Raw genomic sequence first — 57,671 nt, forward strand, 5'->3', positions numbered from 1 at the left:
TTATTTAGGTCGCGTCCTAAAGCCGGTGTAAAAGGGGCCGGGCGTAGGTTCTGCTTCGAGACCGCCAAGTCATCGAAGGAAAGGACCTACGCCCGTGCCTGCACGAGTATCGCCGACCGATCGTGTTCGCGCCAAGATCGACGAGTTGTTCGCCTCCGATCGTGAGCTGCCCGAGATCCTCGAAGAGGTGGCACGACTTGGCGCGCAGTTGCTGATGCAGGCCGCGCTGGAGGCCGAGGTGACCGAGTTCTTAGGCCGTGAGCGCTACCAACGCAGCGCCACCGCAGCCGATGCGCAGCCCGGGGCACGCAATGGCTATCGGCCAGCAACAGTCAAGACCACCGCCGGCCCGATCACCCTGGAGCGACCCAAGTTGCGCGGCACGACCGTCGCGTTTGCCTCACGGCTGTTCGGCAAGCACGTGACCAAGACCAACGCGCTGGAATCGCTGGTGATTGCGGCGTTCGTGCGCGGGCTGTCGGTGCGCGATGTCGAAGCCACCCTCGCCGATGCGCTGGGCGATCAGGCTGCGATCTCGAAATCGACGGTCTCCCAGGTATGCCAAGCCATCAAGACCGAATACGACACCTGGGCTCGGCGTCCGCTCGGCGATGTGGTGCTGGATTACCTGTTCCTGGATGCCTCCTTCTTCCGGATGCATCCCGGTTCACCGGCCGAGCCGATCCTGGCCGCGTGGGGCATCACCACCGCCGGCAAGCCCATCTTTGTTGGCCTGGCCCCCGGCGTGGTGGAGTCCACCGACGCCTGGGCGGGTTTCCTGACCGATCTCTCCGAGCGCGGGCTGAGGTGTCCGCTGCTGGTCGTCTCCGATGGTGCCGCCGGCCTGATCGTGGCGATCGAGCAGATTTTCCCGACCGCATTGCGTCAACGCTGCCTCATTCACCGACTCCGCAACGTGTTGGCCAAGATTCCCGCGGGGATGCAGGCCGAGATCCGCGACGGCTACTGGGCCTGCTTCGACACCGCCGAGATCACTACCGAGCCCGGCCCGAAGCTGGTCGAACTCATCGACGCCCGACTGGACGCGTTCGCGACCCGCTACGCACCCACCTACCCCGCGGCGATGAAGATCCTGGTGACCGATCGCGCGGGCCTGACCGCTTATCTGCGGTTCCCGCCCGAACATCATCACCGTGTCCGGCATTCGAACTTCATCGAACGGACCTTCGGCGAAACCCGCCGCCGCGCAAAGGTTATCGGCCGCTTCCCTGGTGAAACCAGTTGTATCAGTATCGCCTGGGCCGTGCTCGACCGCGCATCCCGGGGCTGGCGTGGACTGACCATGACTCCCGCGGGCTTACGCCAGCTCCAAGACCTACGCCGCAGCCTGCTCGACCCGCCCCGACAACTACGGCCCCAGCACGCCCCGGACTCCGCGAGCAGCACCACCGAAACCATCAGCGCAACGGCGTAACATCACCCACCGAAGCCAGAACCTCCGCAGGCCTATTTACACCGGATTCTGGACGCCACCTTTATTTATCGGTGGGTTCAACAGGAGGTAACCACGGCATGACGGCGACTTGGGGGCCCGCGCAGATCTCGAGCGGCTCGACTTCTGGCCGCATTCTCGACACCGCCCGAGGTATCCTCATCGCTCTTCGGCGGTGCCCTTCGGAGACCGCGTTCGATGAGTTGCACAGCGTTGCGCAACGGCACCGACTACCGATCTTTGAAATATCTTGGGCACTAGTACATTTAGCGGTCGAGGGAAGCACACCCTGCCAGAGTTTCGTCGACGCCCAGACGGCGGCTCGCCGGGAGTGGAGTCAGCTTTTTGCGCAGCCTACGATGACGACGGCGTAATGCCGGCTTGGCGGTGGTGTGGGGAAGCATCGCGGCCAACAAAACTGATCAACAACCACTTTCTGGGTCAGCGCGTCCAAACCGGCGAGTCCGCGGCAGTGCGCAATGCTGTGATGATCCGCCGCTCCTTTTCGAGGAATCGCTCGGTCGGCGCCGGCACCGAGATCGCGATCACGTTGTCGCCCAAGGCTCGTCGTGCGATCGCGGCCGCGGAGATCCCCGGGGTGTGCTCGTCGCGATCGAAAGCGATACCGGTGCGCCGGATCTCGGCGATCTCGCGCCGCAGTCCCTCGGCGACCTCAGGATTGAGCCGGCTGAGCGCGACCTCGGCGTCGGCGTCGTCGAGCACGGCCAGCGCCGCTTTTCCGTTCGCAGTTCCGTTCAACGGAAAGCGGACCCCGACGGCCGAGACCGCCCGGAGCCGGTGTGACGATTCGATCTGGTCGACAAACCACATTCGTCGTCCGCGCAGTACCGAAAGGTCGACCGTTTCGCCGTCGGATGCCCGCGCGACCCGCTCGACGGTAGGCCGAAACGCCGCGGCTATGTGGGCTCCGGTGATGCTTCCGAACCCCAGCAAGCGCTCGCCCAGCGAAAAATGGCCGTGCGAATCGACACTGACCAGCCCAACCTCGACCAGGCCGACCAGCAGGCGGCGAGTCGTCGACTTGGCCAGCCCCAGCCGCTCGCAGAGGTCCACCAGGCGCAGGCGTCCGGGTTCGGCATCAATTTCGTCCAGCGCGGCGACCGCGCGACGGAGCACCTGGATGCCCTCGTCGCGATTCGCGGTCGATTTTCCTTCCGCACGTGGCATTATTCCAATATATTGATCCGCATCGCGGCCTACAACTATCCGCAATACGGATTACAGGAGTGGCAATGAGCGCGCTACCGGCCGGGCGGCACCTCTTTCGGGGCGATGACGGGTACGAGTCGGCTCGCCGCGGCACCGTGTGGAATCAGCGCGTGCCCGATCGCTATCCGGAGGTGATCGTTCAGGCCATCGATGCCGACGACATCGTCAGCGCCATCCGATACGCCAAGGCCAACGGCCATCGGGTGAGCATCCGATCCGGCGGACACAGCTGGGCGGCCAATCATCTGCGCGACGGCTGCCTGCTGCTTGACGTCAAGCGCATCGACCACGCGACTATCGACACCGACAAAGGAATCGCGGTCGTCGGTCCCGGCAAGGGCGGCAGCGTGCTCATCGGTGAGCTCGAAGCGCAGAACCTGTTCTTTCCCGGTGGGCACTGCAGGGGCGTGTGCGTCGGCGGCTATCTATTGCAAGGTGGCTACGGCTGGAACAGCCGCGTGTGGGGCCTGGCTTGCGAGAATGTCATCGGCCTCGACGTCGTCACTGCCGACGGCGAGCAGATCCACTGCGACGCAGACAATCACCCCGATCTGTATTGGGCCGCGCGAGGTGCCGGGCCGGGCTTCTTCGGCGTGGTCACGTCGTTCTACCTCAAGCTCTACCCACGGCCGGCCGCCTGTGGCACCAGCGTCTACGTCTACCCGATTGATTTCGCCGACGAGATCTATACCTGGGCCCGCGATGTCAGCGCCGAGGTGGACCGGCGCGTCGAGATGCAGATCCTGGCAACCCGCGGCGTTCCGAGCATGGGTCTGGACATGCCAGCCATCGTCTTTGCCTCGCCGGCGTTCGCCGATTCGGAAAAGGAAGCCGAGGAGGCCCTCGCCATCTTCGGCACCGTTCCAGTTGTCGACAAGGCGCTCGTCAAGATTCCTTATATGCCAAGCGATTTGCCCAGCTGGTTCGACGCGGTGATGAGCAACTACTTGGCTGACTATCGCTACACGGCGGACAACATGTGGACATCGGCATCCGCCGAGGAGCTGATGCCGGGCGTCCGCAACATCATCGAAACGATGCCGGACCACCCGTCGCACTTCCTGTGGCTGAACTGGGGACCGTCCCCGCCCCGGCAAGACATGGCTTACAGCGTCGAAGACGAGGTCTACCTGGCGCTGTACGGCGCGTGGAAGGACGCCGCCGACGATGCGAGGTACGGCGATTGGGCGCGGTCCAATATGGCGGCGATGTCCCACCTGGCCACCGGTATTCAGCTGGCCGACGAGAACCTCGGCCAGCGTCCGGCCCGGTTCGCCAGCGACGAAGCCATGGCGAAGCTAGACCGGGTACGGGCCGAATACGACCCCGACGGTTTGTTCCACAGTTGGATGGGGCGACTGTGATGAGGGGCGACCGCTACCTCGGCTACCGCAACGACGACGCGAATACCCCATTCGGCAAATTCTTCAAGGCCGAAATGGCGCCGCTGCCACGGCATGTCATCGAAGCCCTGCAGCATGGTCCGCAGGCCGGGCCGACTTTGCTGGCATTCGATGAAGTCGCTAGCGTCGCAGACGGGGGTTACCAGCAGACCGAGAATGGCTACGGGATTCTCGGCGACGGCAGCCTTCAAGTGTCGGTGCGCACCGACATGCCCGGAGTCACTCCCGCGATGTGGTCGTGGTGGTTCGGCTGGCATGGTAGTGACACCCGCCGGTACAAACTGTGGCATCCGCGGGCGCACCTGTCCGCGCACTGGAAGGACGGCGATGATGCCGGCCGTCGGGGCGGCCAACGCTACATCGGCCGCTGGTCGATGATCAGCGAATACATCGGCTCAACGAAGCTTTCCGCCGCAATCCAATTCGTCGCACCGCCGACCATGGGATTGCCGGCCGATGGGGACAACGCGGTGGCGATCTGCGCTCGGCTTGGCTCCGGTGATGCTCCGGTGGACGCCGGATGGTTTGTCCATCATGTCCGGTCCACCCAAGGCGGGTCGGAGATGCGGTCCCGGTTCTGGATGGGTGGACCGCACATCGCGGTGCGCAACGCCCCTCGTGTGGCGGCCAAGGTGGTGCGCCCCGTCGCGTCGAAGGTGCTTGGCGTCTCGGAGGCCACCGCGCGCAATCTGCTGGTGCACTGCGCCCAGGAGATGAATCACCTGGCGGGCTTCTTACCCCGGCTCTATGTAACCTTCGGAGACGAGTAGGGCTCTCGGCTAGCCGTCAAGTGGACGCTCGACGACTTGTCTTGCAGCACAGTGGTTTACCCGGTGTACCTGGGTGCCGGCCGATTGCCTGCTACCCTCGCCCGGTTGGCGGTGCTAGCGGGTAGCGTCATTCACATCACATTCCGATATCTCTTCACTTGCGATACGCTTTCGCCTCGGATGCGTTGATGTGGGAACGGCTCTGCCCAACTCCAGTGCGGTGAGCAATCAGCTATTGCGCCTGCCCTAAGGCAGGCGTGGGCTTTCAACGTTACGACTTACCAATGGTTTTCGGGACAGACATGTCAGTCTGATCACCGATTTCAGGGCGAGTTACCAGTTTGTGGCTCGTCGTTCGACAGAAAGGAATGTTGTGTTTCTCTGCAAAACTGCCCGGATGAACAATCTCACCCGAGCCTCCGTAGCCGGCGCGCTGATCGCACTGCCGTTCGTGGCATTAGCCCCAATCGCTTCCGCTGGCACCGCGCCTGATCCAAATTCGGGTTCAAACATCGAGATTCCGAACGGCGTTGCAGATCCGGACGATTTGGTAGACGTGGTTGGTCCGGATCGGGTGGGTGTGGCGCCTAATCAGGCTGAGCAGCAAGCGCAGCTCGCCGATCAGTTCGGTGCGGAGCCGTTCGACTTGGATGCGCAGGGCGAGGTCGTGGAGTATTCGTCGGACCTGTTCGATGACTTATGGGCGTTGGCCGAGGAGGGGTCTGCCGCGCAGAACGCCCCGCAAGACTGAGGGGCAGTGAGCCAGCCTTGCCGGCGGTGGAAGGCGATCAGTCTGCCGCAGCGCCAAAGACGTTCGGGAGATCCTCGGTAGCGAAAGAAGAAACTTGAGCGAAGCTCAGGACTCCCATCCGCGCCACACCCGCTTGGCGATCGCTTGAAATGATCGCGAAGCGGGTGTGGATCGAGGGATTCAACGCCTAACGGGCGGTCTGCTGCCACGACTACGGATCTTCTCGAACACCTCGAGAACCGCCGTGCTGGTGGCGTGGGCGCCAAAAACGCCGCCCTGCATGGTGATCATCTTCAGTGCGGCGAGGTGGTTCCCGGAGTCGATGGCACCGGTGCAGTCCGACAAAACGAGGCATTCGTAGCCGCGGTCGTTGGCCTCGCGCAGTGTGGTGTGGACGCACACATCGGTGGTGATGCCGGTGAAGATCAGATGGGTGATGCCGTGGTTGGTGAGGATCAAGTCGAGATCGGTAGCGTAAAAGCCGCCCTTTCCTGGTTTGTCCACGACGGTTTCACCCGGCAACGGTGTCATCTCCGGGACGATCTCCCATCCCGGTTCGCCGCGGGTGAGGATGCGTCCGCGCGGTCCCATCGATCCGATCTCCGCCCCGATCTGCGTCGATCGCCACTTCTTGTTCGGCGGCAGGTCGCTCAGGTCGGGCCGGTGTCCCTCCCTGGTATGCACGATGAACAGACCCACCTCGCGTGCGCCGTGCAGCACGGTCTGCGCCGGACCCAACGGCGTGCGGGTCAACGACAGGTCGTAACCCATCGCGTCGACGTAGCCGCCCTCACCGGCGAAGTCGATCTGCCAGTCGATGTTGATCAGCGCCGTTCTGTCGACCGGGATGTCGCCGTCGTACGGCCAAACATATGGGGTGGCGTCAACGGTAACGCGGTCGGCGGTGCTCATCGTGATGCTCCGAGCGTGGGCGCGGTGACTCCATGCAATTCAGCCGACATCGTGAAAATGGTTGTTGCGGTGAGCATTGCTGCGACGCACCCTACTCGCATGACGTCGGCGGGTGACCTCCGCCAGAAACAATAAATGCCTCGACCGCCGTGGCCCTGTCGAAGCCCTCGACCTCCACGCGCCACTCGTATAGCCCTGGTTCCAAGGGGATTCCTCCTGGGATGTTGAGGGTAAGCGGCATTCGTACCGACGTTCCGTGGATTGCCCCCGGGAGGCGACCCGCCTCGGCGGCGGCCTCAAAGAGGATCCGCTGCGGCCCATGTGGTCCCGGCAAGATCACCGGATTGCCATCGGTGGTGAGCAACTGGCATTTCAATTGGTGTGGTTTGTTGGTCTCATCCCAGTCGATGTCGAGGAACAGCACCAAAGCGAAAGGGGGCGTCGGTGTTTGGCACTGCCGCCAGCCCAGCCCGAGCGCGTGAACCTTGCCGGACTGGGCGTCAGCGTGCGCCGCGTCCGAGAGGAACAGGCTGACCTTCATATCTCCGCCGCCGCCACGATCGATCTTGCGGGTGTCACCCTGTTCTGCCCCCCATGTGCAATTGGCCGAACGCCGGTCAAGACCTTGAACCGCTTCAACCGAATTCATCCCCTTGGCTGGATAATACGCCGCCTCCGGGTCGCCGATGCTGTGCTACTTAGCGGGCGGCAGCTCGCGCGGCCCGTCGGGTGCACGCAGTTCCTCCGGACCGTCCCGCTCCACCAGCTCGGGCCGGCTGTCGTGGTCCGTCGACCCAACCGGCAGGTCGGCCCGGCCTCGCCGGGGCACCTGCCCCAACGGCGGCTGATCATCGCTGGTGTCCAGCCCATGCGGGCGCCCAGAGTCGCCTTCCGCACGCGACGAATCGATCCGGTTGCGTTCGACAGGGGCGGCTGTGGCGGGGGAGTCAAGCGAGGTCTGGCCGCTGTTGTCGGAGCTCTGGGCATCAACCGTCACTTTGTGCGTGCGCTTGAACGAAAATGTGATCTCCTCCACCTCTTCGAACACCTGACGCGCGGTGCGCAGCGGGGCTGTGGTGTTGTCGATCACCCGTGCGACGAACGGCGGCACGAGTGGACGAATCCACCGTGCCGCAGCCTTGGTCGCGTCCGGGATCGACGGGATCACCGGGGTTGCGCGCTTCTCGTCCCGGTCGACCGCACCGCCGGGTTCGATCTGCGCCGGCAGGTTCGCTGCGACGTCAGGGCGGGTGTGCGTCGACCCACCAGGCAACTGCGCGACCGCTCGGCTGGCAGCCTCCGCTTCGGCGGCAATGGGCAGGTACATGTCTTCCTCCACTGGCTCGAAGGCACGCTCCGACGAAGCACGTACCGGGCCGTCTAGCGCTTCGACGACTCGGCGGCGTTGCTGTTCGCGGTCGATTTCGGCCTGGGCCTCGATAGCGAGGCGGGTCTGGGTGAGTTGGTGCTCGGCCCACATAATTTCGGCCGCGCGGCGAACCTCAGCCCGTTTGACCGCGATGGCGGTGTCCGCTTCCAGCTCGACACGTTCCCGCTCAGCTTGGGCGGCAGCATGGCGATCATGTGTCGTCTCACCGCGCCACAGCCGCAGAATCAGCGGCAGCAGGTACAGCAGCGCGAACAACGCGATCGTCAGTATTCGCAGCATCAAGGCCCCGGCGCTAGCCGCTGCACCAGCCACTGTCAGTTCGTTCATGGCGACCCAGCGGGTGCCCAAGCCGCGACCTGCATTCGCGACCACGGCTTTGCGCGCGTCGGCCAGCGTCTGCTCGTCGTGAGTGACCTTGGCGTCCAAAGCGGGTGCCTGGCTATCGCGTGCCGTCACCGCGTTGTCCAGCTCGCGCTGGGCATCGGCGAGAAGCTGGTTTGCCGTTCGTGTTTCGGGCCCTCGGCCGGGCACTCCGGTGATTCGGGTTTGCGGGCAGGCCGGTGTTGGGTGGTACTCGCAGCGTGCGATGACCAGCGCCTGGTCCAGGTGCCCGCGTGCCTGTTCGACTGCGCTATCGAGCACAGTGCGCATATTGCGAGTCTGTTGCAGGGAGGCCGACGCTTGCGCGACGGCCGGCGCGGAGTCGGCGTTGCGCAGTGCCCGTTCGTCGAGACGCCGGTCAATCGAACCGGAAAACATGACGAGCGCGGCGAGCTCGGCAACGACGAGACCCACAGCGATGGCGACGGCCGCGCGTCCCGCAATGCCGGGCCAAGCCCGAGCAGGGCCGCTGACCGTGCCGCGGGTCACCGCGCCTACCAGCAGGCCGAACAACAAGGTCAGCGCAACCACCGACCACACTGGCCAGCCGGCCGACTCGCGCACCGCCAGGCTCGCGACGAGACCGGCCAGCACCGCACCCAGCACCACAACCGCGCCGGCCACGGCATGAGTGGACCGCTCGTGATGCTCGCCGAGTTCGCGCCGGTGTCCGCCACCGAGCCAGGTGAGCAGGCCCTCGACTCCGAATACGGCCGAGCGCTGCTCGGGAAATTCGTGGGCGCACATGAGACTGGAAACACCTCCCGTTGGTCAGCCTGGCAGGCCCCCGCCCGACACACCGAACCGAAGCGGCTTCTTGTGGTGTTGTTCACGCCTCGGCGGGGACATGTCGCAGGTCACATTCTCGGACACCCAGCCGCACCCGCAATGCGGCGTCTGACGTCATGTTCCCTGCGACGCGAGCGGATCAGCGGCCATTATGGCAGGTGACGTGAGACGGTATAGACCTATGCAAAATCACGACTACGTCAGTTACGAAGAGTTCGGCCGTAGATTCTTCGAGGTCGCCGTCACCCCGGACCGTGTCGCCGCCGCGTTCGCCGACATCGCAGGCAGCGAATTCGCAATGGCGCCGATCGCCCAGGGCCCCGGTGGGATCGCCAAGGTCAGCGCGAAGGTCAGGATCCGGGAGCCCCGGGTGACGCGAAAGCTCGGTGACCTCATCACGTTCGTCATCCATATTCCATTGTCGATCGATCTTCTTCTGGACTTACGGCTGGACAAGCAGCGGTTTATGGTCGCCGGAGATATCGCATTGCGCGCTACCGCACGCGCGGCAGAGCCGTTGTTGCTGATCGTTGACGTCGCCAAACCTCGGCCCTCCGATATCACCGTCAACGTATCGTCGAAGTCGATCCGCGGTGAGGTGTTGCGAATCCTCGCGGGTGTCGATGGGGAGATCCGGCGATTCATCGCCGGGTACGTCGCTGAAGAAATCGACACGCCACAGTCGCAGGCCGCGCAAGTCATCGATGTGGCCGAGCAGTTGGACTCCACCTGGAGTGGCCCGTAGGCCATTCCCGTTCGGTTTCGCGAACTTGCCTGCGTTCCATGGCAAGCCAGGACAAACCGGACCCGAAGGCCATCAGTCCGCCGATAGCCGCGGCGATTCCAACACCTATTTGGCCGAACGCGAAATTGGCCAAGCCGACGACGAACGCCAGCACGGCACCCACGACGACGAGCCCGGGCAGTCGTTCATCACCGCTGCTGGTTTCCTCCGCATACGGACGTGGGTCGATTGAGTGGCGCGCGATATCCCCCATGGCGTCTCCTGTGCCGCTAATTTCCCCCCTGGACCGCGTCGTGCCGACCGGCCCGGTAGCGCCTTTGGGAATTACCCGGAATGCCGACTCGACAAACTCCCCGACGAGTCTGCGATGACGGCGCGTCCTGCCCAGCTTCTGAGTCAAGCCGGCGCGCGCGGCAGCAATTGGCGCACTGGCCGGGTCTCGATGGCATTGATCGTCAAAACCCGGCCACGGATCCGCCAGCCCACCTCGGTCAACTCATACTCATCGTCGTAGCGCAGATGCCACACCACATCGACCATCTCGTCGGCGCGCCGATTCCAATGGTGCGCCACACACCCGACGCGCCCGTGCGCTATCCCGGACTGGGCGCCCTTGTCGTAGACCTCACCGACGATCGCGTGCTGGGTGCGGATGGTCCGGGCAACAACGGCGACCGCCGCGACGATGGCTTCCTGTCCCCGATGCGAAGTGATCGGTTCCAGCGTGGTCGGCGGCTCGGGCACAATCAGCTCAGCTGAAGCGGTGAAAAGTGCTGCCACAGAATCGAATTGACGGTCATCGACGTATGCTGCGTACCGGTGCACCAAATCGCTGAGGGCCGCCCGGTCGGTTGGTGATATCGGGTTCACGAGGTTTCACGAGCCTAATGACAGGCGGTGCGCGCAGGCCGACAGGATGTCTTTGGCTTGCTCGATATCGCTGGTCGGGGGCATGGCCAGCACGATCCGGTCGGCGCCCTGCTCAACCAGGCTGCCCGCGCGTTCGGCATCGATCTTGGTCACCAGGTGGCCCAGGGATACCTCAAGGCGCGCTGGATCCCGGCCAGCCGCCGACGCCTCCGCCCGCATGTGCGCGATCAGCGCAGCAAGGCGCGGACCGGTCACGCCGAGTGGCTGGAAGCCGTCGCCGAGGCGTCCGGCCCGGCGGGCGGCCGCCCGGCTGTGCCCGCCGATGTGAACCGGAAGTCGTGCCAGCGGCTTGGGGTAGCACATGGCGTTGTCGAAGTTGAAGAACTCGCCGGCAAACGACGCTCCGTGGGGTCGGTCGGCCCACAGCGCCCGCAACACGGCCAGCTGCTCATCGGCCCGCCTGCCCCGCCTGTCGAACGCGGCCCCGCACGCCTGAAGCTCCTCCTTGAGCCACCCCACACCAACGCACAGCCGAAGTCTTCCGCCCGAGAGGGCATCGACCGTCGCAGCACGTTTGGCGAGCACAACCGGATGATGATTGGGCAACACCAAGACCCCCGTGGCCAACCCGAGCCGCGTGGTGCGGCCGGCCAAGAACCCAAGCAAATCGAGCGGGTCGGGGATCGGGCAGTTGGCCGCCAACCCAACCCGTCCGGAACTGTCATAGGGATAGACGCTGTCGTAACGGGTAACCAGGACCGTGTGCTCGACGACGATGATCGATTCGAACCCGCAGGACTCGAGATGCTGCGCGAAGGTAGTCATCCAGTCCGGGTTTGCGGTCGCACCGCCGGCCACCGGAGCAACGACCCCTACCTTCACGGGGACCCTCATGGCAACCGAAGCTAACAGCTCGTTGGTGGGGCGGTTGCAGCGCGCACCGCTTCGGCCAGGTTGGCTGCCCTGCGATCGGTGAAAACGTCCTCGAGCATCATTTGCTGTCCATCGGGGCCGGTTAGCGGCACCCGCCAGTTCGGGTACTCGTCGGTGGTGCCCGGCTGGTTCTGCGTCCGGCGATCGCCGACCGCATCGGTCAGCGCCACCCCCAACAGCCGCGACGGCGTCCGGCCTAGGTACCGGTAGAGCGCCAGGACGACCTCCTCCGAGTCGGGTTCGGCGCCGTCGGCCAGCAATCCGACCCGGCGCAGCTCGGCCATCCAGGCCGCCCGCTCGGCCCGGGCGGACTCGAATTCCACCTCGACGGGCTTGGTCAACAAACCCAGGGAGTCCCGCAGCCGCACGTGGTCGCCGGCCAGGTAGCCGGCGGTCGGCGGCAGGTCGTGGGTGGTTACCGACGACAAGCAGTACTCCCGCCAGCGCTCGGCCGGCAATGGTTTTCCGGCTAGCCCACCGTCTCGATCCAGCTCGAACCAGAGAATTGAGGTACCCAGCAGGCCACGCAGCAACAGATAGTCACGCACCCACGGCTCGACCGTGCCAAGGTCCTCGCCGACGACAACCGCCCCGGCCCGGTGCGCTTCCAGGGCGACGATGCCGATCATCGCTTCGTGGTCGTAGCGCACATAGGTGCCCTGGGTGGGTGGCGCAGCGTCGGGGATCCACCACAATCGGAACAGCCCGATGATGTGGTCGATGCGTACCCCGCCGGCGTGTCGCAGCACGGCCTGGATCAGCGCGCGGAACGGTCGATACTCCTGCTCGTCCAGCCGGTCCGGCCGCCACGGCGGCTGCGACCAGTCCTGGCCGAGTTGGTTGAACTCATCCGGCGGCGCGCCGGCGGTCGCCCCCTGCGCCAGCACGTCCTGCAGAGCCCAGGCATCGGCCCCATCGGGGTGCACACCCACGGCGAGGTCTCCCATAATGCCCAGCGACATGCCGGCCCGTATCGCCTGCGACTGCGCCGCGGCAAGCTGCTCGTCCAGCTGCCATTGCAGCCAGCGGTGGAAATCAACGGCATCCGCATGTTCGGCGACGAAATCGGCGACACCGGAGGCACCCGGATGCCGCAGTGACTTCGGCCATCGGTGCCAATCATCGCCGTGCTTCTCGGCCAGCGCGCACCAGGCGGCGAAGTCGTCCAGGGCGCGGCCCTCGCGGGCACGGAAGGCGGTGTAAGCCAGTTCGCGGCCCGCCGACCGTGGTACCCGGTGGATGCGCTTGAGTGCGGCGCGTTTGGCAGCCCATGCGCTGTCGCGGTCAACGAAGTCGAGCCGGTCGACCCGGTGTTGCACGTCCGTGCGCAACCGTCGTACCGGACCACGCTTGGGCAGGTCGACGAGTTCCGGAATGGCCTCCACCCGCAGGTAGAGCGGGTTGACGTAGCGCCGCGACGATGGCAGGTAGGGCGACGGCTCCATCGGCGTCGCCGGCCCGGTGGGCCCGGGAAGTATAGCCGCATGCAGGGGGTTGACCAGCACGTAGTCCGCGCCGTGCGCCGAAGCCGACCAAAGCGCCAGGTCAGCAAGATCGGTGAGGTCGCCGACGCCCCATGACCGTCGGGACCGCACGCTGTAGAGCTGGATCGCCAGTCCCCAGACACGACGGGTTGCGAGCTTTTCCGGCAGCCCGAGCCAATCCGGCGTCACGATAACGGCGGCGCTGGCAAGGGAGTCGCCAGAACGCAGGTGCACCCGGTGGTAGCCGAGAGGCAGGTCGGCGGGCAACACGAAGCTGGCCTCACCGATCCAGCGTCCGTCAAGATCGAACGGCGGCGTGAAGTTGTCGACCTGCACGACCTCGCCGCGTGCCGTGCCGTCTTCGAGCTGCAACCACACCTCGGCCGGAGCTCCATGGGGCACATGCACCCAGAACCGCGTCTGCGCCCCGGCGCGCGCGACGATGGTCGCCGGCAGCGGACGTGCCCAGTGCGACCGCAGCTGCGCGGTCAGGGCGTCGTTGCGTTGCTGTTCTGTCTTCGCCGCAACGCCTAGGGCGGCGAGAATGGCCACCAATGTCGCCTCGGAGACGGGCACCTGCCGCCCGGTCCAGTCCTCGTACCCGGTGGCGATGCCGAATCGCCGGGCAAGTTCGACCAGCGAGGGCGCGAGCTCAGTCATGTCGCCCATCTTGCGTCCAGCACCCGCATACAGGAGAGAGCGGGGCAATCTGACTCGCGCCGCAACGGCGCGGGTGGCTGTGCAACCGCACTAGCGATATCACGACCTTGCAGGTCAACGAGGTAGACTGCGGAATTGACGGTTCAACAGGCCGACGTGCTCGTTCGCCGCTACCATGCCCTGTGAAGACACGACGAAATCCTTGGGGGATCCTCGCGGAAGTGCCGCGTGGCGAGGTCTGTGCGGGTGCCCTGTGGAGTGGTTAACGTAATGCCAAATATCCAGGTCAACACCCAGGCGTTCTGAGCAGACCGGAAGGTGATCTAGCGTGGCTGAAGAGAGCCGCGGGCAGCGGGGGTCGGGATACGGCCTTGGGTTGTCGACGCGGACCCAGGTAACTGGTTATCAGTTCCTTGCGCGTCGAACCGCAATGGCGTTGACCCGCTGGCGGGTGCGGATGGAGATCGAACCTGGGCGGCGTCAGACGTTGGCGGTGGTGGCGTCGGTGTCGGCAGCGTTGGTGATCTGCCTGGGGGCGCTGTTGTGGTCATTTATTAGCCCGTCCGGCCAGTTGAATGAGTCGCCGATCATTGCGGACCGCGATTCCGGCGCGCTCTACGTCCGCGTCGGTGACCGGTTGTATCCAGCGCTGAATTTGGCATCGGCACGGCTGATCACTGGGCGGCCGGATAACCCGCACCTGGTTCGGTCGAGCCAGATCTCCACCATGCCGCGCGGACCATTGGTGGGTATCCCGGGTGCGCCGTCATCGTTCTCGCCGAAGAATCCGCCTGCGTCGTCGTGGCTGGTATGCGACACCGTAGCGACCTCGTCCAGCATCGGCGCGCCACAAGGCGTTACGGTCACCGTCATAGACGGGACCCCAGACCTTACCGGCCACCGGCAGCTACTGACTGGATCGGACGCGGTGGTGTTGCGCTACGGCGGTGATGCGTGGGTCATCCGGGAGGGGCGTCGGTCACGAATCGAGCCGATGAACCGGGCGGTGTTGTTGCCGTTGGGGTTGACGCCGGAGCAGGTCAGTCAGGCGCGGCCGATGAGCCGGGCGCTATTCGACGCTTTGCCGGTGGGGCCCGAACTGTTGGTGCCGGACGTGCCGGACGCGGGTGCTCCGGCGACATTCCCGGGTGCTCCCGGACCGGTCGGGACGGTAATCGTGACACCGCAAATCAGTGGGCCGCAGCAGTATTCGCTGGTTTTGAGCGACGGGGTGCAAACGCTCCCGCCGTTGGTGGCCCAGATCATGCAGAACGCCGGTTCGGGTAGCACCAAACCGGTGACGGTGGAACCCTCGACGTTGGCCAAGATGCCGGTGGTCAGACGGCTGGATCTGTCCGCCTATCCCGACAACCCGTTGGAAGTGGTCGACATCCGTGAGCACCCGTCGACCTGCTGGTGGTGGGAGCGGACGGCCGGTGAGAACCGGGCCCGGGTGCAGGTGGTGTCCGGACCTACCATTCCGGTCGCGGCGAATGAGATGAACAAAGTGGTGTCGCTGGTCAAAGCCGACACGACGGGCCGCGAAGCCGATCAGGTCTACTTCGGCCCCGATTACGCGAACTTCGTGGCCGTCACCGGCAATAATCCGGCGGCCCAAACTACCGAATCGTTGTGGTGGTTGACCGATGCGGGCGCGCGGTTCGGAGTGGAAGACAGCAAGGAAGCGCGTGAGGCGTTGGGGTTGACGTTGTCGCCGAGCCCGGCGCCGTGGGTCGCGCTGCGGTTGCTGCCACAAGGCCCCACGCTGTCACGAGCGGACGCGTTGGTGGAGCACGACACGCTCCCGATGGACATGACCCCGTCAGAGTTGGTGGTACCGAGATGAAACGTGGTTTTGCGCGGCCGACGCCGGAGAAGCCTCCGGTCATCAAGCCCGAGAACATCGTCCTGCCGACACCGCTGAGCATTCCCCCGCCGGAGGGCAAGCCCTGGTGGCTGATTGTGGTTGGCGTCGTGGTGGTCGGCCTGCTGGGCGGCATGGTGGCCATGGTCTTCGCCAGCGGTTCGCACGTGTTCGGTGGTGTCGGCTCGATCTTCCCCCTCTTCATGATGGTGGGGATCATGATGATGATGTTCCGCGGCATGGGCGGCGGCCAACAGCAGATGAGCCGGCCGAAATTGGATGCCATGCGCGCCCAGTTCATGCTGATGCTGGACATGCTGCGCGAGACGGCCCAGGAGTCGGCCGACAGCATGGACGCCAACTACCGGTGGTTCCACCCAGCGCCCAGCACGCTGGCGGCCGCCGTGGGATCGCCCAGGATGTGGGAGCGCAAGCCCGATGGCAAGGACCTCAACTTCGGGGTGGTCCGTGTCGGGGTGGGAATGACGCGTCCCGAGGTGACCTGGGGCGAGCCGCAGAACATGCCGACCGACATCGAGTTGGAGCCGGTGACGGGTAAGGCGTTGCAGGAATTCGGGCGCTACCAAAGCGTCGTGTACAACTTGCCGAAAATGGTTTCCCTGCTGGTCGAACCCTGGTATGCGCTGGTAGGGGAGCGCGAGCAGGCCCTGGGACTGATGCGGGCCATCGTCTGCCAGCTGGCGTTCTCCCACGGGCCTGACCATGTGCAGATGATCGTTGTCAGTTCCGATTTGGACCAATGGGACTGGGTGAAGTGGCTCCCGCATTTCGGTGATTCGCGGCGTCACGACGCCGCGGGTAATGCGCGGATGGTCTACAGCTCGGTTCGGGAGTTCGCCGCGGAGCAGGCCGAACTATTTGCGGGCCGTGGTTCTTTCACGCCTCGGCACGCCAGTTCGTCGGCGCAGACCCCGACCCCGCACCATGTGATCATCGCCGACGTCGACGATCCGCAATGGGAGTACGTGATCAGTGCCGAAGGCGTCGACGGGGTGACCTTCTTCGATCTGACCGGCACTTCGATGTGGACAGACGTTCCGGAGCGCAAGTTGCAGTTCGACAAGACCGGCGTGATCGAGGCACTGCCCCGCGACCGCGACACCTGGATGGTGATCGACGACAAGGCTTGGTTCTTCGCACTTACCGACCAACTCAGCATCGCCGAGGCGGAAGAGTTCGCGCAGAAGCTTGCGCAGTGGCGGCTCGCCGAGGCCTACGAAGAGATCGGCCAGCGGGTGGCCCACATTGGCGCCCGAGACATCTTGTCCTACTACGGGATTGACGAACCGGCCGCTATCGACTTCGACGCGCTATGGGGTAACCGCACCGACGCGATGGGTCGGTCACGGTTGCGCGCGCCGTTCGGTATTCGCTCCGACAACGGCGAACTGCTGTTCTTGGATATGAAGTCGCTTGACGAAGGCGGCGACGGCCCGCACGGGGTCATGTCGGGGACAACGGGTTCGGGTAAATCCACGCTGGTGCGAACCGTAATCGAATCGCTGATGCTCGGTCATCCGCCGGAGGAGTTGCAGTTCGTCCTGGCTGACCTCAAGGGTGGGTCGGCGGTTAAGCCGTTCGCCGGGGTGCCGCACGTGTCGCGCATCATCACCGACCTCGAAGAAGACCAAGCGCTGATGGAACGCTTTCTGGACGCGCTGTGGGGCGAGATCGCGCGCCGCAAGGCGATCTGCGACAGCGCCGGTGTCGATGACGCCAAAGAGTACAACTCGGTGCGTACCAGGATGCGGGCACGGGGTCAGGACATGGCGCCGCTGCCGATGCTCGTGGTGGTCATCGATGAGTTCTACGAATGGTTCCGCATCATGCCGACGGCGGTTGACGTGCTCGACTCGATCGGCCGGCAGGGCCGCGCCTATTGGATCCATCTGATGATGGCATCGCAGACCATTGAGAGCCGGGCGGAAAAGCTCATGGAGAACATGGGTTACCGCTTGGTGCTGAAAGCGCGTACCGCGGGAGCGGCGCAGGCGGCCGGGGTGCCGAACGCGGTAAATCTGCCGGCGCAGGCCGGTCTGGGTTACTTCCGCAAGAGTCTCGAGGACATCATCCGATTCCAGGCTGAGTTCCTGTGGCGGGACTACTTCCAACGCGGCGTCACCATCGACGGCGAGGAAGCGCCCGCATTGGTACACAGCATCGATTACATTCGCCCGCAGCTGTTTACCAACTCGTTCACACCTCTCGAGGTGAGCGTGGGGGGCCCCGATATCGAGCCGGTGGTCGCCGAGACGAACGGTGAGGTGCTCGACGCGGACCGTGTTGAAGGCGAGGACGAGGACGAAGAAGGGGTCCGTACCCCGAAGGTCGGGACGGTGATCATCGACCAGCTGCGCAAGATTAAGTTCGAGCCGTACCGGCTCTGGCAACCGCCGCTGACCCAACCTGTCGCCATCGACGAACTGGTCAACCGGTTCCTGGGCCGCCCCTGGCAGAAGGAATATGGCTCGGCGCAGAATCTCGTGTTCCCGATCGGGATAATCGACCGCCCCTACAAGCATGACCAGCCGCCGTGGACGGTCAACACCGCCGGGCCCGGGGCCAACGTGCTGATCCTGGGCGCCGGCGGTTCGGGTAAGACCACTGCGCTACAGACGTTGATCTGCTCGGCGGCACTGACGCACACCCCGGAGCAGGTTCAGTTCTACTGCCTGGCCTACAGCAGCACCGCGCTGACCACGGTTTCCCACTTCCCCCACGTGGGCGAGGTGGCCGGTCCCACCGACCCGTACGGTGTGCGTCGGACGGTGGCCGAGTTGCTGGCCCTGGTGCGCGAGCGCAAACGTAGCTTCCTGGAGTTCGGCATCGCGTCGATGGAGATGTTCCGGCGCCGCAAGTTCGGCGGGGAGGCCGGACCGGTACCCAACGACGGCTTCGGTGATGTCTACCTGGTAATCGACAACTACCGGGCGCTGGCCGAGGAAAACGAGGTGCTGATCGAGCAGGTGAACGTGATCATCAACCAGGGTCCCTCGTTCGGGGTGCACGTGGTGGTCACAGCCGATCGCGAATCGGAGCTGCGGCCGCCGGTGCGCAGCGGTTTCGGATCCCGTGTCGAGCTGCGGTTGGCCGCGGTCGAGGACGCCAAGCTGGTGCGTTCCCGCTTCGCCAAGGACGTTCCGGTCAAGCCGGGGCGCGGAATGGTTGCGGTCAACTACGTCCGACTGGACAGCGACCCGCAGGCCGGCCTACACACCCTGGTGGCTCGGCCGGCGCTGGGCAGCACGCCCGACAACGTCTTCGAGTGCGACAGCGTGGTTGCCGCGGTCAGCCGGCTCACGAGCGCCCAGGCTCCCCCGGTGCGTCGGTTGCCGGCGCGGTTCGGTGTGGAACAGGTGCGGGAGCTGGCCGCCCGGGACACCCGCCATGGCGTTGGCGGTGGCGGAATCGCCTGGGCGATATCGGAATTGGATCTGCAGCCGGTCTACCTGAACTTCGCCGAGAACTCGCACCTGATGGTGACGGGTCGACGCGAATGTGGGCGCACCACGACACTGGCCACCATCATGTCCGAAATCGGACGGCTCTACGCGCCGGGCGCCACCAGCGCACCGCCGCCGCCCCCCGGGCGGCCCTCCGCGCAGGTATGGCTGGTAGACCCGCGTCGTCAGCTGCTGACCACGCTCGGTTCGGAATACGTGGAGAAGTTCGCCTACAACCTCGACGGGGTGGTGGCGATGATGGGTGAGCTCGCGGCGGCCTTGGCCGGTCGTGAGCCTCCGCCCGGTTTGTCCGCCGAAGAGTTGTTGTCGCGGTCGTGGTGGAGCGGTCCGGAAATCTTCCTGATCGTCGACGACATTCAGCAGTTGCCACCGGGCTTTGATTCGCCGTTGCACAAGGCTGTTCCGTTTGTGAACCGGGCCGCCGATGTCGGCTTGCATGTGATCGTCACGCGCACCTTCGGTGGCTGGTCGTCAGCCGGCAGCGACCCGATGTTGCGAGCACTGCATCAGGCCAATGCGCCACTGCTGGTGATGGACGCTGACCCCGACGAGGGCTTCATTCGCGGCAAGATGAAGGGTGGCCCGCTGCCCCGCGGCCGGGGCCTGTTGATGGCCGAAGACACCGGTGTGTTCGTCCAGGTGGCAGCGACCGAGGTGCGCCGATGACATTCAGCTCCAACGCAGCGGCAGGGTCTTGAGCGCAAAGGACTTCGACGGGAACCGGATTTCGGGCGTGTAGCCCGGGGCCAGTTCGAACTCGGGGATCTTCTTCAGCCATTCACCGACCAGCAGCGTTAGTTCCAAACGGGCTAGATGCGAACCCAGGCAACGGTGTGGACCGCCGCCAAATCCCCAGTGCCGGTGCACCTTTCCATCCATTACCAACTCGTCGGTGGACACCGCGTCGCTGCCGTCGCGGTTGACCGCGGCCATGCACAACCGAACCGGTGAGCCAGCGGGCAGTGTCATGCCGCCCACGGTGACGACTTGGGTGGTAATCCGCGGCGCCACCGGTGCTGATGGCTCGAGCCGGACGATCTCTTCGATGAAAACCCTGATCTGCTTGGGATTGCCGCGAAGCATGGCACGCAGCTGTGGTCTGCGGGCGAGTTCGAGCAGCGCAAAGCCCACGGCCGCCGTCACGGTGTCCAGCCCCGCCAGTATCAAGAGATGACTCAAGCCCAGAACCTCGATCTCGCTCAACGGGTCCTCGCCGATCTGCACTTGCGACAAGACGTCCGGGCCCGGGTTTCGCCGGCGTTCGGCGACCATTGCCGCGAGATACTCGAGCAGCTCGCGCGCCGCATCGATATCGGCCTCGGTTGGATAGGGCCGATCCGACATGGCGATGACGGCGTCTTTCCAGGCAATCAGACGGTCACGATCCTCCAGCGGCAGACCGTAGAGGACTAGAAACAACTGAAACGGGAACAGATTCGCGAGATCGGCCATCGCCTCGCAGTGGCCACGGCCCACGATTGCGTCGATCATGGCGACGGTGTGCATCCGCAGCGACGGCAACGCCGTGCTCAAAGCGGCGGGGCTGAAGTATGGCTGTAGGATCCTGCGGTACCGGGTGTGCTCGGGCGGGTCGAACGCGAGCGGAACCACCGGCAGCGGACTTCCCGGAGGTTGCAACGCCTTTCGCGACGAGAAAACCTTCGGATTGCGCAGCGCCGCAAGCACATCCTCGCGGCGTGTCAGGTAATACCAGCCGTTCATGAACACCACGGGCCCGGCCTCGCGGAGGATCTTCCAACCGACACCCCGGTCGTCGGCCATTGGTAGCGTCGAATATTCGAGCCGCGGTAGGTAGAACGCGCCGGCTTGGCCGTCACCGGGGGTGCTCATGCGCTCAATTCTTTCGGGTGTCCGTTCTTATCGCAGGTCGCCGCCGGGGTCAAGTCGTGTTGACACAGCCAATATCGCACGCGCGGCAAACACCCACCAATCTGACGGCGCGCGCGTCCGGAGGCTAAGCGGGCTAACCTACGTATCGATCCGTCTGGTTCATGCGGGCGTGTGGTTTGGGCGGTCGAGGGAGGAGATCCCGTGAGAGTTCGTCTTGATCCATCCAGATGCGTGGGTCATGCCCAGTGCTACGCCGTCGATCCAGACCTGTTCCCGATCGACGATTCAGGCAACTCGATCCTGGAAGAGCACGAGGTGCGGCCCGAGGACGCGCAGCTGACCCGGGACGGCGTGGCCGCCTGCCCCGAAATGGCGCTCATTCTCGACGAGGAGTGATGAGGACTGACGAAGCCGGCGATCCGATAGCCATTGCGATGGTTGGTGTTTGTGCAGGTGGCGGGTATAGCAGCCGGACCGCAAAATAGATGCTGGCTTAACAACGGTTTACGGGGAATGAATAGTTGGCGTCATCGGCGCTGGAGGCCCGTCGCGCAATCTAATGTGTTTTCTATGCAACGGTTGCGCAGCGAGGCCGTTATCGACAGGCGGTGGTACGCTCGGCGCTTTTTCCGATGCCGAGAGCGCGTCTCGTTGCAAACCCTTACACCCTGAAGTGGCCTTGGCGGTCGCCGTAGATCCGGTGTGGGCCCGACGATCGGGGTGAGGGGCGGAGCGATGAACACGGACAGCAACGTCGCTGCACCGCGAATCGACTCCGGTCGGCTGGTCTGGGTCCGAACCCGGCGCTTGGGGGACCCGCTTTTGAGGTGAGGTGCCGACGCGATCGCGGACGGTTAGGGAGGACTGAGTTGGACTTCGGGGCGCTACCGCCGGAGATCAATTCGGGCCGTATGTATAGCGGTCCGGGATCGGGACCCATACTGGCGGCCGCGACAGCCTGGGACGAAGTGGCGGCCGAGTTGGGGTTGGCCGCAACCGGCTATGCATCGGTGATTGCTGAGCTGACGAACTCGCCGTGGGTCGGTCCGGCGTCGGTGTCGATGGTGGCGGCAGCCACGCCGTACGTGATCTGGCTGAGTGAAGCCGCCGCCCGGGCGGAACACGCTTCTATACAGGCCAGGGCGGCCGCCGCGGCCTATGAGGCCGCATTCCTAATGACGGTGCCCCCACCGGCGATCACGGCCAACCGGGCTATGTTGACGACGCTGATCGCGACCAATTTCTTCGGTCAGAACTCCGCGGCGATCGCGGCCGCCGAGGCGCAGTACGCGGAAATGTGGGCCCAGGACGCCGTCGCCATGTACGGCTATGCCGACGCCTCGGCGACCGCATCGCAGCTGACTCCGTTCGCGACGCCGCCGAAGACCACCAACTCCGCCGGAGTGGCCGCCCAGGCAGCAGCGGTCGCCAAGGCCGCAGCCATTCCCGCAACGACCTTCGCGGCCGCAGTGTCGGGGACGGACTCGGAGCTGATCACCTCGGGTGCGATACCCCAACTGCTGCAAAAACTTTCGTCGGCGGCCTGGGTCAGCTGGCTCAATCCCAACGATTGGTGGATCGTGCAGTTGCTGGGCTCGATTACCCCCGCGGAACGCACGACAATCGTTCGATTATTGGGTCAATCGTACTTCGCGATGGGTATTGCGCAGTTCTTCTCCTCCATTGCGCAGCAGCTCACCATCGGTCCCGGAGGCACAACAGCCGGCGCGGGCGGAGCCTGGTACCCGACGCCGCAATTTGGCGGGCTGGGTGCCGGTGTGGGCCGAGCGGCGGCCTCGGCGAGTTTGGCGCATGCCAACAAGATCGGGGCGCTATCGGTGCCGCCAAGCTGGGTCAAATCGCCTGCTCTAGCCGAGCGGCCTGTCGCACACCTGATGAGCGCAAACCTCAACACGTCGTCACACGAACCGCATAGCCTGCTGCGCGGACTGCCGCTGGGGTCGAGGATGGGCCGACGTGCCGGCGCTTTTGCACACCGATATGGGTTCCGCCACAGCGTCGTTGCCCGCCCACCGTCCGCGGGGTAACGCCATGAACCCAATTGTCGTCCACCCAAGATCATCAAGAAAACAATGCTCCCAAAGGCTTGTGCACCCGAAGGCAACTAAGAAGGAGATCACATGTCGTTTGTGACAACGCAACCGGAATCACTGGCGGCGGCGGCCGGCACTCTGCAGGGGATCGGATCTGCATTGACCGCCCAAAATGCGGCCGCGGCGACTCCCACGACGGGGGTGGTTCCGGCGGCGGCCGATGAGGTGTCGGCGTTAACGGCAGCCCAATTTGTGGCGCACGCTCAGATTTATCAGGCCGTCGCCACCCAGGCTGCACATATTCACGAAATGTTCGTCAGCACCCTGACCATGAGCTCGGGATCGTATGCTGCTACCGAGGCCGCCAACGCGGCTGCGGCCGGCTAAGGGGTCACTGCAATGGACTTTGGGGCGTTTCCGCCGGAGATCAATTCGACGCGGATGTATGCGGGTCCGGGGTCGGAGTCATTATCCGCTGCGGCCTCAGCCTGGAATGCGTTGGCCGCGGAGCTAGGTTCGGCGGCGACCGGGTATGAGACGGTGATTATGGCGCTCAGCGGCGAGGGGTGGCTGGGTCCCGCGTCGGCGGCGATGGCCGCGGCGGTTGCGCCCTATGCTTCATGGATGGGTGCTGCCGCGGTGCAGGCCGAGCAGGCGGCCGCGCAGGCCAGAGCCGCCGCGGCCGCTTTTGAGGCGGCGTTTGCCGCGGTGGTGCCCCCGCCGTTGATCGCGGCCAACCGGGCCGAGCTTCAGCAGTTGGTCTCGACGAACGCTTTTGGTCAAAACACCTCCGCGATTGCGGCTGCCGAGGCCCAGTACGGCGAGATGTGGGCCCAAGACTCCGCGGCGATGTACGCCTATGCGGGTAGCTCGGCGAGCGCGTCGGCGGTCACGCCGTTTTCCCCGCCGCCGGAGATCGCCAACCCGAGCGCTCAGGCTACCCAGGCCTCGGCCGTGGCCACCGCCGTTGGCACCGCGGCCGGCACCGCCCAGTCGACGCTGACGGAGATGATTACCGGGCTGCCCACGGCGTTGCAAAGCCTCACCTCACCCCTGTTGCAAAACGGTCCGCTGTCGTGGTTGTGGCAGATCCTGTTCGGATCGCCCACCTTCCCAACATCGCTGGCGGGGCTGCTGACCGCCCTGCAGCCCTATGCCAGCTTCTTCTATAACACCGAGGGTCTGCCGTACTTCAGCATCGGCATGGGCAACAACTTTATTCAGTCAGCCAAGACGCTGGGACTGCTCGGAACGGCGGCGCCGGCCGCTGCCGCGGCCGCCGGGGATGCCGCCAAGGGTTTGCCCGGCCTGGGCGGGATGCTCGGTGGTGGGCCGGTGTCGGCGGGTCTGGGTAGTGCGGCTTCGGTCGGGAAGTTGTCGGTGCCTCCGGTGTGGGGTGGATCGCTGCCCGGGGCGGTGACTCCGGGGGCTGCTCCGCTGCCGGTGAGTACAGTCAGCGCCGCCCCTGAGGCGGCGCCGGGAAGCCTGCTGGGCGGCCTTCCGCTGGCCGGCGCGGGTGGGGCCGGTGCGGGTCCTCGCTACGGATTCCGCCCCACGGTCATGGCCCGCCCACCCTTTGCCGGATAGGCGGCATCACGCTAGCCGAACCACGCGGCGATTCCACGGGGTTGTCTGCGACGGGATTTTTATCGCAAGGCAGGGCTCGGCGGCCGGTCGTATGGGGTGCTACGCGTCGGCAGAGGAGCGTCGCCAGCACGGTCCTACCAAGCTGAGCACTGTATTCCTACGGATCGTGGTGCACGGCTGGCCCGATCGCGCGCGGTTGGCCGCGTCGTGCTTCGCCGTCGTCGCACCCAAGAGGGTGAGCGACGGAACCGGACGGCGATTTAACCTCACAACCGAACACCGTGCTTGCGTTCGCGGATGCTCAAACACCCGGTGGATCATTCAGAGGAAACCCCCATGTTGTTCGGCGCTGGTCGGTCACGCTACGGCCGCGGCACGGGTTGAGCGTTGGCCGGGTTCGGAATGGATTTCGCAATGCTGCCCCCGGAGATCAATTCCGGGCGCATGTATGCCGGTCCGGGTCCGGGCCGATGCTGGCCGCCGCCGCGACCTGGGACGAGCTGGCTTCTGACTTGAGTTTCGCGGCAGCCGGATACGGACTCGCGCTGTCGGAACTGACAGGTTCTGTATGGATCGGTCCGGCCTCGGCGGCGATGGCGGCCGCGGTCACACCATATGTCACCTGGCTGATTTCGACGGCCGCGTTGGCTGAGCAAACCGCCAGCCAGGCCCGCGCGGCCGCGGCCGCCTATGAGGCCGCGTTCGCGATGACGGTGCCCCCGCCGGTGATCGCAGCCAACCGTGCTCTGCTGATGTCGCTGATAGCGACCAACTTCTGGGGTCAGAACACCCCGGCAATCGCGGTCGCCGAGGCGCACTACGCCCAGATGTGGGCCCAAGACGCCGGTGCGATGTACGGATACGCGGGCTCGTCAGCGACGGCCGCGCGGTTGACGGTATACACAGCGCCACCGCGGGGCCCCGATGCTGGCGGACTCAACCGGCGGGCTGCCGCCGTAGCGACACAGCTGATCTCGGCCGTGCCGCACGCACTCCAACAACTCTCGACAGCGTCGACGTCGTCGATTTCCTCCGGTTCAGCCCTCGGGTGGCTGCAGAACCTGTTGACCGAGCTGGGGGACCTGTCGACTGCTGAGCGGACGACTTTGACGCGCATCTGGGCGAACGGGTATTTCGTGCTCGGGATAGTTCAGTTTCTGAGCAGAATCGGCCAGCAGTTGACGTTCGGCCCCGGGGGAACGACCGCCGGGTCGGGCGGAGCCTGGTACCCAACGCCGCAATTTGCCGGGCCGGGCGGCGGCCGAGCAATGTCGGCGAGTTTGGCGCGGGCGGAGACGGTCGGATCGTTGTCGGTTCCGCCGAGCTGGGCCGCCGCGGCTCCGGCGCCCGCGGATCGGGCTGCGGCAGTCACGCCGGATTCCAACGCCACCGCGGCGCGTGCCAGCACGCCCGGAGGCCTACTTCGAGGTGTACCGCTGACGGGAGCCGGTCGCCGCGCGACTGGGGGCTTCGCTCATCGGTACGGCTTCCGGCATGGCGTGACAGCACGCCCTCCGTCGGCCGGATAGGTAGATCCGACGTCAGCGGGTGCTCAGCCGGTCGTCCCGACCGGGTCTTAACTGCGGCAGGATTCTATCCCCAGTCCGACTGCTAGGCGGATAAACCACTGGTCAGCGAGGTCTTTCGACCTGAAATCGCGGATCTGGGCGGCCGCTCGGCGCCGACTAACTCGACTGGACCCCTAACCGGGTCAAACGCTGTTACTGTGGCGTTACCACAGGTGAATTTGCCGTGCCAGCTCGTGAACACTTGCGAACGGGTGGCGTCGAAATCAACCTGTTGCGCTGCAGTGATCTAATCTCGTGCAGAGGGCGGTTGCTGGGGATAGTCAAGAGAGGAAAACAGCATGTCGTTCGTGACCACACAGCCGGAAGCCTTGGCCGCTGCGGCGGCAAACCTCCAGGGTATCGGTACGACAATGGACGCCCAGAACGCGGCCGCGGCGGCTCCCACAACGGGAGTGGTTCCGGCGGCGGCCGATGAGGTGTCGGCGCTGACGGCGGCCCAGTTCGCGGCGCATGCTCAGATGTATCAGGCCGTCGCCCAACAGGCGAGACAGATCCACGAAATGTTCGTCAGCACGCTGACCACCAGCTCCGGTTCCTACGCGGCGACGGAGGCGGCCAACGCAGCCGCTGCCGGCTGAACCCGCGGGCGGCTGAAGGCTCGGAACGAATAGCCACGGACGTGCTTGGGGACACCGTGAGGACCTCGTCGACCTTGACACCGCGATTCGGGTTCGACGTCTGTACCGCGTTGCAACGCCCGGTGGCTACCGGCTGACGGAGAGGGGGATCATCCGGGGTTCTCGGGGCAGCGGTTGCGCCGGCGCTCAGCCGATGCAACCGATTCAGCTATCGCCTTCGATAGCGGCAGGCGATCTAGGCATTCAGTATTTTCAGTATTGAGGAGAAATTCACATGGCCACACGTTTTATGACGGATCCCCACGCGATGCGGGATATGGCGGGCCGCTTTGAGGTGCACGCCCAGACGGTCGAGGACGAGGCCCGCCGGATGTGGGCGTCGGCACAGAACATTTCCGGTGCGGGCTGGAGCGGTATGGCGGAGGCGACCTCGCTGGACACCATGACCCAGATGAATCAGGCGTTTCGCAACATCGTGAACATGCTGCACGGGGTGCGCGACGGGCTGGTTCGTGACGCCAACAACTACGAGCAGCAAGAGCAGGCCTCCCATCAGATCCTCGGCAGCTAGCGCCCAAAGCGGCAGCTGCGTACGCTTTCTCACATAGGAGAACATCGATATGACCATTAATTACCAGTTCGGGGATGTTGACGCCCACGGCGCCACCATTCGCGCGCAGGCCGCATCGTTGGAGGCCGAGCACCAGGCCATCGTTCGCGATGTCCTTGCGGCTGGTGACTTTTGGGGCGGCGCCGGTTCGGTGGCGTGCCAGGAGTTCATCAGCCAGTTGGGTCGCAACTTCCAGGTGATCTACGAGCAGGCCAACGCCCACGGCCAAAAGGTGCAGACCGCCGGCAGCAACATGGCGCAAACCGATAGCGCTGTCGGCTCCAGCTGGGCCTAAAACCGAACTTCAGGCGCGGCAGCACACCTACCAGCCGGTGTGCTGCTGTGTCCTGCAATCAACTAGCACTCGACCGCTGAGGTAGGGATGGATCAACAGAGTACCCGCACCGACATCACCGTCAACGTCGACGGCTTCTGGATGCTTCAGGCGCTGCTGGATATCCGCCATGTTGCGCCTGAGTTACGGTGCCGGCCGTACGTTTCCACCGACTCCAATGACTGGCTGAACGAGCATCCCGGGATGGCGGTCATGCGCGAGCAGGGCATCGTCGTCAACGATTCGGTCAACGAGCAGGTGGCCGCTCGGATGAAAGTCCTTGCCGCCCCTGACCTTGAGGTCGTCGCCCTGCTGTCCCGTGGCAAGTTGCTGTACGGGGTCGTCGACGACGAGGACCAGCCGCCGGGTTCGCGCGACATCCCCGACAACGAGTTCCGGGTGGTATTGGCACGCCGCGCACAGCACTGGGTGTCGGCGGTGCGAGTTGGCAATGACATCACGGTCGATGACGTGACGGTCTCGGACAGCGCTTCCATCGCCGCGTTGGTGATCGACGGACTGGAGTCCATTCACCACGCTGACCCAGCCGCGATCAACGCGGTCAACGTGCCGCTGGAGGAAATGCTGGAAGCGACGAAGTCGTGGCAGGAGTCGGGCTTCAACGTCTTCTCCGGCGGAGATCTACGCCGAATGGGCATTAGTGCCGCGACGGTGGCAGCGCTGGGGCAGGCCTTGTCGGATCCCGCGGCCGAGGTCGCGGTGTACGCACGACAATACCGAGACGACGCCAAGGGCCCTAGCGCATCGGTGTTGTCCCTGAAGGACGGATCCGGTGGGCGCATCGCGCTTTATCAGCAGGCGCGAACGGCTGGTTCCGGCGAGGCGTGGCTGGCCATCTGCCCGGCTACCCCGCAGTTGGTGCAAGTCGGAGTAAAGACAGTTTTGGATACATTGCCGTACGGCGAGTGGAAAACCCACAGCAGAGTTTGACAACCAGGTATGAAATACGAAGTACAACAACATGTTTGAGCATCAAATGTAACAGAGATACGAACAAGGAAAATTGCTCTAGAATCGGCTGCAATACTGCAAAGTGATGTCAACCACAACGATTTGGTCGCGAGGCGAGGCAAATGAAATCGGAGTTAGTCGAACCGCAGCTCCCGGTGGGTTACGGCGCCTCGGTGAGTGCAACGACCTCGGTGAGTACAACGACAGAGCCCCCCGCGCCGACGAAGTCACGGGGTAGCACACTTGCCATGGCAGGGGGTACTAGACGATGACCGCAGTAGCTGACGCGCCACAGGCTGACATTGAGGGTGTCGCAGCACCCCGGGCTGTCGTCGTCGGCATCATGGCCGGCGAGGGTGTCCAGATCGGTGTGCTGCTGGATGCCAACGCTCCGGTGTCGGTGATGACCGACCCGCTGCTAAAGGTGGTTAACAGCCGGCTCCGGGAGCTCGGCGAGACCCCGCTGGAAGCCACCGGGCGCGGCCGATGGGTGTTGTGCCTCGTGGACGGCACGCCGTTGCGCGCCACCCAGTCGCTGACCGAACAAGACGTCTATGACGGCGACCGGCTGTGGATCCGGTTCATTGCCGACACCGAACGTCGGTCGCAAGTAATCGAACACATCTCCACCGCAGTCGCATCGGATCTCGGCAAGCGGTTCGCCACGATCGACCCGATCGTCGCCGTGCAGGTCGGGGCGTGGATGGTGGCGACCGGCGTCGTTCTTGCGACCGGGGTGCTGGGCTGGTGGCGCTGGCATCACAACACATGGTTGACCACCATCTACGCCGCGGTGATTGGCCTGGTGGTGTTCGGGGTCGCGATGCTGCTGTTGATGCGTGCCAAGACGGACGCGGATCGACGCGTCGCCGACATCATGCTGATGAGTGGGATCGTGCCCCTCACAGTGGCGGCGGCAGCGGCCCCGCCCGGTCCGGTGGGCTCCCCGCAGGCGGTGTTGGGCTTTGGAGTTCTGACCGTCGCTGCGGCGCTGGCCCTACGGTTCACGGGTCGTCGACTGGGGATCTACACCGCGATCGTCATCATTGGCGCGCTGACAACGCTTGCGGCCCTGTCGCGGATGGTCGCGGCGACAAGCGCGGTGACGCTGATGTCTTCCCTGGTGTTGATCTGCGTGGTGGCCTATCACGCCGCACCAGCGCTGTCCCGACGGCTGGCCGGTATCCGACTTCCGGTGTTCCCGTCCGCCACCAGCCGGTGGGTCTTCGAGGCCCGGCCGGATCTGCCGACCACCGTGGTGGTATCCGGCGGCGGCCCGCCAACCTTGGAAGGGCCGGCGTCGGTCCGCGATGTGCTGCTACAGGCCGAACGTGCTCGGTCGTTCTTGAGCGGGCTGTTGGCGGGACTCGGCGTCATGGTGGTGGTATGCATGACCTCGTTGTGCGATCCGCACACCGGGCAACGTTGGCTGCCGCTGATACTCGCCGGATTCACTTCGGGCTTCCTGCTGTTGCGCGGGCGTTCGTACGTCGACCGCTGGCAGTCGATTACCCTGGCCGGCACCGCGGTGATCATCGTCGCGGCGGTCGTCGTGCGGTACGCGCTGGAATTGTCCTCGCCGTTGTCCGTGTCCGTGGTTGCCGCGATCCTGGTGTTGCTGCCGGCCGCGGGCCTGGCGGCTGCCGCACATGTGCCCAACACCATTTACAGTCCGCTGTTCCGCAAGTTTGTGGAATGGATTGAATACCTCTGCCTGATGCCGATCTTCCCGCTGGCATTGTGGTTGATGAACGTCTATGCAGCGATTCGGTACCGGTAACAGCGGTTTGTGGTGTGGTCGCGCGGGTATCGCGACTGTTGCCGCAATCCTGCTCTCCTCCGGTGCGTTAGCCGGCCTTCCGCCAGCGTATGCAATTTCGCCTCCAACGATCGATCCGGGCGCGCTGCCACCTGACAGTCCGCCCGGACCGCTAGCGCCAATGAAGCAGAACGCCTACTGCACCGAGGTAGGGGTGTTACCCGGCACCGACTTTCAGCTACAGCCGAAGTACATGGAGATGCTGAACCTGAACGAGGCTTGGCAATTCGGCCGCGGCGAAGGCGTCAAGGTCGCTGTCATCGACACGGGTGTGACCCCACATCCCAGGTTGCCGCGACTGATCCCTGGCGGCGACTATGTGATGGCCGGTGGTGACGGGTTGTCGGATTGCGACGCACACGGCACCATCGTGGCGTCGATGATCGCGGCCGCTCCGGCGAACGGAGCGGTGCCGTTGCCTTCGGTACCGCGCCGGCCGGTCACCATTCCCACGACTGAAAAGCCGCCGCCGCCGCAGACGGTGACCCTTTCACCAGTACCGCCGCAGACCGTGACTATGGTTCCGGCTCCGCCTCCCGAGGAAGCTCCGCCGGGCGGACCGGTGCCAGGTCCGGTGCCGCCGCCGGCGCCGGGTCCGGGACCGCAACAGGCTCCGTCCGCCAACCGCGGTGGCGGCACGGTGACGATTCCCGGCTACTCCGGTGGCCGGCAGGTAATCGCGATCGACAACCCGCGCGACCCGCATCCGGACGCGCCGACGCCGTCACAGCCGCCACCGCCGGCGCCGGCACCGCCGCCCGACGCGTTCAGCGGGATCGCCCCGGGGGTCGAGGTGATCTCCATCCGCCAGTCAAGCCAGGCCTTTGGCCTCAAGGACCCCTACACCGGGGACGAAGACCCGCAGACGGCACAAAAGATCGACAACGTCGAGACGATGGCCCGTGCGATCGTGCATGCTGCCAACATGGGAGCTTCGGTGATCAACATCTCCGACGTGTCGTGCATGAGTTCCCGCAATGTCATCGACCAGCGTGCACTGGGTGCCGCGGTCCACTACGCTGCGGTCGACAAGAACGCGGTCATCGTGGCGGCGGCAGGGGACAGCAGCAAGAAGGACTGCAAGCAAAACCCGATCTTTGATCCCTTGCAGCCCGACGATCCCCGCGATTGGAACGCCGTCACCACGGTGGTGACGCCCTCGTGGTTCCACGAATACGTCTTGACGGTCGGTGCGGTGGACTCCAACGGTCAACCACTAAGCAAAATGAGCATCGCGGGACCCTGGGTATCGATCTCGGCGCCGGGAACCGACGTCGTCGGACTCTCGCCCCGCGACGACGGTCTGATCAACGCGATCGACGGTCCGGACAATTCGTTGCTGGTTCCGGCTGGCACCAGCTTTTCGGCTGCGATCGTGTCCGGGGTGGCTGCACTGGTCCGCGCTAAGTTCCCCGAGTTGTCGGCGTACCAAGTCATCAATCGGCTGATTCATACCGCCCGGCCACCTGCTCGCGGTGTCGACAACCAGGTCGGCTACGGTGTGGTCGACCCCGTGGCGGCATTGACCTGGGATGTGCCCGAAGGCCCAGCCAAACCGCCCAAGCAACTGTCAACGCCGTTGGCGGTGCCGGAGCCGCCCGCCCCCCGCAATATGGTGCCGATTTGGGTGGCCGCCGGGGGATTGGCCGGGGCACTATTGATAGGCGGCGCGGTGTTCGGTACCGCGACGTTGATGCGGCGAACACGGAAGCAGCAATGAAGGCTCAGCGTAGGTTCGGGTTGGCGTTGTCGTGGCCGCGGGTGACCGCGGTGTTTTTGGTTGATGTATTGATCCTGGTGGTGGCCAGTCATTGCCCGGATTCGTGGCAGGGGAATCATCATGTGGCGTGGTGGGTCGGGGTCGGCCTCGCGGTGGTGGTGACGCTGTTGTCGGTGGTCAGCTATCACGGCATCACCGTGATCTCGGGTTTGGCGGCGTGGGTGTGGGATTGGTCTGCGGATCCGGGCACGGCCCTGGGCGCGGGATGCACGCCAGCGATCGATTATCAGCGCCGTTTTGGGCGTGACACGGTAGGGGTGCGCGAGTATGGCGGCCGGCTGATCTCTGTGATCACGGTCGACTGCGGTGAGGACGGCCCATCGGGTCGGCATTGGCATCGGAAATCACCGGTACCCATGTTGCCGGTGGCCGCGGTCGCTGACGGGTTGCGGCAGTTCGATATTCACCTCGATGGCATCGACATCGTGTCGGTGCTGGTGCGGGGCGGGGTTGCAGCCGCCAAAGCGTCGGCCTCACTGCAGGAGTGGGGGCCTGAGGGGTGGCGGGCCGAAGAGGGAGCGGGTGATCGGATCGCCGCCGATCGGCGGCTCACCTGGTTGGTGTTACGAATGAATCCGCAGCGCAATGTAGCTGCGGTGGTGTGTCGTGATTCGTTGGCCTCGACGCTGGTGGCGGCCACGGAGCGGTTGGTCCAGGATCTGGACGGGCAAAGTTGTGCGGCGCGGCCATTGACGGCCGATGAGCTGGCCGAGGTCGACAGCGCCGTGCTGGCCGATTTGGAGCCGACGTGGAGTCGCCCCGGTTGGCGACACCTCAAGCATTTCAATGGCTATGCGACCAGTTTTTGGGTGACACCGTCGGATATCAGCTCGGAGACGCTGGATCAGTTGTGGCTGCAGGATGCCCCCGAAGTCGGCACGACCGTGATCACGGTGCGGCTGATCACTCGGGTCGGGCGGCCCATGGTGTCGGCGTGGGTGCGCTATCACAGCGACGCCCGCCTGCCCAAGGAGGTAACGGCCGGGCTCAATCGACTCACCGGTCGCCAGTTGGCCGCGGTGCGCGCCAGCCTGCCGGCCCCCGCGCCTCGTCCCCTCCTGACCATCCCGAGCAGGGATCTGCGTGACGACGACGAGCTGGTGCTGCCAGTGGGTCAGGAACTGGAGCACGCGACAAGCTCGTCCGCAGGGCAATGACACGCCCGCAGACCGCCGCTGAAGATGCCCGAAACGCCATGGTCGCCGGTCTTCTGGCGTCGGGGATCTCGGTCAATGGATTGCAGCCCAGCCACAACCCGCAGGTCGCAGCCCAAATGTTCACCACCGCAACCACACGGGATCCGGGGATGTGTGATGCCTGGCTGGCGCGGCTGCTGGCCGGTGACCAGAGTATTGAGGTACTCGCTGGCGCATGGGCGGCGGTAAGGACGTTCGGATGGGAAACCCGCCGCCTGGGCGTCACCGATCTGCAGTTCCGCCCCGAGGTCTCCGATGGGCTGTTTCTGCGCCTAGCGATTACCACCGTGGATTCGCTGGCCTGCGCCTACGCGGCTGTCCTCGCCGAGGCCAAGCGCTACCAGGAGGCGGCGGAACTGCTCGACACCACGGATCCGCGCCATCCTTTCGATGCCGAGCTGGTGAGCTACGTGCGCGGTGTGCTGTACTTCCGCACCAAACGGTGGCCCGACGTTCTTGCGCAGTTCCCCGAGGCAACGCCGTGGCGTCATCCCGAGCTGAAGGCCGCGGGGGCGGCGATGGCCACTACGGCACTGGCGTCGCTAGGCGTCTTCGAGGAGGCTTTCCGGCGCGCTCAGGAAGCAATCGAAGGCGACCGGGTGCCGGGTGCGGCCAACATCGCCTTGTACACCCAAGGCATGTGTCTGCGGCACGTCGGCCGCGAGGAGGAAGCCGTCGAGTTGCTGCGTCGCGTGTACTCGCGCGATGCGAAGTTCACGCCGGCCCGCGAAGCCCTGGACAACCCCAACTTTCGGCTGGTCCTTACCGACCCGGAAACGATTGAGGCACGCACCGATCCGTGGGATCCGGACAGTGCGCCTAGCCGCGCTCAGACCGAGGCAGCTCGCCATGCCGAGATGGCCGCGAAGTACTTGGCCGAGGGGGATGCCGAGCTCAATGCGATGCTCGGCATGGAGCAGGCCAAGAAGGAAATCAAGCTCATCAAGTCGACGACCAAGGTGAATTTGGCACGTCAAAAGATGGGGCTTCCGGTTCCGGTCACATCGCGGCACACCTTGTTGCTGGGGCCACCTGGCACTGGCAAGACTTCGGTGGCGAGGGCATTCACCAAGCAACTCTGCGGATTGACGGTGCTGCGCAAGCCGCTGGTGGTGGAGACCAGCCGCACCAAGCTGCTGGGCCGGTACATGGCCGACGCCGAGAAGAACACCGAGGAGATGCTCGAGGGGGCGTTGGGCGGGGCGGTGTTCTTCGACGAGATGCATACCCTGCACGAGAAGGGTTACTCCCAGGGCGACCCCTACGGCAACGCGATCATCAACACGCTGCTGCTGTACATGGAAAACCATCGTGACGAGCTGGTGGTGTTCGGTGCGGGTTACGCCAAAGCGATGGAGAAGATGCTCGAGGTGAATCAGGGTCTGCGACGGCGCTTTTCGACGGTGATCGAGTTTTTCAGCTACACCCCGGAAGAGCTGATAGCGCTGACCCAGCTGATGGGCCGGGAGAACGAAGATGTCATCCCTGACGAAGAGGCCGAGGTGTTGTTGCCGTCGTATACGAAGTTCTACATGGAGCAGAGCTACTCCGAGGACGGCGACCTGATCCGCGGCATCGATCTGCTGGGCAACGCTGGCTTCGTACGCAACGTGGTGGAGAAGGCCCGCGACCATCGTAGTTTCCGTCTAGACGATGAGGACCTTGACGCGGTGCTGGCCAGCGATCTCACCGAATTCAGCGAGGACCAGCTGCGCCGATTCAAGGAATTGACTCGCGACGACCTGACCGAAGGGCTCCGCGCCGCAGTCGCGGAGAAGAAGACGAAATAGCTCCCGGCGAGTCGGTGTCACTAGCTAACCTTGTAGCCACACGGGCGGTACCCACGAGCAACTCCGAACCGGAGCTTCCGATGGTGCCCCGCCGCTCTCTCCCGTCGCGATGACCTGGCGGTGGCCGTAGTGCCATCAGGGCGCTGGCGGCGCCTCGCCAGGTGAAGTTTGGGTGCAGAAATACACTATTGACGCGGGACATTGACCGGTGCCAGAGCCGGGACGGCTGTTGTCCGGATACGGGTTGAGTGAAACCGGCTTCCGGATCGGCGGCGGGCGGATACCCTGGTGAAGCCGAAGCTCGGACGAGCGGGGTGCCGCGCCTGGCAAATTTTGCTGGGTGGTCCCATCCCACTTTGTGCAACCACGGCGGCACTCGGTGTGCCCGGACCGTGACGGGAGGTGGGACCGGACTGATCCAACTACTAGTGGCTTTGCGAAATCGATGACCGTTTCTTTCCGATCCGGTCACGGCGCTCTTTGCGCCGTCTGCATCGGCTGGCGCCGAGTACCCGACGCGCGCTGCCCAGCGAGTACGCACCTGTCGTCGGCAGCACCCCGACACCGCCACAGCGGCCAAGGCCCGTAACTGGGTCGGACTTGATCCCGCGAGGAGAAGTCCGATGTCTGTTCTGACACAACCGAAATCGCTGGCAGCGGCCGGCCAACCGCAGGAGGTTGACCATGCCTTGGCCGCCCGCAACGCAGCTGCCGACGCGACCATCGAAGCACCAGCCGGTTAAGGGGGTGTTGGCAATGGATTTCGGCGCACTACCACCGGAAGTCAACTCGCTGCGCATCTATACCGGACCGGGCTCGGCACCGATGCTGGCCGCCGCCTCCGCCTGGGATGGGTTGGCCGCGGAGCTGCGTTCGACCGCAGCTTTGTACGAGACGGTGATCTCGGGGTTGATCAGCGAAGGCTGGCTGGGGCCCGCATCGGCGTCGATGGCGGGTGCCGTCAGCCCGTACATGGCCTGGATGAGCATCACCGGGTTGCAGGCTGCGCAGACCGCGGTACAGGCAGCGACGGCGGCGGGTGCCTTTGACGCCGCATTCGCCATGACGGTGCCCCCGGCTGTGGTTGCGGTCAACCGGGCTCGGTTGTTGGCGCTGGTCGCAACCAACTTCCTTGGTCTGAACACGCCAGCAATCGCGGCTACCGAGGCCGAATACGGCGAAATGTGGGCCCAGGATGCAGCGGCGATGTACAGCTATGCCGCCACTTCTGCGGCGGCCGCGACGCTGACGTCGTTCACCGAGCCGGCGCAGACGACCAATTCAGCCGGGCAAGCCGGCCAAGCAGCAGCGGTCGCCCAGGCCGCCGGCAGCGCGGCGGGCACCCTCACCCAATCGGCGCTGCCACAGCTGATGTCCTCGGTGCCAACCGCGTTGGAAGGACTCGCGTCACCCGTAGCGGTTGCGTCGCCGCTGGACGCGGTTCCCGGCCTGAACTCCGCGCTTTCGGGGCCCGGGGGCCTGCTCTCCGACATCCTGAATTTCCTGACTGGGGCCGATGGGAACCCGTATGGGAACTTCTTGAACTCCTCTTTGGTGAACGGCTTTACCTCGGCCGGGTATGTCAGCCCCGACCTCATCACTCCGGCCGTCACGGGTGCGTTGGCCGACATCAACGCGGTGTCCGCCGGCGGGTTGCCAGGTATCACGGCACCGGAAGGCGGCCACCTCAACCTGCCTGCGTTGGCGTCGGGGGTGACGCCCGCGCCGGCGAGTGGAGGCGGGGTAACAGCCGGCACCAACGTGGCGACATTGGTTGGGCGACTGTCTGTTCCGCAAGCGTGGACGGCGGCCACCCAGGTGGCCAACCATGCCGGTACTGCGCTCCCGGGCGCCGGGTGGACCAGCACTGCGAATATGCCGGAAGCCGCAGCGGGCATGCCCGGCGTTCCGGGCGTGCCCGCCACCGGCGTGTTCGGGCACAGCTTCGGCAGCGGTCCTCGATACGGATTCCGGCCGACGATCATGGCCCGCCCACCGGCCGCGGGATAGCGGGATGGCCGCATTCGTCGTCGAGTTCGATTGACTCACCTCGCTTCAAATGTCACTATTGCCTGGCATGCACCTCGCTAGGTGAGGCGTCTGCACGGATACAGGCCACTGACCTCGAACGTCGAAAGACGCCCAGGGTCAGGACAGCTCTTCCCGGCTTAAGGGTTGAGCCCAAGTGGCTTCCGGCTTGATCGGCCGGATACGCCGTGTAGTGCCAAAGCTCTGACGAGAGGGGTGCCGCGCCCGGCGATTTCGTCGGGCCCCCACCTCTTCGTGCTGTGTTAAGCGGCATCCCCGTGTGCCCTGGCCGAGAGGAGGTGAGAGCGAAATGAGTCCCGGTGATAGTCCCTGCCCGAGATCGATGATCATTTCGTTCCGATCCGACCCCGGCACCGTTGCCGCGATCTGAACCGGCTCAATCCGGATCGTCGATCTGCGCGCCCCCGCTTCGCGCTGTGGTGTGAGTGCAATGCGCGGGAAATAGCAGACATTTCAACACAATTCAGCGTCTGCGCTGCCATCAATCCGCCAGTGGACACCAGCGCCGCTTCTTATGCGGCCACGGAAGCCGCCAGCGTCATTGCCGTGAGCTAACGAGGAGACCAAATCGATGACCACAGCACTGGACTTCGCCACGTTGCCGCCCGAAATCAATTCCGGGCGTATGTATTTCGGCCCTGGCTCCGCCTCGATACTGGCCGCCGCATCAGCCTGGAACGAATTGGCCGCAGAACTGCACGCCACCGCATTGTCTTACGGCTCGGTGCTTTCCGCGCTGACCGGTGAAGAGTGGTACGGCCCGGCGTCGGCAGCGATGGCAGCCGCAGCCGCACCCTATGTGGTATGGATGGGCGCCACCGCAATCCAGGCCGAGCAGACCGGCGCACAAGCCGAGGCCGCCGCGGCATCCTACGAAGCCGCGTTGGCCGCAACGGTGCCCCCACCGGTGATCGAGGCCAACCGTGCCCAGCTGGCGGTGCTGACCGCCAGCAACGTCCTGGGGCAGAACGCCACTGCGATCGCGGCAACCGAGGCCGAGTACGCCGAAATGTGGGCCCAAGACGCCGACGCGATGTACGGCTATGCCGCCTCCTCAGCGGCCGCTACCCAGCTAACCGCGTTCGCCGAGCCGGCGCAGACCACCAACCCGACCGGGCTGGCGGCGCAGTCGGCGGCGGTCGCCCAAGCCACCGGCCAGGCAGCCGGCAACCAGCCGTCGACCTTATCTCAGCTATTGACGGCGATCCCCAATGTGCTGCAAGGACTCTCGTCGTCCGGGTCATTCATTCCTTCCTGGCTTCAACAGCTATGGGCGAACTGGGGGCCCAACGCGAACGTCTGGAACACCCTTGCCTCGACCGGGCTCTTCCTGCCGAGCACCTTGGTCGATCCCTTCGTTGGCATACTGGGCGCTGTCGTGGCTGCGCATGCGGCTGGCGACGTGCTGGATGCGGGGGCTTCCGGGACAGCTAGCGAGATGGCGGCCCCGCTCGGTTCCACAGGCGGGGTTTCCGCCGGGGCGGCCAATGCATCCATCGTCGGCAAGCTGTCGGTGCCGCCGAGCTGGACCGAGACCGCACCACCGGCGAGCCCCTTGGGCTCGGCGCTGGGGGGCACACCGATGGTCGCGCCTCCGCCTGCAGGGGCGGCCGGTATGCCTGGAATGCCCATTGGCGCCATGGCCGGCCAAGGTTTCGGGCGCGCCATGCCGCAGTATGGCTTCCGGCCCAGATTCGTCGCACGACCGCCCGCCGCTGGGTGAAAGACCGCAAATCGGGCGCGAGCCCGCGCATTCCAATAGCCAAACCCGACTATGGCGTCCGCTCCCAGCGTGTCCGCACCGCCCTTCGCAACTCGACCACTTCAGAAAATTCATCCAGCGCGCCCGCAAATCGCAGGCTGGTGATTGAAAATGGCAATTTGGGAGGTTCTTTGAAATAGCGAATTCCGCAATAATGGTGCCGATGAAGGTCGTAGCGTCCGGAATCGACGCATGGGGATTGTCATTAATCGGTCTTGCAGTCTTTGCTCGTGGACAACGATTCCTTTGGTGAACAGGTATTTCCGGCCGCCATGCGGTGGCTACAAGCGGTCTCACATGCGCTCAGCGAGTGGTGACACCGACTGTTTACGTTGCGATTACCTGGGCGGAACGCGACGCAAATAAATGCTGCGCAGCATGATCGCCATAGCGGGCGAATGGCCCCGAATCACGACGAACCGTGGCAAATTCTCGGCGCCGGAAGTGCTGGTCTACAGGCGTCAAATAGACAAAATTGAGGGGGGTGGACATTGGGATACCTGGTGAAGTTCATAAGAGCTTGGCCAGTTTCGTGGGCAGAACTACGCGGACGTGATTACCATGGCGCCCATCCAGGGGACCGGAGGTAACAGATATGGACTTCGGGGCGCTACCGCCGGAGATTAACTCGGGGCGAATGTACGTGGGCCCGGGATCCGGGCCGCTGCTGGCCGCCGCAGCGGCCTGGGACGCGCTTTCCGCCGAATTGCATGCCACGGCGACCTCCTATGGCGCCACGATTGAGGACCTCACCGTTGGGCGGTGGACGGGTCCCTCTTCGATCACGATGGCGGCCGCGGCCGCACCATATGTGGCGTGGATTAGGGCCGCCGGTGGCCAGGCTGAGCAGGCTGCCACCCAGGCCAAGATAGCCGCGGGCGCTTATGAGACGGCATTCGCGGCAACCGTGCCCCCGCCGGTGATCGAGGCCAACCGCGCATTGTTGATGTCGTTGATCGCCACGAACATCTTCGGGCAGAACACGCCGGCGATCGCGGCCGCCGAGGCCCATTACGCAGAGATGTGGGCTCAAGACGCGGCCGCGATGTATGGCTATGCCGGTTCGTCGGCCACCGCGTCGCAGTTGACGCCGTTCATCGAGCCGCCGCAAACGACGAACCCGGCGGCGGTGGCCACGCAATCGGCCGCAGTAGCCGAGGCCACCGGCGCCGCGGCCAGCTCGGACATCACAACGCAGCTGTCCCAACTGATCACCTCGTTGCCAACTGCGCTGCAAAGCCTGGCAACGACCACCGCGGTGCCGTCGTCGTTGCCGGCAGCCGCGTTGCCACCGGAGCTTGCGTCCGATTTGGCCAACTGGAACACCATCATGGCGACCCTCACCGGGCCGTACTCCCTGCAGGGGTTGACCGCCATACCCGGTGGCCCGTTCCTGTCGTTCGGGCAGATATACGCCTACGCGCAAAATGCGCAGGGTCTTCAGGCCTTCTTCACGCCGGCGAAACCCATCACCGGCGCGTTGGCGCCGCTGGCTGAGTCGATGTTGCCGTATCTGAATCTGAGCTCCGCGACCGTAGGTGGGTCGGAAGTGTCGGGGACTATGGGCCGTGCGGCCCTGGTGGGAAGTTTGTCGGTGCCACAGGGTTGGACAACCGCGGCCCCGGCGATCAGAACGCTGGCTTCGGTGCTACCCACCAACTTGGCAGCAGCCCCGACCGCCGCATTCGCCGGCGAGACCGGAGTGTTTAGTGAGATGGCCCTGGCCAGCCTGGCGGGACGGGCACTTGGTGCTACCGCGTTCGGCTCCGGTGGTGGTGGGGCGGCCCGCTCGGCTGGCGGCGTAGTGGCCGGGGCTGACCCGGCGGCGGCCACCATCATCGTGATTCCGGCGCTCGAGGATTGAACGCACACCACCAGGTAAGGGGCAAAGACATGTTGTACGCAGCGTTACCGCCGGAGATCAATTCGGGCAGGATGTACACGGGTCCGGGGTCGGGGCCGATCCTGGCGGCCGCGGCGTCCTGGGATGCGCTCGCCGCCGAACTTCAGTCCACAGCGGCAGCCTATTCGTCGGTGGTCGCCAGCCTGACCAGCGGAGCGTGGCTAGGTCCGTCGTCACTGGCCATGGCGGCCGCGGTCGCACCCTACGTGACCTGGATGAGCGCGACCGCCGCACAAGCCAAGGAGGCAGCGATCCAGGCCGCTGCGGCGGCCGGCGCTTACGAGACAGCGTTCGCCGCGCACGTGCCACCGCCGGTGATTGCCGCCAACCGCAGCCAGCTGGCAACGCTGGTGGCGACCAACGTATTCGGGCAGAACACCGCGGCGATCGCGGCCACCGAAGCCCAATACGCAGAGATGTGGGCCCAGGATGTCGCCGCGATGTACGGCTACGCCGGCTCGTCGGCGGCCGCCACCCAAATTGCGCCGTTCACCGAACCGCCGCAGATCACCAATGCCGCCGGGCTGGCCAGCCAGGCGGCCGCAGCGGGGCAATCCGTCGGCAGCGCGCAGTCGCTGCTGCTCGCGAACAACCCGATATCGGTGCTGCTGCAACTGGGCGCGGACCTTTCCACCGCCTACACAACCGTCGTCTCCCAGCTCATCGACGCCCTGGCGGGGCCAAACGCGGCAACGACGTATGAGGGCCTATTCAATGCCATAAAGGCTCCAATTGGCTTCACGACGCAGTTCAATGACATCGGGTTGCTCATCAACTTCCCGATCTCGCAGTTCCTCAAATTCGCCGAACCGCCGGGGTTGCTCGGCGAACTCCCCAAAGACGCGCTGGGCGGCGGGCTCGCGGCGCCGGCCTGGGGCCGAGGGTGGCTGACCAGCGCGGTGTCCGGAGATGGGGTATCGGCGCATTTTGGACGCGGCACCTTGGTGGGGGCGTTTTCGGCTCCGCCGAGCTGGGCCGCGGCCACCCCGGCGATCAGGACGGTCGCCGCCGCGTTGTCGGCCGCCGGGCCAGAAGCCGTGCCAGCTGCCGCTCTCGGCGAGGGGAGCCTGCTCAGTTCGATGTCGGCGGCAGGCATGCTCGGAAGCGCCCTGGGCGCCGGGGCTCCCAGCGCTTTCACCCGTGCCGGCGCCCGCGGCCGTCTCACCGCGTTCAAAGACCTCAAAGACGGCACCTCGCCAGAGAAATTGAAGCGCCTGGTCGCACAAATATCGGAGAAGCCCGAGAGCGTGCAGCACCACACCGTCGATCAAGAGGGGCTGGACAGCCTGCTCGAGCAGCTGTCGAAAAAGCCGGGTATCCACGCGGTACACCTATCCAAAGGCGGCAAGTCAAAAGTCGTGCCTTCGGATACGCAGTTGGGCTAGTGGGCAACCAAATTCGGCGATCTCGGTGACGGCGATGGTTGAGAACCGTCAATACGATTGGCGCAGAACGTCTTTGGTCGACAGAAAACCCGCGCCGGAACGAAGCTTCCAACAATGTGATCGCTGCAAGATCTGTCTCGAAATGGAAGAATGGTGAACTATGAGAAGGCTACTGGCGGTGCTCGGCGTTTGCACCACGATCGGCCTCGCCGGACCAGCTTATGCCGATCCGGACGAGGGCGGCGGTGACGACGCGGCCTTCCTGGCCGCGCTGCAACGAGCCGGGATCACATATGCCAGCCCGGACCGAGCCATCGGGTCCGGCAGAGCGGTGTGCGTGTGCTTGGACAACGGCGAGTCCGGCTTGGAGCTAATCCATGACGTGACGATCCGGAATCCGGGATTCGATATGGACAAGGCAGCCCAGTTCGCCGTGATTTCGGCGAAGCACTACTGCCCACACCACCTAGCCCACGTCTGAGGGTAAGCCGTGTCGGGATGCGGGGCCGCCGGTAGGTGCCTACCCTGTTGTTGGTATTAACCGCGGCGCAGCCGGTTAGCCCCAGCTCCACCCCCTGTTAACCCACTTGTGGTTAGCTGCCGCCGCCATCTTGCGATCGGGAAGGAGTCGGCGTCATGCAAACGCTGACTATCGCCGATTTCGCGCTCCGGCTGGCCGTTGGAGTGGGTTGCGGGGCCCTTATCGGGCTCGAGCGCCAGTGGCGGGCGCGGATGGCCGGGTTGCGCACCAACGCCCTCGTGGCGACCGGTGCGACCTTGTTCGTGCTATATGCGGTCGCCACCGAGGACAGCAGTCCCACCCGAGTCGCGTCCTACGTGGTTTCCGGGATCGGGTTCCTGGGCGGCGGGGTAATCCTGCGTGAGGGGTTCAACGTCCGCGGACTCAACACGGCCGCCACCCTTTGGTGTTCGGCTGCGGTCGGTGTCCTGGCCGCGTCCGGGCATCTGGTGTTCACTGTCATCGCCACGGGAACCATCGTCACGATCCATCTGCTGGGGCGCCCACTCGGCCGGCTGATCGACCGGGACAACGCCGTCGAAGACGACGAAGGCCTACAGCCCTACCAGGTACAGGTGATATGTCGGCCAAAATCAGAAAAGTATGTGCGTGCTCATATCGTCCAACACACCAGCAGCCACGACATCACGCTGCGCGGAATCCACACGGGGCAGGCCGGCGACGACAGAATCGCGTTGACCGCCCACCTCCTCATGGATGGCCATACCCCGGCCAAGCTTGAGCGGTTGGTGGCGGAACTGTCGCTACAGCCGGGCGTTTACGCGGTGCACTGGTATGCCGGTGAGCAAGCGCAGGCAGAGTGACGACGGCCTTGTTCAGGGGCGGGCCTGCAGTTCCGGCGCTGCCGCAGCCAGCAAGTCGGCGCGAAGTCCGTTCAGCGGCGGGTAAATCCGCTGGGTATTGATTGTCTGTTTGGTGGCCTTGGCCTGCGTGCCTTGCGACACCACCGTCCGGTCCCAACCCTCGGTGTACACCGCGCCGGCCGGTCCGAGATCGAGAACCGTGACATACCAAGGGATCCGAAGGGGCAGCATCGGCTCGTCGAACAGGTCACTGATGACGTTGTAGCCGGCGTAGCGGCCCATTGGGCGCCCGTGCTGACACGACATCACCGACAGGTGCTCGTCATCCATCCGGGCCGCGGCCACATCGCCGGCGGCGAACATCGCGGGGACCCCGATCACCCTCAGGTAGTCATCGACCTGCAGCCGGCCCAGCCGATCGCGGGTTACCGGTAGCTGCTCGGTCAGCGGGCTGGCCCGCATGCCCGCGCACCAGACCACCGTGGCCGCATCCAGCCGTTCACCCGATGACAGCGATACCCCGCCCTGGCTGACGGCGGCGACACCCACGGCAGTTCTGGTCTCAACGCCGTTGGCCGACAACGCCTGTTCGATCACCGGCCGCGCGGATGGACCCATGTCGGAGCCGACAACCGGGCTGTGGTCGACCAGCACCACCCGGGGGCTAACACCATCACCGCGGGCGAACAGGGCCCGCAGCCTGCTCGGCAGCTCGCAGGCTGTCTCGATCCCGGTTAGCCCGGCACCGACGACCACGACGGTAGTGGCCGCGGGGGTTGGCGGCCCACCGGTCAGCGCTTGCAGGTGGTGTTGCAGCCTGATCGCGCCGTCATAGGTGTCGACGTCGAAACCGAACTCCCGCAGGCCCGGTATCGCGGGTTGCACCACCTGACTGCCAGACGCGAGGACCAGTCGGTCATAGCCATATGAGGCGCCGGCGGCGGTGGAGATGCTGCGGGCGTCGACGTCGATCGCGGTCACCTCGGCGGTGATGTGCGCAATGCCGGCGGGGTCGAGCACATCGGCGAGCGGAATGCGGCAGGCGCTCAGATCAGCCTCGTAGTTGCGAACCCGGATGTCGTGAAACGGTGTGTTGCTCAGCACCGTGACGTCGACGGTGCCCGCGGGGACGGCGAGCTCGTCAAGTCGTCGGGCGGCACCGAGCGCCGCCCACAGCCCCGCGAAACCGGAGCCGACCACAACCACCCGGCTCAACTGCCTAGCACCTGACGGATCTGGGCCAGTGCCGCCGCGGCGCGGCGACCGGGCAGAAACATCCACACGTGCAAACCTCCCTCAAGTTCGAACCATCCGATGTCATGCCCCTCGGCCGTCGCGCGGTGGTGAAACGCGCGGGCATCGGGATTAAGTACATCGTGTGTTCCTGTGAAGACCGTCAGCCGCGGCAGTCCCGCCAGCGGTCCCACGCTCGGGCTGACCAGGGGGGTATCCAGCGGATCGCCGCCGGCGTAGCGGATGCCCGCAGCACGCAGGTCATCCAGGTTAAGAATCGGGTCGATCTTGGCGACGGACGGTACCGGGGATCCGGCAGCGCAACGTGCATCCAGGGGGAGAGCAGCAGCGCGTCGGTCGGTTGCGGCAACCCGGCGTCGCGCACCGCATGGCATAGCGCGAAGGCCATCCCCCCCACCGAATCGCCCATGAAGGCAATCGAACTCGGGTCGCGGGCGCTCAGGATCCGGCGGTAAACCTGGAGCAGGAACGGGAACACCTCGCGGTAGCTGTGTTCGGGGGCGATGGGGTAAATCGGCACGGTGATCGTCCGGCGCACGGTGGTGGTCACCTTCGCGATGGCCGGCCAATGAAAATGCGGCAGCAGATCCAACACGTATGCCCCGCCGTGCAAATAGAGCAGGTGACCCGCCGGCTCGTCCCCGTCGCCCAGCCGGGGACTGACCTGGTAGATCGGACGGCCGTTGAGATCTTCCCGGGTCACGTCGATCTTCTTGCGCACCCGCCGGGGCGGCCGACCGCGGTAGGGCGGGCGCGGATGGGCGGCCCAGTGGTCCAGCTTGGCAGCCGGAAACAGCCGATTCCGGACACCAGAGGCGCGCAGCAGCCGCTGGGCAAAATTGGGTTTGGGCATCCGGTGGTCCATCGCAGTCATCAGTGTCTACCGCGCGACCCGACCGGGGCGAGCAGCTCGACAGTCAATCGTCACCGGGCGCGCACGGGGAGTCGTAGTCTGTCTGGTGTGGATGCCGTCGCAGGGTTCTTCTCGGCGCTGCCCGAGCAGATGCGGGACCCGGTGCTGTTCGCTATCCCATTCTTCCTATTGCTGTTGATTCTCGAATGGACGGCGGCTCGCAAGCTGGAGCAAATCGAAGCAGCCCGGCCGGCATCCGGCGCCTACCTCACTCGCGACTCCGTTGCGAGCATCTCGATGGGGCTGGTATCCATAGCGACCACCGCCAGCTGGAAGTCCCTCGCGCTGCTCGGTTATGCCGCAATCTATGCCTACGTTGCCCCCTGGCACCTGCCAGCAAACCGGTGGTACACCTGGGCGATCGCGATCGTTGGTGTCGACCTGCTGTATTACACCTATCACCGCATCGCTCACCGGGTCCGGCTGATCTGGGCTACTCACCAGGCACACCACTCCAGCGAATACTTCAACTTCGCCACCGCGCTGCGCCAGAAATGGAACAACAGCGGCGAGATTCTTATGTGGGTCCCGTTGCCACTGTTGGGGCTGCCCCCTTGGATGGTGTTCTTCAGCTGGTCGCTCAACTTGATTTACCAATTTTGGGTGCACACCGAGCGGATCGACAAGCTGCCGCGGTGGTTCGAGTTCGTCTTCAACACCCCGTCGCACCACCGGGTCCACCACGGCATGGACCAGGTGTATCTGGACAAGAACTACGGCGGCATCCTCATCGTCTGGGACCGCTTGTTCGGTAGTTTTCAGCCAGAGCTGTTCCGACCGCACTACGGCCTGACCAAGAAGGTCGATACGTTCAACGTCTGGAAGCTGCAGACCCGGGAGTATGTGGCGATCGCCCGTGACTGGCGGTCGGCAGCGCGGCTGCGCGACCGGCTGGCCTATGTCTTCGGGCCGCCGGGCTGGGAACCGCAGACCATTGGTAAAGCCAACGCCGCCGTCCACCTGGCCACGTCTCGGTAACGCTGGGGCCCGACGGTGCGAAAGTCTTACCGTCGGGTTTAGTTGCGCCTTTGCCGCAACCGGCGGCAGGCAGGGCGCTTGCCCCGACGGATAGGAGTCGAAGGTGGGCCGTCTGGCAATCAGTGCATGTGCGGCGACGGTCGCCATATTGGCCTTCGGGCTTTCGCCGGCGACCGCCAGCGCCGAACCGACCATGGTGTTCCCCGGCATGGAAATCCAGCAGGACAACCACGTCTGCACCCTGGGCTACGTCGACCCTGGCCTGAAGATCGCGTTCACCGCGGGGCACTGCCGCGGCGGGGGATCGGTCACCGACCGGAACCACAACGTCATCGGCCACCTCGCGGCCTTCCGCGACAACACACCCAGCGGCTCGACGGTGGCCACTCACGAGATGATCGCCGACTACGAAGCGATTGTGCTGGCCGACAACGTCACGGCAAGCAACATTCTGCCGGACGGGCGTCCACTGGAATCAAAACCGGGCTTGACGGTTACGCCCGGCCAAGCGGTCTGCCATTTCGGCGTGCGAACCGGTGAAACCTGCGGAACGGTAGAAAGCGTCAACAACGGGTGGTTCACCATGTCCCACGGCGTGCTCACTCGCAACGGTGATTCGGGGGGCCCGGTCTACCTGGCCCCCGGCGGCGGCCCGGCGCAGATTGTCGGGATCTTCAACAGTGTCTGGGGGGACTTTCCCGCGGCGGTGTCCTGGCGGTCGACCTCCGAACAGGTCCGCGCTGATCTCGGCGTGACGCCCCCTGCTTAACGACACCAGCGCGTTGTCGTCGGATCCCGTGCCACACCAGCGACGCGCCGTTGACCTGCCCATACCCGGTGCGTTGGCCCAGAGCGGCGATCTCGCTTGTGTCAGACTTGGCCGCGTGGGCAAGCGCCGGGACTCGCGGGAGCAGATCGAGGCGAAAATTGTCGACCTCGGCCGACGTCAGCTGTTGGAACGCGGTGCGGCCGGATTGTCGCTCCGGGCCATTGCCCGCGATCTGGACATGGTGTCTTCGGCTGTGTACCGCTATGTGGCCAGCCGCGACGAGCTGCTGACCCGGCTGCTCGTCGACGCCGACTCCGACCTGGCCGACACCGTGGAACGGGCCCGCGACGACACCCTCGCCGACTCGTGGAGCGACGACGTCATCGCGATCGCTCATGCGGCGCGCGGGTGGGCAGTTGCCCACCCGGCGAGCTGGACCTTGCTGTATGGCGGCCGGGTTCCCGGCTATCGCGCACCGCCCAACCGAACCGTCGAAGTCGGCACCCGCGTGATCGGAACGTTCTTCGATGCGATCGCTGCGGGAATTGCCACCGGAGACATCAGATTGACCAATGACGTTGCACCGCAACCGATGTCATCGGACTTCGAAAGAATCCGGCAGAAGTACGGGTTTCCCGGCGATGATCGTGTCGTCACGAAGTGCCTGCTGCTCTGGGCGGGCGTGGTGGGTGCGATCAGCCTGGAGGTGTTCGGCCAATACGGCACCGACACGGTGACAGATCCCGCGGTGATATTCGATGCCCAGATACGGCTGCTTGTGGATGTGCTGACCCTGCACACAAACTGCTGAGACCGGCTGGCCCGATCAGAACTAGAACGTGTTCATACCCGCTTTCCGATGCCGCTGCTCCCGATAGTGGCAAATTCACTCTGAGCCCCTTCTGGCCGCCGGCTAGCTGGGCTATCCTGCGAGACGATGAACCTTCTCGTTCGGTCACCGACACAGATTGCGTGGGTCACCCCGGACCTGGACTCCACCGAAACGGCTCTCACCGGCCTATTAGGTGCCCGAAAGTGGATCCGGATACCTGACGTCCACTTCGCTCCCGACACCTGTAGCTATCAGGGCAAGCCCGCCGATTTTGTGGCGAGCATCTCGCTGAGCTATCTCGGCGACATGCAGTTAGAGTTGATCTCGCCGGTCCGTGGGGAGAATATCTATAGTGACTTTTTGCGCGACCGCGGGCCAGGTTTGCACCACATCTGCATGGAGGCCGATAGCCCGGAGCGGTTGGAAGCCACACTGGCCGATGCTGTTGGCCATGGCGCCGTTGTGGTGCAGCGAGGGGTGATGCCCGGCGGAATTCAATTCGCCTACGTGTCAGCCCCGCTTGCGGGGGTGCCGTATGTCGAAATCGCATATTTCTCGCCAGAGATCAAGGCGTTTTATGACTACGTCAAACAGGAGCAGCGGTGAACACCGAGATACCAGCGGCGGTTAGTGCGGACACCGTGACGTCCTGGTCGGATGACGTCGACGTGGCGGTGATCGGTTTCGGCATCGCTGGCGGTTGCGCGGCGGTCAGCGCGGCCGCCACCGGGGCACGGGTGCTGGTGCTCGAGCGCGCCGCCGCGGCCGGTGGCACGACCTCCCTTGCCGGAGGGCACTTCTACCTCGGCGGCGGTACTGCCGTGCAGCGGGCGACCGGGCAGGCCGACTCACCGGAGGAGATGTACAAGTATTCTGGTCGCGGTGTCCAGGAAGCCGGACCACACCAAGATTCGCGCCTACTGCGAAGGCAGTGTCGAGCATTTTGACTGGTTGGAAGACTTGGGGTTTCAGTTCGAACGCAGCTACTTCCCGGGCAAGGCGGTGATCCAGCCCAACACGGAGGGGTTGATGTACACCGGCAACGAGAGAGTCTGGCCGTTCCTGCAGATGGCGGCGCCGGCGCCACGCGGCCACAAGGTCCCGGTAGCCGGTGACACCGGCGGCGCCAGCATGGTAATCGACCTGCTACTCAAGCGAGCCGTAAGCCTGGGGGTGGAGATCCGCTACGAGACCGGCGCCACCCAGCTCATCGTGGAGGGTGCGGACCCAGCGACCCCCGTGACTGGCGTGATGTGGAAACGGTTTTCCGAAACCGGTGCCATCAAGGCGAAATCAGTGATCATCGCGGCCGGTGGCTTCGTGATGAACCCGGACATGGTCGCGAAGTACACCCCGAAACTGGCCGAGAAGCCGTTCGTGCTGGGCAACACCTATGACGACGGGTTGGGTATCCGGATGGGCGTATCGGCCGGCGGCGCCAGCCAGCACATGGATCAGATCTTCATTACCGCTCCGCCTTATCCGCCGCCGATCCTGCTCACCGGGATCATCGTCAACAAGCTGGGGCAGCGATTCGTCGCCGAAGACTCCTACCATTCCAGGACAGCGGGGTTCATCATGGACCAGCCGGATAGCGCGGCCTTCCTCATCGTCGACGAGGCGCATCTGGAGCACCCCACGATACCGCTAGTGCCGCTGATCGACGGCTGGGAAACCGTGGCCGAAATGGAAGCCGCACTTGGCATTCCGCACGGCAATTTGACCGCTACGCTGGATCGCTACAACACCTTCGCCGCGCGTGGCGAGGATCCCGATTTCCATAAGCAGCCGGAATTCCTTGCGCCGCAAGACAACGGGCCGTGGGGCGCATTCGACATGTCATTGGGCAAAGCGGTGTATGCCGGATTCACCCTGGGCGGGCTGGCCACGTCGGTGGACGGGCAGGTGCTGCGTGAAGACGGCTCGGTGGTGGCCGGTTTGTACGCGGTTGGGGCATGCGCGTCCAACATCGCCCAGGACGGCAAGGGATACGCCAGCGGCACGCAACTGGGTGAAGGCTCGTTCTTCGGCCGCCGCGCCGGAGCGCACGCTGCAACGAGCGCGCAGGGCATGTCCCGGGAGCAGTGATCGGCCGCACGCCTAGCTCCTGATAAGCCTGGCCGTGTGCGGAGAACAACGCTGCCACCGCCGCCGACACCTCATCGGCGCCCGCAGCCAAAATCCCTGTGGTGGGGGCCACCGCGGCAGCATTTGCACTGCTGATCGCGCAGCCCACACTCGCCAAATCCGTTGCTGCCGCGGCCAGCGCCTGCGGCATCGCGATGACAAATGACCTCTGGCGCCTCACCAACGCTTCGTGACCTCAATGGAGCGATCGCGCGGTCACACTCGAGAAATCGGTGGTTGCAGCGTATCGCTATCTGGAAGCGAGTCGTAGCAGACTCGCGAAAGTCCAAGTGCCACATATTCTTTAAGGTGTCGCGGAGCTACCGAAGACGGGGCAGGGGTTAGACCGGTGCGGGCTCCTTTTCCACGGGGCGCAGCCGCCACGGGCCGCCGCCTAGCAGTTCCAGCTGGTGGTCGTGCAGCAGTTCCAGCGCGGGTCGATGGCTGACACTGACCACAATGCAATCCGGCAGTTCGCTGCGCAACAACTGGTAAAGCGCGAATTCCAGTCCGGTGTCGAGCGCCGACGTGCTTTCGTCAAGGAAGACCGCCTTGGGCTTGGTCAGCAGAACGCGGGCAAACGCGACGCGTTGCTGCTCCCCGGGGGAAAGGACTTTGGCCCAGTCGCGTTCTTCGTCCAGCCGATCGCACAGCGGCGCGAGCGCCACCTTGCCCAGCGTGTCCCGCAGGGTGTCGTGCGGGATGTCGGCCGCTGAATTCGGGTAGCACACCACGTCGCGAAGACTGCCCAGTGGCACATAGGGCAACTGGGACAAGAACATCGTGTCGTTGTCGCCGTCCGGGCGGCGCAGTGTCCCTGAGGCGAACGGCCACAATTCCGCGAGGCTGCGTAGCAGGGTGGTCTTGCCGGACCCTGAACGCCCGGTGATCACTAGCGACTCGCCACGGCCCAGCCGAACGTCGAGCGGGTCGATCAATCGCTCGCCGGCAGGCGTACGCACCTCGACGTCGTTGAGCTCAATTGACGCGTCGTCACTCGGCCGGGTCAGGACCGCGGGCAGGGCGCGGCCCTTGTCGTTGGCGTCAACCATTCCGTGCAGTCGGATGATCGCCGCGCGGAAGGACGCAAACGCGTCGTAGTTGTTGCGGAAGAACGACAACGAATCGTGAATGTTGCCGAAGGCCATTGCGGTCTGCGTGACATCGCCGAAGTCGATCTGGCCGGCAAACAACCGCGGCGCCTGGATCACCCACGGCAACGGGACAATCGTCTGACTCACCGACAGGTTCCAACCGTTGAAGGCGATGCTTCGGCGCACATATCGACGGTAGTTGTCGATGACCGGGGTGAACCGTCGGCGCAATTGCCTGCCTTCCACCCGCTCGCCGCGATAGAAACCCACCGCCTCGGCGGCATCGCGCAATCGCACCAGGGCGTAACGAAAAGCGGCGTTGAGCTTTTCGTTGCGAAAGCTCAGCAAAATTAGTGGTCGCCCGATCACGAACGAAATGATCGTGGCCACGAACACATAAACCAGCACGGTCCAGAACATCGCCCGCGGGAAAGACAGACCGAAGATATTCAGGGTGCCCGACAGATTCCACAGGATAGCGGTGAAGGAGATCACCGAAATAATCGATTGGACGGCCCCGAATAGCAACGTGCTGGCCGTCCCGTTGGACGGTTCATTCGGTGTACCACCGGCCCCGGCGGTGAAGATGTCGACGTCCTGCTGGATGCGTTGGTCAGGGTTGTCGATCGTCTCGTCGATGAAAAGGTCCCGGTAGTAGGCCCTGCCCTCCAGCCAGTCCTTGGTGAGATGGTCCGTCAGCCACACCCGCCAGGCGATGATGAAGCGCTGGGTCAGGTAGATGTCGGCCATCACCCGGGCCACGTGTAGTACCGCCATCACGCTGAAGACCCCGATCGACATCCAAAATCCGCGCACACCAGAGCTTTTCACCACCTGATCGCCGGCGGCGGTGCCTTGGAAGGCCTTCTGCAGCGCCGTGTACATGTCATTGCCCTGGTAGCTGAACAGCACATTCAGGCGCACCGCCAGCACGACCGACAGCAAGAGCACACCAAGCAACAGCCAAACGCGCACGCTCTCGGCGCCAACGAAGTACTCGCGGGTGATCCGCCAGAACTGGCGCCCCCACGGCGTGAAATATCTGAGCAGAATCAGCACGGCGAGCACACAGACGGCACTGATCGTCCAGGCTTTGCCGACCCAATACAAAGAATCCGGGAATGCGGCGGACCAGTCGATGGATGGCTTAAACGGTGTCGGGCCCAAAGTTCGATGCTCCTTACAGTCGAGGTGTTCAGGTGGCTCCTCAACAGAAATCCTTCGGCGAACGTACCCGAAGGTTGTGGATAGGCTGCCGGTTATGAGCACCGACACCGTCCCCGCCCACACCATTCACGCCGGCCGGCTCATCGCGCGCCGACTCAAAGCCAGCGGCATCGACACGGTCTTCACGTTGTCGGGTGGTCACCTGTTCTCCATCTACGACGGCTGCCGCGAGGAAGGCATCCGCCTGATCGACACCCGCCACGAGCAAACCGCCGCCTTCGCCGCCGAAGGCTGGTCGAAGGTGACCCGGGTGCCGGGGGTGGCCGCGCTCACTGCTGGTCCGGGCGTCACCAACGGGATGAGCGCGATGGCTGCCGCGCAGCAGAACCAGTCGCCGCTGGTGGTGCTCGGCGGTCGCGCGCCCGCGCTGCGTTGGGGGATGGGCTCCCTGCAGGAGATTGACCACGTGCCGTTCGTGGCGCCGTTGGCTCGTTTCGCCGCTACGGCGCAATCAGCCGAGGACGCAGGCCAGCTCGTCGACCAGGCGCTGCTGTCGGCGGTGAGTGCCCCGTCGGGTGTGGCATTCGTCGACTTCCCGATGGATCACGCGTTTTCCATGTCCGACGATCCGGGGCGCCCCGGCGCTCTAACGGACTTGCCGACAAGTGCCACCCCCGACGGCGCCGTACTGGACCGGGTAACCGACCTGCTGGCGGCCGCACAGCGGCCGGTGATCATGGCCGGAACGAATGTCTGGTGGGGACACGCGGAGGCGGCCCTGCTGCGTCTGGCCGAGAACCTGCGGATCCCGGTGCTGATGAACGGGATGGCCCGCGGCGTGGTGCCCGCCGACCACCCGCTGGCGTTCTCGCGCGCGCGGGCGAAAGCGTTGGGGGAGGCCGACGTCGCGTTGATTGTGGGAGTACCCATGGACTTCCGTCTGGGTTTCGGCGGGGTGTTCGGGTCGACAACCCAGCTGGTCGTGCTAGACCGCGTCGAACCCGCACGCGAACATCCGCGACCAGTCGCGGCTGGGCTCTACGGGGATCTGACCGCGATCCTCACGGCGTTGGCCACCGGCGGTGGGGCCCAGCATCCGGACTGGATCGACGAGCTCCGGACGGCCGAGACTGCGGCGCGCGATCTCGAGCAGGCCGAGCTGGCCGATGACCGGGTCCCGCTGCATCCAATGCGGGTGTACGCCGAGCTGGCGTCGCTGCTGGATCGCGACGCAGTCGTCGTTATCGACGCTGGAGACTTCGGGTCTTACGCCGGCCGGATGATCGACAGCTATCTGCCAGGCTGCTGGCTGGACAGCGGTCCGTTCGGCTGTCTTGGCTCAGGGCCCGGTTATGCCCTGGCCGCCAAACTGGCGCTGCCGGAGCGCCAGGTTGTGCTCCTGCAGGGTGACGGCGCGTTTGGGTTTAGCGGCATGGAGTGGGACACGCTGGTACGGCACCACGTACCGGTGGTTTCGGTGATAGGCAACAACGGCATCTGGGGCTTGGAGAAGCACCCGATGGAAGCGTTGTACGGCTATTCCGTGGTGGCGGAGCTGCGGCCAGGAACTCGCTACGACGAGATTGTGCGCGCTTTGGGCGGCCACGGCGAGCTGGTGTCGGCGCCGGCCGAGCTTCGGCCGGCGCTCGAACGTGCCTTCAGTAGTGGTCTGCCCGCCGTCGTCAACGTGCTCACCGACCCAAGCGTCGCCTATCCACGCCGGTCCAATCTGGCCTGATGGGCCGGGCACCGACCGGCGTTGTTGCCTTCGCCGCGAGCCTCCGCAGCTGTACACAAATTGCGGCGTGTCGGCGTACAGACACGCGCCCTCGCGCCGGTTGGGGGTCGCGTACCGTTGGTTTGTGCCCAACACCACCCGCGCGCAACCCGGCCGGCTGAGCAGCCGATTCTGGCGGTTGCTCGGCGCCAGCACCGAAAAGAACCGGAGCCGTTCGCTGGCCGAGGTAACCGCTTCAGCCGAGTACGACAAGGAAGCCGCCGCCCTCACCGACGAGAAGTTACGCAAGGCGGCTGGCCTGCTCATCCTCGAGGATCTCGCGGAGTCGGCCGATATCCCGCAGTATCTCGCGATCGCCCGGGAAGCCGCGGAAAGGACGACCGGGCTCCGACCATTTGATGTGCAGTTGCTTGGCGCGCTGCGCATGCTCGCCGGTGACGTGATCGAGATGGCCACCGGTGAGGGCAAAACGCTGGCCGGGGCGATCGCGGCCGCTGGCTACGCGATGGCCGGCCGGCACGTGCACGTCGTGACGATCAACGATTACCTGGCCCGGCGCGACGCGGAGTGGATGGGCCCGCTGCTGGAGGCGATGGGCCTGACGGTCGGCTGGATCACAGCGGAGTCGACGAGCCAGGACCGCAGGGCCGCATACGGCTGCGATGTCACGTATGCCTCGGTCAACGAGATCGGCTTCGATGTGCTGCGTGACCAGCTGGTGACCGATGTGGCCGACCTGGTATCGCCGAATCCGGATGTGGCACTCATCGACGAAGCCGACTCCGTGCTGGTCGACGAGGCACTGGTGCCCCTGGTGCTGGCCGGAACCACGCACCGTGAGACGCCGCGGCTGGAGATCATTCGGCTGGTCGCTGAGCTGGTCGGCGACCGGGATGCCGACGAGTACTTTGCCACCGATTCCGATAGCCGCAACGTCCACTTGACCGAGGCCGGCGCGCGCAGGGTCGAGAAGGCGCTCGGCGGTATCGATCTTTACTCCGAGGAACACGTCGGCACCACGCTGACCGAGGTCAATGTCGCGCTGCACGCGCACGTGCTGCTGCAGCGCGACGTGCACTACATCGTCCGGGACGACGCGGTGCACCTGATCAACGCGTCGCGCGGCCGCATCGCGCAACTGCAGCGCTGGCCGGACGGGCTGCAGGCCGCCGTCGAGGCCAAGGAGGGTATCGAGACCACCGAAACCGGTGAGGTCCTCGACACCATTACGGTGCAAGCCCTGATCAACCGGTATGCGACCGTGTGCGGAATGACCGGCACCGCGCTGGCCGCCGGTGAACAGCTCCGCCAGTTCTACAAACTCGCCGTCTCACCGATCCCACCGAACACCCCGAACATCCGCGAGGACGAGGCCGACCGGGTTTACATCACCGCTGCGGCCAAGAATGACGCGATCGTCGAGCACATCGTCGACGTGCACGAGACCGGGCAGCCGGTGCTGGTCGGCACCCGCGACGTGGCCGAATCCGAGGAACTGCACGAGCGCCTGCTGCGCCGCGGTGTGCCCGCGGTGGTGCTCAACGCGAAAAACGATGCCGAGGAGGCTCGGGTCATCGCCGAGGCCGGCAAGTACGACGCGGTCACGGTGTCGACTCAAATGGCCGGGCGCGGCACCGATATCCGGCTCGGCGGGTCCGACGAAGCAGATCACGACAGGGTCGCCGAATTGGGCGGGCTGCACGTCGTCGGCACCGGCCGGCATCACACCGAGCGACTGGACAACCAATTGCGCGGCCGGGCCGGTCGCCAGGGGGATCCGGGATCTTCGGTGTTCTTCTCGAGCTGGGAAGACGATGTCGTCGCGGCCAACCTCGACAACAACAAATTGCCCATGGAAACCGACGAGGACGGTCGGATCGTCAGCCCCCGGACGAGTAGTCTGCTCGACCATGCTCAGCGCGTCGCCGAGGGCCGGCTGTTGGATGTGCACGCCAACACCTGGCGCTACAACCAGCTGATCGCCCAGCAGCGCGCCATCATCGTCGAGCGGCGTAACACGTTGCTGCGCACCGCAACCGCGCGTGAGGAACTCGCCGAATTGGCGCCGAAGCGATATGCGGAGCTATCTGGTGAACTCTCCGAAGAACGCCTCGACAAGATTTGCCGGCTGATCATGCTGTACCACCTCGACCGCGGCTGGGCCGATCACCTGGCGTTCCTGGCTGACATTCGGGAAAGCATCCATCTGCGCGCGCTGGGCCGGCAGAATCCGCTCGATGAGTTTCACCGGATGGCGGTGGACGCGTTCGCGTCACTGGCCGCCGATGCCATCGAGGCGGCTCAACAGACATTCGAAACCGCCAATCTCCTCGACGACGAGCCGGGGTTGGACCTGTCCAAACTGGCCCGGCCCACGTCGACATGGACCTACATGGTCAATGACAACCCGCTGTCCGATGACACGCTATCTACCCTCAGCCTGCCCGGGATATTCCGCTGACGGTCCGTGTTTGCACTCGTCGCCGAGCTGGACCTGATTGCCCGCCTCCTCCTCGGTCCGTTGTGCGGACCGCATCGTCGCCGAGCTGGACCTGATTGCCCGCCTCCTCCTCGGTCCGTTGTGCGGACCGCATCGTCGCCGAGCTGGACCTGATTGCCCGCCTCCTCCTCGGTCCGTTGTGCGGACCGCATCGTCGCCGAGCTAGGGTCACAGCTCATGAAGCCGGTGCTCACACAGAATCGGGTGCTGACTGTCCCCAATGTGCTGAGCGTCCTTCGCTTGGCACTCATTCCGGTCTTCGTCTACGTAATGCTGGTCGCGCACATCAATGGCTGGGCGGTAGCGATCCTGGTGTTCAGTGGCGTCTCCGATTGGGCCGACGGCAAGTTCGCGCGGCTGCTCAACCAATCATCGCGGCTGGGTGTGCTGCTGGACCCGGCCGTCGATCGCCTCTACATGGTCACCGTCCCCATCGTGTTGGGGCTGAGCGGCGTCGTGCCATGGTGGTTCGTCGTCACGTTGCTGGCCCGCGACGCGCTGCTGGCCGCGACGCTGCCGTTGTTGTGGAGCCGCGGACTGTCGGCGCTGCCGGTGACCTACGTCGGCAAGGCAGCA

At 65.0% G+C, this 57,671-nt stretch carries 45 protein-coding genes, 4 pseudogenes and 1 riboswitch (1 of these 50 cut by a window edge); of the genes and pseudogenes, 37 read left to right on the forward strand and 12 right to left on the reverse strand.

Features of this window, described 5'->3' with window-relative positions:
• Nucleotides 1-94: 94 nt before the first annotated feature.
• Both AADZ55_RS11500 and AADZ55_RS11505 read left to right on the forward strand, forming a co-directional pair.
• Entirely contained in the window at nt 95-1,435 is a 1,341-nt protein-coding gene (locus AADZ55_RS11500; protein ID WP_085326133.1) for an IS256 family transposase, read from the forward strand.
• Nucleotides 1,436-1,506: 71 nt separating this feature from the next.
• Nucleotides 1,507-1,827 (forward strand): ANTAR domain-containing protein, encoded by a 321-nt coding sequence (locus AADZ55_RS11505; RefSeq protein ID WP_085326135.1) that lies wholly within the window; start codon nt 1,507-1,509, stop codon nt 1,825-1,827.
• 67 nt (nt 1,828-1,894) lie between these two features.
• Here the strand turns inward: AADZ55_RS11505 and AADZ55_RS11510 are convergent, their stop codons facing one another.
• Nucleotides 1,895-2,641 (reverse strand): IclR family transcriptional regulator, encoded by a 747-nt coding sequence (locus AADZ55_RS11510; RefSeq protein ID WP_085326137.1) that lies wholly within the window; start codon nt 2,639-2,641, stop codon nt 1,895-1,897.
• Nucleotides 2,642-2,706: 65 nt separating this feature from the next.
• On the opposite strand from AADZ55_RS11510, the gene AADZ55_RS11515 reads away from it, so the two are divergent.
• The 3 genes from AADZ55_RS11515 (at nt 2,707) to AADZ55_RS11525 (ending at nt 5,607) form a co-directional block, all read left to right on the forward strand.
• Nucleotides 2,707-4,047 carry an FAD-binding oxidoreductase gene (locus AADZ55_RS11515; RefSeq protein ID WP_085326139.1) on the forward strand — a complete coding sequence of 447 codons (1,341 nt, stop codon included), beginning with the start codon at nt 2,707-2,709 and terminating at the stop codon, nt 4,045-4,047.
• The gene (locus tag AADZ55_RS11520) at nt 4,047-4,856 is read left to right on the forward strand and encodes a DAPG hydrolase family protein (protein ID WP_085326141.1); all 810 of its coding nucleotides are present in this window, start codon (nt 4,047-4,049) and stop codon (nt 4,854-4,856) included. The genes AADZ55_RS11515 and AADZ55_RS11520 overlap by 1 nt, the downstream gene beginning before the upstream one ends.
• 397 nt (nt 4,857-5,253) lie before the next feature.
• Nucleotides 5,254-5,607: a hypothetical protein gene (locus AADZ55_RS11525; protein ID WP_133056439.1), complete on the forward strand. Its 354-nt coding sequence runs from the start codon at nt 5,254-5,256 to the stop codon at nt 5,605-5,607.
• 180 nt (nt 5,608-5,787) lie between these two features.
• Here the strand turns inward: AADZ55_RS11525 and AADZ55_RS11530 are convergent, their stop codons facing one another.
• From AADZ55_RS11530 to AADZ55_RS11540, 3 genes are all read right to left on the reverse strand, one after another.
• On the reverse strand, nt 5,788-6,519 hold the full coding sequence (locus tag AADZ55_RS11530; protein WP_085326145.1) for a cysteine hydrolase family protein: 732 nt from the start codon (nt 6,517-6,519) through the stop codon (nt 5,788-5,790).
• A 91-nt stretch (nt 6,520-6,610) separates the two neighbouring features.
• Nucleotides 6,611-7,060: a DUF6941 family protein gene (locus tag AADZ55_RS11535; RefSeq protein WP_085326235.1), complete on the reverse strand. Its 450-nt coding sequence runs from the start codon at nt 7,058-7,060 to the stop codon at nt 6,611-6,613.
• A 153-nt stretch (nt 7,061-7,213) separates the two neighbouring features.
• Nucleotides 7,214-9,037 carry a DUF4407 domain-containing protein gene (locus tag AADZ55_RS11540; RefSeq protein WP_085326147.1) on the reverse strand — a complete coding sequence of 608 codons (1,824 nt, stop codon included), beginning with the start codon at nt 9,035-9,037 and terminating at the stop codon, nt 7,214-7,216.
• 223 nt (nt 9,038-9,260) lie between these two features.
• On the opposite strand from AADZ55_RS11540, the gene AADZ55_RS11545 reads away from it, so the two are divergent.
• Nucleotides 9,261-9,824, forward strand: a complete 564-nt coding sequence (locus AADZ55_RS11545; RefSeq protein ID WP_085326149.1) for a hypothetical protein — start codon at nt 9,261-9,263, stop codon at nt 9,822-9,824.
• Nucleotides 9,825-9,849: 25 nt separating this feature from the next.
• Nucleotides 9,850-10,056 (forward strand): hypothetical protein, encoded by a 207-nt coding sequence (locus tag AADZ55_RS11550; protein WP_165759424.1) that lies wholly within the window; start codon nt 9,850-9,852, stop codon nt 10,054-10,056.
• A 164-nt stretch (nt 10,057-10,220) separates the two neighbouring features.
• Here AADZ55_RS11550 and AADZ55_RS11555 read toward each other — a convergent pair whose 3' ends face one another.
• Genes AADZ55_RS11555 through malQ form a run of 3 tightly spaced genes read right to left on the reverse strand, consistent with a single transcriptional unit; the run spans nt 10,221 to nt 13,771 of the window.
• Complete coding sequence (locus AADZ55_RS11555; protein ID WP_085326238.1) at nt 10,221-10,685, reverse strand: nuclear transport factor 2 family protein; 465 nt, start codon at nt 10,683-10,685, stop codon at nt 10,221-10,223.
• Nucleotides 10,686-10,700: 15 nt separating this feature from the next.
• Nucleotides 10,701-11,576, reverse strand: coding sequence for an LLM class F420-dependent oxidoreductase (locus AADZ55_RS11560; RefSeq protein WP_085326151.1), 876 nt, complete (start codon nt 11,574-11,576; stop codon nt 10,701-10,703).
• A gap of 23 nt (nt 11,577-11,599) precedes the next feature.
• Nucleotides 11,600-13,771: a 4-alpha-glucanotransferase gene (malQ, locus tag AADZ55_RS11565; protein ID WP_085326240.1), complete on the reverse strand. Its 2,172-nt coding sequence runs from the start codon at nt 13,769-13,771 to the stop codon at nt 11,600-11,602.
• A 328-nt stretch (nt 13,772-14,099) separates the two neighbouring features.
• Here malQ and eccB5 point away from each other — a divergent pair, with 328 nt between their 5' ends.
• Together eccB5 and eccC5 are read left to right on the forward strand one after the other, a co-directional pair.
• Nucleotides 14,100-15,617: a type VII secretion system ESX-5 subunit EccB5 gene (eccB5, locus tag AADZ55_RS11570; RefSeq protein WP_085326153.1), complete on the forward strand. Its 1,518-nt coding sequence runs from the start codon at nt 14,100-14,102 to the stop codon at nt 15,615-15,617.
• On the forward strand, nt 15,614-19,786 hold the full coding sequence (gene eccC5 / locus AADZ55_RS11575; protein ID WP_085326155.1) for a type VII secretion system ESX-5 FtsK/SpoIIIE family ATPase EccC5: 4,173 nt from the start codon (nt 15,614-15,616) through the stop codon (nt 19,784-19,786). Before eccB5 ends, eccC5 begins: the two co-directional genes overlap by 4 nt.
• 3 nt (nt 19,787-19,789) lie before the next feature.
• On the opposite strand, the gene AADZ55_RS11580 is transcribed toward eccC5, so the two are convergent.
• Complete coding sequence (locus AADZ55_RS11580; RefSeq protein ID WP_085326157.1) at nt 19,790-20,971, reverse strand: cytochrome P450; 1,182 nt, start codon at nt 20,969-20,971, stop codon at nt 19,790-19,792.
• Nucleotides 20,972-21,172: 201 nt separating this feature from the next.
• Here AADZ55_RS11580 and AADZ55_RS11585 point away from each other — a divergent pair, with 201 nt between their 5' ends.
• The 19 genes and pseudogenes from AADZ55_RS11585 to AADZ55_RS11675 all read left to right on the forward strand — a co-directional run bounded on the left by AADZ55_RS11585 (nt 21,173) and on the right by AADZ55_RS11675 (nt 43,723).
• Nucleotides 21,173-21,367, forward strand: a complete 195-nt coding sequence (locus tag AADZ55_RS11585) for a ferredoxin (RefSeq protein ID WP_085326242.1) — start codon at nt 21,173-21,175, stop codon at nt 21,365-21,367.
• Nucleotides 21,368-21,840: 473 nt separating this feature from the next.
• Nucleotides 21,841-23,019, forward strand: a complete 1,179-nt coding sequence (locus AADZ55_RS11590) for a PPE family protein (RefSeq protein ID WP_085326159.1) — start codon at nt 21,841-21,843, stop codon at nt 23,017-23,019.
• Between the two features lie 93 nt (nt 23,020-23,112).
• Nucleotides 23,113-23,412 carry a PE family protein gene (locus AADZ55_RS11595; RefSeq protein WP_085326161.1) on the forward strand — a complete coding sequence of 100 codons (300 nt, stop codon included), beginning with the start codon at nt 23,113-23,115 and terminating at the stop codon, nt 23,410-23,412.
• A 12-nt stretch (nt 23,413-23,424) separates the two neighbouring features.
• A complete protein-coding gene (locus AADZ55_RS11600) occupies nt 23,425-24,612 on the forward strand; it encodes a PPE family protein (RefSeq protein ID WP_085326163.1) in 1,188 nt (395 codons plus the stop codon).
• A gap of 402 nt (nt 24,613-25,014) precedes the next feature.
• Nucleotides 25,015-26,141: pseudogene (locus tag AADZ55_RS11605) on the forward strand (PPE family protein).
• Between the two features lie 338 nt (nt 26,142-26,479).
• On the forward strand, nt 26,480-26,779 hold the full coding sequence (locus AADZ55_RS11610; protein ID WP_085326167.1) for a PE family protein: 300 nt from the start codon (nt 26,480-26,482) through the stop codon (nt 26,777-26,779).
• Nucleotides 26,780-27,053: 274 nt separating this feature from the next.
• On the forward strand, nt 27,054-27,350 hold the full coding sequence (gene esxJ, locus AADZ55_RS11615; protein WP_085326169.1) for a type VII secretion system ESX-5 protein EsxJ: 297 nt from the start codon (nt 27,054-27,056) through the stop codon (nt 27,348-27,350).
• A 49-nt stretch (nt 27,351-27,399) separates the two neighbouring features.
• Complete coding sequence (locus AADZ55_RS11620) at nt 27,400-27,684, forward strand: WXG100 family type VII secretion target (RefSeq protein ID WP_085326171.1); 285 nt, start codon at nt 27,400-27,402, stop codon at nt 27,682-27,684.
• 87 nt (nt 27,685-27,771) lie between these two features.
• Nucleotides 27,772-28,674: an ESX secretion-associated protein EspG gene (locus AADZ55_RS11625; protein WP_085326173.1), complete on the forward strand. Its 903-nt coding sequence runs from the start codon at nt 27,772-27,774 to the stop codon at nt 28,672-28,674.
• Nucleotides 28,675-28,963: 289 nt separating this feature from the next.
• Nucleotides 28,964-30,475, forward strand: coding sequence for a type VII secretion integral membrane protein EccD (gene eccD, locus AADZ55_RS11630; RefSeq protein WP_085326175.1), 1,512 nt, complete (start codon nt 28,964-28,966; stop codon nt 30,473-30,475).
• The gene (gene mycP, locus AADZ55_RS11635) at nt 30,453-32,234 is read left to right on the forward strand and encodes a type VII secretion-associated serine protease mycosin (RefSeq protein ID WP_085326177.1); all 1,782 of its coding nucleotides are present in this window, start codon (nt 30,453-30,455) and stop codon (nt 32,232-32,234) included. Before eccD ends, mycP begins: the two co-directional genes overlap by 23 nt.
• The gene (gene eccE / locus AADZ55_RS11640) at nt 32,231-33,451 is read left to right on the forward strand and encodes a type VII secretion protein EccE (protein WP_085326179.1); all 1,221 of its coding nucleotides are present in this window, start codon (nt 32,231-32,233) and stop codon (nt 33,449-33,451) included. Before mycP ends, eccE begins: the two co-directional genes overlap by 4 nt.
• A complete protein-coding gene (gene eccA5 / locus AADZ55_RS11645) occupies nt 33,448-35,280 on the forward strand; it encodes a type VII secretion system ESX-5 AAA family ATPase EccA5 (RefSeq protein ID WP_085326181.1) in 1,833 nt (610 codons plus the stop codon). Before eccE ends, eccA5 begins: the two co-directional genes overlap by 4 nt.
• Before the next feature lie 756 nt (nt 35,281-36,036).
• Complete coding sequence (locus AADZ55_RS11650) at nt 36,037-37,290, forward strand: PPE family protein (RefSeq protein ID WP_085326183.1); 1,254 nt, start codon at nt 36,037-36,039, stop codon at nt 37,288-37,290.
• 66 nt (nt 37,291-37,356) lie between these two features.
• Nucleotides 37,357-37,531: riboswitch (M-box (ykoK) riboswitch) on the forward strand.
• A gap of 369 nt (nt 37,532-37,900) precedes the next feature.
• Nucleotides 37,901-39,052 carry a PPE family protein gene (locus AADZ55_RS11655; RefSeq protein WP_085326185.1) on the forward strand — a complete coding sequence of 384 codons (1,152 nt, stop codon included), beginning with the start codon at nt 37,901-37,903 and terminating at the stop codon, nt 39,050-39,052.
• A 634-nt stretch (nt 39,053-39,686) separates the two neighbouring features.
• A complete protein-coding gene (locus AADZ55_RS11660; RefSeq protein ID WP_085326187.1) occupies nt 39,687-40,955 on the forward strand; it encodes a PPE family protein in 1,269 nt (422 codons plus the stop codon).
• Between the two features lie 29 nt (nt 40,956-40,984).
• Entirely contained in the window at nt 40,985-42,379 is a 1,395-nt protein-coding gene (locus tag AADZ55_RS11665; RefSeq protein WP_085326189.1) for a PPE family protein, read from the forward strand.
• 160 nt (nt 42,380-42,539) lie between these two features.
• A complete protein-coding gene (locus AADZ55_RS11670) occupies nt 42,540-42,860 on the forward strand; it encodes a DUF732 domain-containing protein (RefSeq protein ID WP_085326191.1) in 321 nt (106 codons plus the stop codon).
• Nucleotides 42,861-43,015: 155 nt separating this feature from the next.
• Nucleotides 43,016-43,723 (forward strand): MgtC/SapB family protein, encoded by a 708-nt coding sequence (locus AADZ55_RS11675; RefSeq protein WP_085326193.1) that lies wholly within the window; start codon nt 43,016-43,018, stop codon nt 43,721-43,723.
• 12 nt (nt 43,724-43,735) lie between these two features.
• On the opposite strand, the gene AADZ55_RS11680 is transcribed toward AADZ55_RS11675, so the two are convergent.
• Both AADZ55_RS11680 and AADZ55_RS11690 read right to left on the reverse strand, forming a co-directional pair.
• Entirely contained in the window at nt 43,736-44,938 is a 1,203-nt protein-coding gene (locus AADZ55_RS11680; RefSeq protein ID WP_085326195.1) for an NAD(P)/FAD-dependent oxidoreductase, read from the reverse strand.
• Nucleotides 44,935-45,851 (reverse strand): annotated as a pseudogene (locus tag AADZ55_RS11690) (alpha/beta hydrolase fold domain-containing protein). Before AADZ55_RS11690 ends, AADZ55_RS11680 begins: the two are co-directional and overlap by 4 nt.
• An 87-nt stretch (nt 45,852-45,938) precedes the next feature.
• On the opposite strand from AADZ55_RS11690, the gene AADZ55_RS11695 reads away from it, so the two are divergent.
• The 5 genes and pseudogenes from AADZ55_RS11695 to AADZ55_RS11715 all read left to right on the forward strand — a co-directional run bounded on the left by AADZ55_RS11695 (nt 45,939) and on the right by AADZ55_RS11715 (nt 50,557).
• Nucleotides 45,939-46,868 carry a sterol desaturase family protein gene (locus AADZ55_RS11695; RefSeq protein WP_207569123.1) on the forward strand — a complete coding sequence of 310 codons (930 nt, stop codon included), beginning with the start codon at nt 45,939-45,941 and terminating at the stop codon, nt 46,866-46,868.
• A gap of 103 nt (nt 46,869-46,971) precedes the next feature.
• A complete protein-coding gene (locus AADZ55_RS11700) occupies nt 46,972-47,637 on the forward strand; it encodes a hypothetical protein (protein ID WP_085326199.1) in 666 nt (221 codons plus the stop codon).
• A 115-nt stretch (nt 47,638-47,752) separates the two neighbouring features.
• A complete protein-coding gene (locus AADZ55_RS11705) occupies nt 47,753-48,448 on the forward strand; it encodes a TetR/AcrR family transcriptional regulator (RefSeq protein WP_085326201.1) in 696 nt (231 codons plus the stop codon).
• 126 nt (nt 48,449-48,574) lie between these two features.
• The gene (locus AADZ55_RS11710) at nt 48,575-49,075 is read left to right on the forward strand and encodes a VOC family protein (RefSeq protein ID WP_085326203.1); all 501 of its coding nucleotides are present in this window, start codon (nt 48,575-48,577) and stop codon (nt 49,073-49,075) included.
• Nucleotides 49,072-50,557 (forward strand): annotated as a pseudogene (locus tag AADZ55_RS11715) (FAD-binding protein). Before AADZ55_RS11710 ends, AADZ55_RS11715 begins: the two are co-directional and overlap by 4 nt.
• A gap of 4 nt (nt 50,558-50,561) precedes the next feature.
• Here the strand turns inward: AADZ55_RS11715 and AADZ55_RS11720 are convergent.
• A pseudogene (locus AADZ55_RS11720) lies at nt 50,562-50,705 on the reverse strand (PE family protein); the annotation flags it as partial.
• Here AADZ55_RS11720 and AADZ55_RS11725 point away from each other — a divergent pair.
• Nucleotides 50,659-50,790, forward strand: coding sequence for a hypothetical protein (locus AADZ55_RS11725; protein ID WP_341286320.1), 132 nt, complete (start codon nt 50,659-50,661; stop codon nt 50,788-50,790). The pseudogene AADZ55_RS11720 and the gene AADZ55_RS11725 overlap by 47 nt on opposite strands.
• Nucleotides 50,791-50,937: 147 nt before the next feature.
• Here AADZ55_RS11725 and AADZ55_RS11730 read toward each other — a convergent pair whose 3' ends face one another.
• Nucleotides 50,938-52,857: an ABC transporter ATP-binding protein/permease gene (locus tag AADZ55_RS11730; RefSeq protein WP_085326207.1), complete on the reverse strand. Its 1,920-nt coding sequence runs from the start codon at nt 52,855-52,857 to the stop codon at nt 50,938-50,940.
• Between the two features lie 94 nt (nt 52,858-52,951).
• Here AADZ55_RS11730 and AADZ55_RS11735 point away from each other — a divergent pair, with 94 nt between their 5' ends.
• From AADZ55_RS11735 to AADZ55_RS11745, 3 genes are all read left to right on the forward strand, one after another.
• Nucleotides 52,952-54,595: an acetolactate synthase gene (locus AADZ55_RS11735; RefSeq protein ID WP_085326246.1), complete on the forward strand. Its 1,644-nt coding sequence runs from the start codon at nt 52,952-52,954 to the stop codon at nt 54,593-54,595.
• A gap of 124 nt (nt 54,596-54,719) precedes the next feature.
• Nucleotides 54,720-57,056: an accessory Sec system translocase SecA2 gene (secA2, locus tag AADZ55_RS11740; protein WP_085326248.1), complete on the forward strand. Its 2,337-nt coding sequence runs from the start codon at nt 54,720-54,722 to the stop codon at nt 57,054-57,056.
• Between the two features lie 216 nt (nt 57,057-57,272).
• On the forward strand, nt 57,273-57,671 hold the 5' portion of the coding sequence (locus AADZ55_RS11745) for a CDP-alcohol phosphatidyltransferase family protein (RefSeq protein ID WP_085326209.1). Its footprint extends 231 nt past the window's final position; the window shows 399 of its 630 coding nt (coding positions 1-399); its start codon is at nt 57,273-57,275; the stop codon falls past the right edge of the window.

Source organism: Mycobacterium decipiens, from assembly GCF_963853665.1.
GTDB lineage: Bacteria > Actinomycetota > Actinomycetes > Mycobacteriales > Mycobacteriaceae > Mycobacterium > Mycobacterium decipiens.

Bases quoted from the DNA above. Each gene is read 5' to 3' on its own strand.
- AADZ55_RS11525 (WP_133056439.1), top strand. From the start codon at position 5,254: ATGAACAATCTCACCCGAGCCTCCGTAGCCGGCGCGCTGATCGCACTG.
- AADZ55_RS11520 (WP_085326141.1), top strand. From the start codon at position 4,047: ATGAGGGGCGACCGCTACCTCGGCTACCGCAACGACGACGCGAATACC.
- AADZ55_RS11660 (WP_085326187.1), top strand. From the start codon at position 39,687: ATGGACTTCGGGGCGCTACCGCCGGAGATTAACTCGGGGCGAATGTAC.
- AADZ55_RS11710 (WP_085326203.1), top strand. From the start codon at position 48,575: ATGAACCTTCTCGTTCGGTCACCGACACAGATTGCGTGGGTCACCCCG.
- AADZ55_RS11595 (WP_085326161.1), top strand. From the start codon at position 23,113: ATGTCGTTTGTGACAACGCAACCGGAATCACTGGCGGCGGCGGCCGGC.
- AADZ55_RS11610 (WP_085326167.1), top strand. From the start codon at position 26,480: ATGTCGTTCGTGACCACACAGCCGGAAGCCTTGGCCGCTGCGGCGGCA.
- AADZ55_RS11735 (WP_085326246.1), top strand. From the start codon at position 52,952: ATGAGCACCGACACCGTCCCCGCCCACACCATTCACGCCGGCCGGCTC.
- AADZ55_RS11670 (WP_085326191.1), top strand. From the start codon at position 42,540: ATGAGAAGGCTACTGGCGGTGCTCGGCGTTTGCACCACGATCGGCCTC.
- AADZ55_RS11540 (WP_085326147.1), bottom strand. From the start codon at position 9,037: ATGTGCGCCCACGAATTTCCCGAGCAGCGCTCGGCCGTATTCGGAGTC.
- AADZ55_RS11655 (WP_085326185.1), top strand. From the start codon at position 37,901: ATGACCACAGCACTGGACTTCGCCACGTTGCCGCCCGAAATCAATTCC.
- AADZ55_RS11580 (WP_085326157.1), bottom strand. From the start codon at position 20,971: ATGAGCACCCCCGGTGACGGCCAAGCCGGCGCGTTCTACCTACCGCGG.
- AADZ55_RS11650 (WP_085326183.1), top strand. From the start codon at position 36,037: ATGGATTTCGGCGCACTACCACCGGAAGTCAACTCGCTGCGCATCTAT.
- AADZ55_RS11675 (WP_085326193.1), top strand. From the start codon at position 43,016: ATGCAAACGCTGACTATCGCCGATTTCGCGCTCCGGCTGGCCGTTGGA.
- mycP (WP_085326177.1), top strand. From the start codon at position 30,453: ATGCAGCGATTCGGTACCGGTAACAGCGGTTTGTGGTGTGGTCGCGCG.
- AADZ55_RS11545 (WP_085326149.1), top strand. From the start codon at position 9,261: ATGCAAAATCACGACTACGTCAGTTACGAAGAGTTCGGCCGTAGATTC.
- malQ (WP_085326240.1), bottom strand. From the start codon at position 13,771: ATGACTGAGCTCGCGCCCTCGCTGGTCGAACTTGCCCGGCGATTCGGC.
- eccE (WP_085326179.1), top strand. From the start codon at position 32,231: ATGAAGGCTCAGCGTAGGTTCGGGTTGGCGTTGTCGTGGCCGCGGGTG.
- AADZ55_RS11535 (WP_085326235.1), bottom strand. From the start codon at position 7,060: ATGAAGGTCAGCCTGTTCCTCTCGGACGCGGCGCACGCTGACGCCCAG.
- eccA5 (WP_085326181.1), top strand. From the start codon at position 33,448: ATGACACGCCCGCAGACCGCCGCTGAAGATGCCCGAAACGCCATGGTC.
- AADZ55_RS11510 (WP_085326137.1), bottom strand. From the start codon at position 2,641: ATGCCACGTGCGGAAGGAAAATCGACCGCGAATCGCGACGAGGGCATC.
- AADZ55_RS11515 (WP_085326139.1), top strand. From the start codon at position 2,707: ATGAGCGCGCTACCGGCCGGGCGGCACCTCTTTCGGGGCGATGACGGG.
- esxJ (WP_085326169.1), top strand. From the start codon at position 27,054: ATGGCCACACGTTTTATGACGGATCCCCACGCGATGCGGGATATGGCG.
- eccC5 (WP_085326155.1), top strand. From the start codon at position 15,614: ATGAAACGTGGTTTTGCGCGGCCGACGCCGGAGAAGCCTCCGGTCATC.
- AADZ55_RS11620 (WP_085326171.1), top strand. From the start codon at position 27,400: ATGACCATTAATTACCAGTTCGGGGATGTTGACGCCCACGGCGCCACC.
- AADZ55_RS11665 (WP_085326189.1), top strand. From the start codon at position 40,985: ATGTTGTACGCAGCGTTACCGCCGGAGATCAATTCGGGCAGGATGTAC.
- AADZ55_RS11600 (WP_085326163.1), top strand. From the start codon at position 23,425: ATGGACTTTGGGGCGTTTCCGCCGGAGATCAATTCGACGCGGATGTAT.
- eccD (WP_085326175.1), top strand. From the start codon at position 28,964: ATGACCGCAGTAGCTGACGCGCCACAGGCTGACATTGAGGGTGTCGCA.
- AADZ55_RS11625 (WP_085326173.1), top strand. From the start codon at position 27,772: ATGGATCAACAGAGTACCCGCACCGACATCACCGTCAACGTCGACGGC.
- AADZ55_RS11530 (WP_085326145.1), bottom strand. From the start codon at position 6,519: ATGAGCACCGCCGACCGCGTTACCGTTGACGCCACCCCATATGTTTGG.